The sequence below is a fragment of the Streptomyces sp. NPDC058001 genome, from assembly GCF_042886315.1.
GTDB lineage: Bacteria > Actinomycetota > Actinomycetes > Streptomycetales > Streptomycetaceae > Streptomyces.
Genome location: NZ_JBHVQT010000007.1, coordinates 172,384 through 230,054, shown reverse-complemented (window position 1 = coordinate 230,054; position 57,671 = coordinate 172,384). Strand labels below are relative to the sequence as shown.

The following is a 57,671-nucleotide window of genomic DNA, read 5'->3' as shown; positions in this document are numbered from 1 at the left end:
CCGAGTATCGCCGGGCGCGGCCCCCGTATCCAGGGACTTTTCCCGCCCCCGGGCGCCGGCGGGCGGTGCGGTACCCGGCCGGACCCGATGCCCTCGTGCCCCGGGTCCAGTGGGCTTGCTCCGTACGGGGCCCGGCGACCCGTGCGGGCGCACCCCGTCAAGATCACCTGACTGCCCTAGCGAGGGCCCGTGTGACCTGCGGTGTTCGCTCGCGGGCGCCCGCGAGGGGCGGAATTTCCCGTTGGCGGACGAGTCACTGGAGATGCGGTGGCCCCGAGGGCGCTTTCACATGAGTGATCGACGGTGCCGACTCTCGTCAGCGCATGGGTAATGCCCCTCGCGCGGTTGGCGCCTGACGGAGGATCACATGAACGCACGACGCATTCTGGTCGCGGCCGGGATGGCCGCAGCGACGGCCGCCCTGGCCGTGGCGCCGGCCTTCGCCGCCGCCGCACCCGCCGGCGGCCCGGCGCGCGACGAGGAGACCCTGGACTTCCGGCCCAACCCGGCCCGCGCCGGCGGCTCGGTGGAGGTCACCACGTTCCACTGCGGGGAGAGCCAGTTCGCCTGGGTCGACACCGACTCGATCCGTGGCGCGCACCGGGTGAAGCTCACCAGGGGCATCGGCGACCGTACGCTGACGGGCCGCCTCCACCTGCCCGAAGAGACCCGGCCGGGCCGGCACGACATCACGGGCCGCTGCGAGAACGGCCCCGAACTGCGCGGTGTGCTCGAAGTCGTCCCCGGGCGTGGCGCGCAGGCCGGATTCGGCATCGACCAGAACAACACCACGCACGCGGTCGCCGGATCGGCACTGATCGCCGGTGCCGGACTCGGCGGGGCCTTCCTGCTGCGTCAGCGCCGCGCCCGCCAGGCATGACGTCCACGCAGGCATGAGGCCCGCGCAGGCATGAGGCCCGCGCAGGCATGAGGCCCGCGCAGGCATGAGGCCCGCGCAGGCATGAGGCCCGCGCGGACATGACCCCCGCGCCACGACCCCCCGTCGCGGCGCCCCGTACCGACCAGCCGCCGACCCAGTCGCCACCCAGCCGCTGATCAGCCGCCGACCACCCGCTCCCGGGCCGCTCCGGGAGCGGGATCCGCGCTCCCGCCCGCCCCCGGGGCCCCGCGCATCTCCGCCGGCCGGACCGCTCACCCCGGGGGCAGGCACACTCCACCGCCGAACCGCGCCGCGTACTCGCCTACCGTCGCGCCGCAGAAGGAGCCCGCCGAATGTTCTGGCAGCAGAAGACCGCCCGCGCGGCCTATGTCGACCCCGAGACCGCACACGCCCAGGCCGTACGCGCCGAGATCATGAACCCCCGGTCCCGGCGGGGCCGGCACAGGCGCGGCGGCTGGTCGATGATCGCCCTCGCCGTGCTTCTCGGCGTCCGGCTGGTCCAGGGGGACCCGTACGCCGACCCGCCGCAGCCCGCCGCCGCCGCGGCCGTGGCACCCGCGCCGGGCAAGAGCGGGCCGCAGGACGGCGCCAAGGGCTCCCGTCCCTCGCGCTTCGGGGAGATCGAGCCCGGCGCGCACGCCCCGATGACCCCGTCGCGTCCCGTACGCCTGGCGATCCGGTCGATCGGCGTGAACGCGCCTTTCATGGACGTCGGTTACGACGTGCACGGGCAGATCGACGCACCGCCGTCCACCCGGGCCGACATGGCGGGCTGGTTCGCGTCCGGGCCCACGCCGGGCGAGCAGGGCACGGCGGTGATCTCCGGCCATGTCGACACACGGTCCGGGCCCGCCGTCTTCTACTCGCTCGGCGCCCTCTCCAAGGGCTCGACCGTCGAGGTCGCGCGGGACGACGGCAAGACCGCCGTGTTCAAGGTCTACGGTGTCGAGGTCGTCCCCCGCGACGACTTCCCCGCCGAGCGCGTCTACGCCGACACCGGCACACCCGAACTCCGCCTCATGACCTGCGGCGGCACGTTCAGGGGTGGTCAGGGGTACGACGCCAACGTGATCGCCTTCGCCACACTGACCGACGTGCGCTAGGCACAGGCTCCCCGGCCCCGACCCCGGCCCCGGCGCCGCGCACGGGACTGTCCGAACCGCGCGCGTCGGGGGGCCGGGCGGGGAAGGATGGGCCCATGGGATTCCATGTCGACTCCGAGACCGGGCGGCTGCGCCGCGTCATACTCCACCGGCCGGACCTGGAGCTGAAGCGCCTCACCCCCAGCAACAAGGACGCCCTCCTCTTCGACGACGTCCTGTGGGTGCGCCGGGCCCGGCAGGAGCACGACGGATTCGCCGACGTCCTGCGCGACCGGGGCGTCGAGGTCCACCTCTTCGGCGACCTGCTCACCGAGTCGCTGGAGATCCCGGCCGCCAGAAACCTCGTCCTGGACCGCGTCTTCGACGAGAAGGAGTACGGGCCGCTCGCCACCGCCCATCTGCGGGCCGCCTACGAGACGCTGCCCGCCGCCGAACTCTGTGAGGCACTGGTCGGCGGGATGACCAAACGGGAGTTCCTGGAGCGGCACCCCGAACCGACCTCCGTCCGCTTCCACGCCATGGAACTGGACGACTTCCTCCTCGGCCCGCTCCCCAACCACCTCTTCACCCGCGACACCTCCGCCTGGATCTACGACGGCGTCTCCATCAACGCGATGCGCTGGCCCGCCCGGCAGCGCGAGACCGTCCACTTCGAGGCGATCTACCGGCACCACCCGCTGTTCCACACCGACCAGGCCGGGCCCTTCCACATCTGGTCCGAGGGCCAGATCGACTATCCGTCGACCATCGAGGGCGGCGATGTCCTGGTCATCGGCAACGGCGCCGTACTCATCGGCATGAGCGAGCGGACCACGCCCCAGGCCGTCGAGATGCTCGCGCACAAACTGTTCGCCGCCGGGTCCGCACGGTCGATCGTGGCGCTCGACATGCCGAAGCGGCGCGCGTTCATGCATCTGGACACCGTGATGACGATGGTCGACGCGGACACCTTCACGCAGTACGCGGGACTCGGCATGCTCCGCTCGTACACCATCGAACCCGGCGTGGACGCCACCGAGTTGAAGGTCACGGACCATCCGCCGGAGCATATGCACCGCGCCATCGCCGCCGCGCTCGGCCTCAGCGAGATCCGGGTACTCACCGCGACGCAGGACGTCCACGCGGCGCAACGTGAGCAGTGGGACGACGGCTGCAATGTCCTCGCCGTCGAACCCGGTGTCGTCGTCGCGTATGAGCGCAACGCCACCACCAACGCCCATCTGCGGAAACAGGGCATCGAGGTGATAGAGATCCGCGGCAGCGAACTCGGCCGGGGCCGGGGAGGGCCACGGTGCATGAGCTGTCCGGTGGAAAGGGACGCGGTGGGCTGAAGGGGTGCGCTGACACGGTGCGCTGACGCGGGCTCCTTGAAGGAGGGGGCGAAGAGGGTCCGTATAGAAATGTGGAATATCGTATAGACTTCCAAGGTCTCGCATTCCGCAGTCGCCAGTCGCCAGTCCCGTATCCCGCAGTCGTCCCAGGAGCCCCCGCCATGGTGCATGTCCCGACCGGTCTCGCCGGCCGTCACTTCCTCAAGGAGCTGGACTTCACCGCGCAGGAGTTCCTCGGCCTGGTCCGGCTGGCTGCCGAGCTGAAGGCCGCGAAGAAGACCGGCACCGAGACGCGGGGGCTGCGGGGCCGGAACATCGCCCTCATCTTCGAGAAGACCTCCACCCGCACCCGCTGTGCCTTCGAGGTGGCCGCCGCCGACCAGGGCGCCTCGACCACCTACCTCGACCCCTCCGGCTCACAGATCGGGCACAAGGAGTCCGTCAAGGACACCGCACGCGTACTCGGCCGTATGTTCGACGCCATCGAGTACCGGGGCGACAGCCAGGCCGCCGTCGAGGAACTCGCCGCCCACGCGGGCGTGCCCGTCTACAACGGCCTCACGAACGACTGGCACCCCACTCAGATGCTCGCCGACGTCCTCACCATGACCGAGCACTGCGCCAAGGACATCGACCAGGACGCGTACGTCCTCGCCTATCTCGGCGACGCCCGTTTCAACATGGGCAACTCGTATGTGATCACCGGAGCGCTGCTCGGTATGGACGTACGTGTCGTCGCGCCCAAGGCGTACTGGCCCGCCGAAGCCGTCGTCGCCCGCGCGCGGGAGCTGGCCAAGGAGAGCGGCGCCGTCATCACGCTCACCGAGGACGTCACCGAAGGGGTGCGGGGCGCGGACTTCGTCGCCACCGATGTGTGGGTGTCGATGGGGGAGCCCAAGGAGGTGTGGGACGAGCGGATCACCGCGCTCGCGCCGTACGCCGTGACCATGGACGTGCTGCGCGCGAGCGGCAACCCGGGTGTGCGGTTCCTGCACTGCCTGCCCGCCTTCCACGACCTGGGGACGAAGGTCGGCCGTGACCTTTACGAGAGCCATGGCCTGGACTCCCTGGAGGTCACCGACGAGGTGTTCGAGTCGGCCCACTCCGTCGTCTTCGACGAGGCCGAGAACCGGCTGCACACCATCAAGGCGATCCTGGTGGCGACCCTCGCCCGAGCCTGACCTCACTCAGCGGGCGCCACGGGCAGAGGACCAGTGGGCCGTCAGGAGTGCCGGCGCTGGCGTGGCACCGCGGGCAGTGTGAACCACACCGCCTTGCCGGTCTCCGTGGCCCGGTGCCCGCACGACGAACTCAGCGTGCGGATCAGCAGCAGCCCCCGCCCGTGCTCCTGCCAGGGATCCGGCTCGCCCAGCGGGCCCGGCCGGGTGAGATGGACGGGCGGCGCCGGGTCGGGATCGTGCACCTCGACCTGACAGCCGGTCGGCAGCAGCTCCACCACCAGCTCGATCGGATCGTCGCCCGCCGTGTGCTCCACGGCATTGGCGACCAGCTCGGCCGTGAGCAGCTCCGCGGTGTCACTGTCGGCTGCGTGCTCGATCTCGGCGAGCGCCGTCCGCACCAGGGCACGCGCGACCGGCACGGCCGCCGCGGTGTGCGGCAGCGCGATACGCCAGGAGGCGGGGGCGGAGGGTTCGGGCACCAGATGTCCGTTCGGGGAAGCAGGTGGTCCTGCTGTCAGCTTCATGAATGGTACGGGGTGCCGGAACCGGGCCGACCGTAGGGAGAGTGGGGGACCTCCGCCCCTGGTCGGCCAATGGTGCGGGCGCCCGCGACGGGTCAGGATGGACCCAGCACACCTTGCACACACGCAGCACACCTCGCACGCACGCAGCGCAACCCGCACGCACGGGAGGAACCGCGATGCCGGACGTCGAACTCTCCGGAGGCACGCTCACGTACGCGGACAGCGGAGGGGACGGCCCGGTCGTCGTCCTGCTGCACGGGCTGGTCCACGACGCCACGGTCTGGCGCAAGGTCGTCACCGCACTCGGTCCCGGATACCGCCTGATCACCCCGACGCTGCCCTACGGCGCCCACCGCACCCCGATGAACCCCGACGTGCCGCTCACCCCGGACTCCGTCAACGCCATGATCGTGGAGTTCCTCGACCGCCTCGACCTGCGGGACGTGACCCTGGTCGAGAGCGACTGCGGACGTGCCCAGACCGTCGCGGCCCGGCATCCCGAACGGCTCGCCCGGCTCGTGCTGATCTCCTGCGAGGCGTTCGACAACTATCCGCCGGGGCTGCCCGGCAAGATGCTCACCCTCGCCTGCCGGGTCCCGGGCGGGATCTCCTTCCTGGTGCGGACCCTCGGTCTGAAGGCCCTGCGCGGACTGCCCATCGGGATCGGCGCCCTCGCGAAGTACCCGATCCCCGACGAGATCGTGGCGGGCTGGCTGAGTCCGCTTCGTACCGACCCGGCGATCCGCGCCGACTTCCGCCGCTACGGCCGGGCCGTGCGCAGGACCGAACTCCTCGAAGCGCTCGACGGCCTGGCGAAGTTCGACCGGCCGGCCCTCGTCGTCTGGGCGACCGAGGACCTGATGATGCCGCGCGAGCACGGCAGCCGCCTCGCCGCGCTGCTGCCGCAGGGCCGGCTCGTCGAGATCGCCGACTCCCGGACCCTGATCGCCGAGGACCAGCCGCGGGAACTGGCAGACGCACTCAGACGGTTCATTACTACGACGGGCTGAAGTCCGGCTCCGCGCGTCGGATCGCCGCCTGGGGGAGCAGGGGGTCGGACGGTCGGAGACTCGATGAGGAAGCGGTGGGGGCCATGCTGATCGAGACAGTGTTCAGAACCGAGGACGAACCGACGGCGGACCGGTTCGACAGTTGGCGTGAACGGATGGCACAGACGCACGCCCCGATGGACCTCAGCAGCGATCACGCGGCGGACTTCCGCGCGTACCAGAGGTTCATCGGGCTGGGCCCGGTGACCATGTGGCCTGCACACTTCCAGCCGCTGCGCTTCCTGCGGACGCCGAAGCTGATCCGGCAGTCCGATCCGGAGGTGTACCACCTCTCCCTGCTCCAGCAGGGGGACGCCGGCGTCACGTGGGGCGAGCAGAACACGGCTTATCGCCCCTACGACTTCCATGTGAACGATTCCTCGCGGCCCTATGAGATCTGGACCGGCCCCGGGCCGATCAGGATGGTGGGTGTCGAGGTGCCTAAGGCGCTGCTGCCGCTGCCCCGGGACCGGGCCGACCGGATCATCGAGCACCGGCTGTCGGCGCGGGAGGGGATCGGCGCCCTGCTGGCGCAGTTCCTCGTCCAGGTGACCGAGCACGCCGACCAGTACACGCCGTCCGACGGGTCGCGGCTGGGGACGGTTCTGCTCGATCTGGTCACCGCGCTGTTCGCCCACACCGTCGACGCGGACGATTCCGTACCGCCCGAGGCCCATCGGCGGCAACTGGCCCTGGAAATCCAGGCGTTCATCCAACGGCGTCTCCAGGACCCCGACCTGACCCCCGGGGTGATCGCCCAGGCGCACGGTATTTCTCTCAGCTATCTCCACCGGCTTTTCCAGGACAGGGACGAATCCGTCTCCGCCTATCTGCGCCGTAAGCGCCTGGACCGCGCGTGCGACGACCTGACCGATCCGGCGCTGCGCGGCATTCCCGTCCATGCCATCGCGGCGCGTTGGGGTTTCACCCACCCGGCCGCCTTCAGCCGGGTGTTCCGCGCCGCTTACGGCATTCCACCGACCGAGTACCGCCGCCAGGCCCATGTCCGTCCTCGGGTGTAGACGGAGCGTCAAGCAATTGTGGACGGCTCGCCAACGACGGTCGGGCCGGTCACGGGCATGCTGAGGGAAGACGAACAAACCCTTGCCACACAGGTCGATACGTGGATCACACGGGGGAACAATGGAACAGCCCGAAGTGGTGATGGAGGGTGTGGAATTGCCTGAGGCCCGCCCGGAGATCGCCGCCGCACTGAGGTCCCTCTCCGACGTCGCGTACCAGCAGCGCGCCTGGATACGGCGCATGCCGGCGTCGCATGATCCGGTGGGCGATCTCACGATGACGTTCAATCTGCTGTACGACCACTACCGCGTCCTGGCCGACCCCGAAGCCGCCCTGGGACCGGTACTCAGAAATGACGCGGAGGTCGCCGCCATGCAACGCCTGGCGGAAATCCTGGACGCGCTGATCGAGGAAAGGGGATGGGCCGAGGACGGGGAATACATGGCCGACCCGGCGTGGCCCGCAGTGGTGGAAGCAGCCGGAACGGCCCTCCAGGAAATGTGCCGCCGATAGGAACCCCCGCGCCCGGTCCCGCGCCCCCGGTCCCGAACGAACGGCTCCGCACCCCGGGAGGGGGTGCGGAGCCGTTCGGTGTGGCGAGCCGTTCGGTGTGCGGGGGCTCAGCCGATGGCCATCTTGTGGATCCAGCCGCCTCCGCTGTTGCTCACGATCTCCGTGCCGGAGCCGGACAGCGCGGTCCGGGAGCCGGCGTAGAAGCGGACCGCGCCGTCGGTGCGGACCGTCCAGATGTCCGGGATGTTGTCGCCGTTGGCGTCGGGCGTGCCGAACAGGAAGCGGATGTTGCCGCTGCCCCACCCGGAGGCCCCGTACTCTTCGTCCACCCCCTTCGCGGAGTTGGCAGCCGCCGCGAGGGAGTTGAGGTCGACCCCGCCGCCCGAAGCCGGCTTGCCGGTGCGCAGGAGGAGTCGGCCGGTGATGTCCGTGCGGTAGATCAGGTCGGTGATCCCGTCGCCGGTGACGTCCTGGACGGTGACGATGTCGCGCTCGGTCCACGACGCGCCGGAGAGCTGGACGGCCTGCTCGATACTGCCGCCGTTGTAGCCGGTGAAGGCCCAGAGCGCGTCGCCGACGGTGAGGAGGAAGTCGGTCTTCCCGTCCCCGGTGGCGTCCCCGGCCGCCACGATCTGGGTGATCGTGGAGGGGGCGGGCGCGTTCGTCGGCAGCAGCACCCGCTGGCGCTTGTCGATGTTGACGGCGCCGTAGCCGTCGCCCGGATAGACCCACAGCGCGTTCTCGCGGACGGCCACGAGGTCCTGGAGTCCGTCGCCGCCGTAGAAGTCACCGAGATGGGTGATCAGGGTGTTCTTCCAGTATCCGGAGGGCGCGGCGGCGTAGGCGGGCAGACCGTCGTCGCCGTTGGGGTCCTTGGCGGGGTTGCCCCGGTAGGCGCCTGACATGGAGTAGTCGAGGTCACCGGTGCCCTTGGCCAGGTCCGTCGTGGACTCGGACGGGTAGAGACGGAGATTGCCGTTGCCGTCGACCACCATCAGATCGGGCTGCCGGTCACCGGTGAAGTCGCCCGGCGCGTCGGCCTTGTCCCTCGGGGTCACGTAGAAGAAGTACTTGAGCGGCTGGGACACGTTCCCCGCGCCGTCCACCGCACGCACGTACAGCACGTTCGGTCCGGCGAGCGGCGGCTTCACGTTCGACACGGAGGTCGTCGTGGTGGTCGGGGCGCCATTGGTGCGCGTGACCGAAAAGGGGTACGACGCCTGGTTGAAGCCGTACTCGAACCGGACCACGTCCGTCTGCCGGGCCCGGAAGGTGAAGGTGCCCGCCGTGCCGAAGGCGACCGTGCTCCACTTCGAGTCCTCGGCGTCGTTCCCGAAACCGTTGTCGGCGGCGTCGGCGTCCGGGAACTGTGTCGAGGACGCCAGCGGCGGCGACGGCTTCGAGGTGTCGTACACGAAGCGGCACGGGATCTTGCTGTGCGAGTAGGCGGAGGAGGCGCCGAACTTGTCGACGGCCTTGGCACGCCACGAGTACGTCGTGCCGTTGACCAGCTTCAGACCGGTGCTGCCCGTCGAGAACGGATCGGTGTGCACCCGCGCCGAACTGTTCTGGCTGCCCACCGACACCTTGCCCTTGGCGCCGAGCAGATTGGTCTTGCTGCCGCCCGTCGGCCACAGCTCGAAGTTCACCGAGGCGAGGTTGCCGTCCTTGTCGGAGCTGTTGGCCCAGAAGGTCAGCGACGACGCACCGACGTTGATGTACGGCGACGTGGTGTCACAGCTCAGATCCGGGTCCAGGTCGAGGCTGGAGGGGATGGCCGGCGGCCGGTTGTACGACAGGTCGACGTACGGGTCGTTGCCGCCGTTGGCCTGGAACTTCTTCCACGAGTACTGGGAGTTCTCGTCGGAGGCGCGCATCCCGATCGTCATCGTCTTCCAGCCGCCCGCGACGGCCTTCTTGGCACTCGCCTTGACGTCGAAGACGACGTACTCGTCCGGACACGAGCCGGACTTCCAGCCGTGCGCGAAGCTGCCTCCGCCGATCTTGTTGCCGCTGTTCATCGCCGGGGCGTTCTTCCAGTTCGTCTTCGAACTGATCGACCCGGTGAGATGGACGGTCATGCTGCGGGCGCTGCACGACCAGGAGTATGTCTCCAGGGCGCGCAGCTTCGCGCTGTGCACCGTGGAGCCCTTGAGGTCCGGGTCCCAGTCGATGGAGAAGAACGACCGTGAGGTGCCCCAGGTGTCCGACTCGAAGCCGACGCGGGCCTCGTCGGTGCCGCCCCGGTTGAAGTTCTTGCCGTTGTAGAAGGTGGCGGTGGGGTGGCGGCTGTACGCGGTCGTCCAGTCGTTGGTGTGCTTCTTGACCGACGGGTCGACGAAGACGGGGTACACGGTCGTCGGGTCGGCGAGGAACGCCTGGTCGGGGCTGAACACCCAGGTGCCGTCGTCCAGATCGACGTCCACGAGCGACCCGTGCGAGTCGGGCTGCGGGCCGTTGACGCCGGACAGCGAGAGCGTGGCGGCGGCACCGGTCTGGGAGGGCAGCGGGCTCGGTTCCGGCGGTACGGGCGGTGAGGTGCCCTCCATCTCGGCGATGACCGACGGATCGGCGGCCTCGTCGGTCGCCTCGGGCAGCACCTCGGGAGTGGGGTCCTCCTGGTCGGTGTCGGCCATCGAGTCGGTCGGTTCGGGCGATTCGGACGGCTCCTCCTCCGGGGTGCCGGTGACATCCGGCTCGGAGGGGATGACCTCGGGCGCGGTCGGTGAGGCGCTGCTGCCCGCCTCGCCGTCGGTGAGGGCCGGGGTGCCGGCGCTGTCCCACATCAGCGGGGTCGGTGCCTCCGCGATGTCGGCGCCGTCCGGGTCGGTGGCCGAAACGATGCCGGTGACCGGGTCGAGCGCGAAGTTCAGGTCGGGGGAGCTGAGCCCGTACACCAGGCGTGCCACGCGCGGATCGGTCGCGGCCTCACGGTTTTTGACGACGAGGAGCTGCGCGAACCCGCCGTCGGCCGCGGTCAGGACCAGGTCGGCGCCGGGCAGGATCTCCGGGTACAGGGCGCGCGGTCCGTCGATGACAGGGGTCGGCACGGCGTCCGGCCAGGTCAGCACGATGTCGTGACCGTCCACCGTGAGCGTCACCAGAGGGTTCGCGGCGGCGGTGGCGGAGTCGCCGAGCAAGGGGGCCCGGCGGGGAGTGGAGCGGTCGGCGTGCTGGGTGGTGCGCTCACCGGCACCGGAGCCCGCACCTCCCTTGGCGCCCTTCGCGTACGAAGCGCCCTTGGCGCCCGTGACACCCTTGGCACCCTTCGTCCCCGACGGCTTGCCCGCACCGCCCGAGAAGACCATGCCCACATTGGTCGCCTTGGGTGCCCAACCGCCGTCCACCCGGCGCAGATCCGTGTCGATGGCCTTCCAGACCCCGCCCACCTCGGCCCGGATCGGGCTCGCGTGGATCCGGCGCTGGAGGAGTCCGTCCGGGCGCGCCCAGGTCGTCGCGTACGCGGTGCGCAGCGCGGTCGCCTCGACGGCCTTGCCGGTCTTCTTGGCGCGTGCGGCGGCATCGGTCTCCGCCAGCGGCGCGGCCCGGCCGGCGTCGGCGGGGCGGCGCGGCTGATCCTCCTGATCGGAACCGCTCAGCGCCACGACCGTGAGGCCGGACGCCGCGATGACGGCGGCGGCGACGGCCGCGACCGGCCGGCGCGCGGACGAGCGGCGCCATCGGCTCCATCGGCTCGGCATGAGTTTTCCCTTTCCCCCTGTGAAACAGCTGTGACAGCTGCGACGACAGCCGACCGATCATGGCTCAGCTCCCGGGGACCGTCACCCGGCAGCGTGGCGCGGACGGCGTCGGACGGCGTGCGGCGTTCCGCGCCGTCCACGGCCCGGAAACGGCGTGACCAGGTGCTCCCGACGGACACTCAGATGCCAAAGCGGTACACAACGGGACGCATGGAGAGGGCATTTGGGGAGGCCGGTGCGTGAGTGGGCGACAGGTCCCAAAAGTGCCGCAGATACGTATGAGCATGATCAGCGGCATGGGTGGCTCTTTGCTGTATCTGGCGACATAGCCGACCGATTTGCATCCGTGACGATGATCACATGGTCACGGGCCGTCTGGTCTTTCTTCACAACTGCCCCACAGAATCAGGGCGTTCGCTGGCCGCACCTCCGCACTGTCCGGGTGCGGCCTTCTGTCGCCCGGGGGGACCTCGTCCGTGCCTGCTTTCCTGTCCGCGCTCCGCGCTCGCCGTGCGCGCCTGCGCTCCGCGGTGGTGCCCGTCGTCGGCGCGGCCCTGCTCGTGGGGCTGCTGCCGTTCACGGCCGCCGCCCAGCCGCCGAACCCCGAGGCGGCCGAAGTCGCCCGCGACGACGTGTCGTTGGAGGGGATCCCGGCTGAGCAGCGGGTCGCCGGGAGTACGTACAACGCCGGGCTCGACAGCATCGAGGCCGCCGCGCCCACCGACCAGGAGCAGGCCCCGGCCGGTACCGTCACGCCGCCCACGGGCGGCACCGGCTCGGTCACCTTCGGCACCGCGGGCGCCCAGCAGGCCGCCGCGCGGACCACCGCCGAACCCGCCGCTCTCGACCCTGTCGCGCTCGAACCCGTCGGCACCCTGCCCGTGAAGCTCGGCCAGGCCCCCGGCGCCGCCCTGCCCACCGGCACCTGGCAGGTCGGGGTCTCCCCGCGTACCGCCCCCGAGGCCGAAGGCATCGACGGCGCGCTCGTCACGGTCACCGCCCCCGCCACCGGCTCGGTGCCCGTATCGGTGCAGCTCGACTACAAGGCGTACCAGAACTTCTACGGCGCCGACTGGGCATCCCGGCTGACCTTCGTACAGTTCCCCGAGTGCTACCGCACGACGCCCGACGTCGAGGAGTGCCGGGCCTACGAGGAGCTGGAAACGGTCAACGACACCAGCGCCAAGACCCTGACGGCCACCGTCGACACCGCAGCCGACGGCACGGTGACGCCCGCGTCGGCGACCGAGTCCCCGGCGCCCGGCACCGGCGTCGCACAGGCCGCCTACCGCACCGGCGCCCAGCAGGCGGCGGACGGTGGTGACAGTGCCGTGATCGGCGCGGTCGACTCCGGCGCCGGCGAGAGCGGTTCCTTCAAGGCGACGCCGCTGGAGTCCAACGGCAAGTGGTCGGCGGGTGGTTCGTCCGGCGCCTTCACCTGGTCGTATCCCGTCAAGGTCCCGCCCACGCCCGCGGGCCCAGCGCCGGAGATCTCCTTCGACTACAACTCGCAGGGCGTGGACGCGAAGACGTCCACCTCCTCGCCGCAGGCGTCGTGGATCGGTGAGGGCTGGGACTACAACCCGGGCTACATCGAGCGCCGCTACCGCACCTGCAAGGACGACCGCGAGGACATCGCGGCCGGTGCCGCCAACAACGCGGCGAAGAAGGCCAAGACCTCCGACCTGTGCTGGGTCTCCTACAACGCCGTGATGTCCCTCGGCGGCTCCACGACCGAGCTGGTCCGCATCGGCGAGACCGACCGCTACCGCCCGCAGCACGACGACGGCACCCGCGTCGAGCTGAAGACCGGCGCCACCAACGGTGACAACAACGGCGAGTACTGGGTCGTCACCAAGCGGGACGGCACCGTCTACACCTACGGTCTCAACAAGATCGGCGGCGGTCACGCGGACACCCAGTCCGTCTTCACCGTCCCCGTCTTCGGCAACCACCCCGGCGAACCCTGCCACGCGGCCACCTTCGCCGAGTCACGCTGCCAGAGCGACGCCACCAAGCAGCAGGCATGGCACTGGGGCCTGGACAAGGTCACCGACGTCAACGACAACGTCATGATCGTCAACTGGCACCAGTCGACGAACTACTACGCCGTCAACAAGAAGTTCAAGACACCCGAGAAGTACGTCCGCGGCGGTCTGCCCGACTCCATCGAGTACGGGCTGCGCGAGGGCGCACTCGGCGCCACCCCGGCCGCCGAGGTCAACTTCCTGCTCCAGCAGCGCTGCCTCCAGGGCTCCGCGGTCTGCGAATCGGCCAAGTTCGACGACACCAAGAACCCCGCCTCCTACCGCCCCTGGTGGGACAGCCCCGGCAACCTGAACTGCAAGAGCGACTCCAAGCTGTGCCCCGCCTTCCCGTCCTTCTGGAACCGGCTGCGGCTCGGCGGCATCACCACCTACGCCCAGCGCCCCGGCGTCGCGGGCCTGTCCAAGGTCGACACCTATCAGCTCAACCACTCCTTCCCGCGCGACTGGTACGACACCTCGCCCGGCCTGTGGCTCAACTCCATCCAGCACTACGGCTTCCGCGCCGGTGACACCAGCGGCACCCTGCTCACCCAGTCCGGAGTCAGCTTCAAGCCGTATGTCGTCGGCACCGGCTCCGCGCACCCCCTCAGCACGTATCTGAAGGACCAGCAGCTGCCCAACATGGTGCCCCGCAACTCCTCCGACCCGCGCCCCGGCTTCACCCGGCCGCGCATCGGCGCCGTCGCCACCGAACACGGCGCCGACATCGAGGTCACGTACAAGGGCGGCTGCCGTACGCAGCCCGACGTGGCGCCCGAGGACAACCACGGCACCTGCTTCCCGGTCCGCTGGTCGCCCGACGCCGAGGTCGAGAAGCCCGCGCTGGCCTGGTTCAACAAGTACGTCGTCCACACCGTGACCGAGACCGACCGGATCACCGGCGTCTCCGCCCGGATGTCGACGCGCTACGACTACTCGGGCGCCGCCTGGGGCAAGAGCGACGACGAGTTCAGCAAGCCCGCCCTGCGCACCTACAGCGAGTGGCGCGGCTACCAGCAGGTGGCCACATCGAAGGGCAACAAGATCTCGGCGGCCCCCGGCCGCCCGCAGACCCAGTCCTACGCGGTCACCCGCTACTTCCGCGGCGCCGGCGGCCCGGTCAAGGACTCCACCGGCACCGTGACCCTCGCCGCCGACGACCTCGCCCCGTACGCGGGCATGACCGCCGAGACCATCACGTACACCGGGACCGGCGGCAAGGTCGCAGGGCGGGTCCTGAACCGGCCCTGGGCCCAGCAGACCGCCTCCCGGACGCGCGACGGCGGGCTCGCCCCGCTGACCGCGTACCGCAGCGGCTTCGAACGCAGCGACACCGTGCAGACCCTCGGCAGCAGTTGGCAGGGCGTGCGGACCACCACCGTCGTCGACGACACCTACGGACTGCCGCAACAGGTCGAGTCGGCCGTGGTCAAGCCGGGCGGCAGCGGCGGTGAGACCCTCAGCGACCAGACCTGCGCCAAGACGTTCTACGTGGTCAACGAGGCGGCCAACCTCGTCGGCCTGCCCAAGGAGATCCGCACCACCGCCACTTCCTGCGCCGACCACGCCACCGCCGACCCGGCCACCCAGGTGATGAGCGCCGTCCGCACCAGCTACGACGGCGGAGCCTGGGGCGCCGCGCCCACCAAGGGCCTGGCCACCACGACGGCGACCCTCGGCGACGACGGCTCCGCCTACTCGAACGTCACCACCAGCACCTTCGACCCGCTGGGCCGGGTGCGGAAGATCACCGACCCGCTCAAGGGCGTCTCGGAGACCCAGTACACGCCCGGCGACATCGGCGGCCCCGTCACCGCGATGAAGAAGATCAACCAGAAGGGGCACGCCTCCACCACCACGCTCGACCCCGGCCGCGGCCTGGTCCTGTCGGTGACCGACGCCAACGGGCATGTCTCGCGCATGGAGTACGACGCGTTCGGCCGTCTGGTGAAGGGCTGGTCGGCCGACGCCGCGACGCCCGACGTCCTCATCGACTACCAGATGGCGACCGCGTCGCCCACCGTCACCCGGCCCACCGCCGTCACCGTCCGCTCCCTCAAGGACAACGGCGGCTACAGCCGCCAAGTGACCGTCTACGACGGCCTGATGCGCCCCGTGCAGACCCAGGACGAGGCCCACGGCCCCGGCCGTATCGTCCAGGACACGCGCTACGACGACCACGGACTCGTCTCCGAGCAGACCGGCTCCTATCTCGCCAAGGGCGAGCCGGAGACCGGCCAGTTCAAGCGCGTCAGCGACACCCTGGTGCCCAACCTGGTGCGCACCACCTTCGACGGCGTCGGCCGCCCGGTGCGCAAGACCACCGTGCACAGCGGCAGTGCCGTCTACTCCGACACCGTCGAGTACGGCGACAACTGGACCATCTCCCGCCCGGCCGGCGGCGCCACACCCGCCGTACGCGCCTACACCGACGCGCGCGGCCGGATCACCCGCGTCGACCACTCCACCAACCGCACCCAGGACGAGTGGCGCACCACCGGCTACTCCTTCGACGCCCGAGGCAACCGCACCGAGATCAAGGACCACGCGGGCAACCTCTGGACGTACACCTACAACGCCCGTGGTCTGCTCGCCTCCGCCACCGACCCCGACATCGGCGACGCCTCCTTCACCTACGACGCGCTCGGACGGCAGGCCACCGCCACCGACTCGCTCCGACGCACCACGTACACCGAGTACGACGCGATCGGCCGGGTCCTGAAGGTCCGTCAGGGCTCCGCGACCGCCGACCCGGTCAAGTCGTTCACGTACGACCTGCCGGGCGCGCTCGGCAAGGCCGTCAGTTCCACCCGGCACGACAACGGCGCCGACTGGATCGACCGGATCACCGCCTACGACGACAAGTACCGCCCGACCACCCGCGAGATCGTCGTCCCGTCCCAGGCCGGGCCCAAGCTCGCCGGCACCTACACCTACCGCTACGCCTACACGGAGAGCGGCAAGCAGCTCTCCGTGAGCGTGCCCGCGATCGGCGGTCTGGCCGCCGAGAAGGTCATCACCCGCTACGACGAGGACGGTCTGGCCCAGTCCACCTCCGGCCTGAGCTGGTACACGTCCGACGTCACCTACTCCGCGTATGGCGAGCCCCTGCGGACCGTCAGCGGACCCCAGCCCTACCGGGTGTGGACCACCAACTTCATCAACCAGGAGACCGGCCGCCTCCAACGGACCGTCTGGGACCGTGAGACCGCGTCCTCGCACCGGATCTCCGACTCCTACTTCTCCTGGGACCGCGCGGGCAACCTCACCTCCGCGGCACGCAAGCAGACCGACGGCACCACGTCCACCTGGGACAACCAGTGCTTCACCTACGACTACCTCGGTGAGCTGGTGCACGCCTGGACCTCCGGTCTCGCCGTGACCGCCGCCACCGGCTGCAAGTCGGCGTCCGGCACCGCCTGGGGCTACCGCAGTGACGGCCAGGGCAGCACCGGACCCGTCGCCGAGGCACCCGACGCGGTCACCGACGCCGCCGCGCCCGACGCCGAGATGCAGGCGTCCCTCGACGCAGCCGCACCCGCCACCGGGTCGGTCGCCACCACCGTCGGCTCCTACTACCAGTCCTTCACCTTCGACGCCGTCGGCAACCGGGCGTCCCTCACCGACCACGACCCCGCCAACCCGGCCCTGGACGCGCGGACCACCTACGGCTACGGCAAGACCGTGACGGGCAACGGCACCGGCGCCCCCACCCTCACCCAGCCGCACCTGCTCACCAGCGTCGACCGCCCCACCGGCACCGACCCCACCTACGTCAACGACGCCACCGGCAACACCACCGAGCGCCACCTCACCGGCGGCGACCAGATCCTCGACTGGAACGCCGAGAACAAGCTCGCATCGGTCACCGGAACCGGCGACGGCTCGGGCCCCATCACCGGCCTCGGCGGCAAGTGCCTCGACCTCCAGTCGAACGTCCTCACCGACGGCACCCCGCTCCAGCTCTACAGCTGCAACGGCACCGCCGCCCAGGCATGGCAGACCACCGGCGACACCCTGCGCATCCGCGGCAAGTGCGCCACCGTCAACGGCGCCCTCGTCCAACTCGCGGTCTGCAACGGCACCACCGCGCAGAAGTTCACCCTGCGCGCGTCCGACAAGGCGTTCGTGCACGCGGCGACCGGCAAGTGCCTGGCCGTCCCCGGCGGCGTCGAGACCGACGGCACCGACCTCCAGGTCGCCACCTGCGCCACCGGCGCCGCCCAGCAGTGGGCTCTCGCCGACCGCACCACGTACGTCTACGACGCCGGCGGCAACCGCGTCCTCCAGAAGTCCGCGGCCGGCACCACCCTGTTCCTGGGCGAGACCGAGGTCGCCACCGACCCCAAGGGCAACCTGCTCAAGGCCAGCCGGATCTACCAGCACTCCGGCGCCCCCTCCGTGGTCCGCGTCAGCAAGAAGGGCAGCGCCGACCACGTCCTGAGCGTGCTGCTCAACGACACGGTCGGCACGGCCACCACCTCCGTGGAGCAGAGCGAGGGGCAGCCGGTCACCCGCCGCTCCTTCAAGCCGTACGGCGAGGTACGCGGCACCCGGCCCGACAGCTGGCCCAACGCCCGCAGCTACCTCGGCACCGGCATCGACGACACCTACTCCGGGCTCACCCACATCGGCGCCCGCGAGTACGACCAGTCGACCGGACGCTTCCTGTCCGCCGACCCCGTGGTCGACTTCGCCGACCCGCTCCAGATCAACGGCTACGCCTACGCCAACAACAATCCGATCACCAAGAGCGACCCCGACGGGCTCCAGCCCATCGAGTGCTGGGAAGGCATCGCCGTCTGCCAGGGCGGACGCATCGTCAGCGCCAAGAACGACGCAGTGAAGCCGGGCAAGGCGCTCACCGTGGAGACGGTCACCAGGAAGGACAAGACCGTCCGTGTGTTCTACGACGACCGAGGCGTTCCGCACACCGAAGGCGCCCCCAATGACACAACGAAGAAGTCGGAGCGCATCGCCATCAAGTACATGAACGACGACCTGCGCTCGTCGCTCAAGCTGTACGACGCGAAGACGGGCAACGGCAGCCAGTTCCTCTGGCAGGACGACAACGGATTGCTCCCCAAGAAGGGCCTGGTCCACGACGCGAACGGCAACCACCGGGTGGGGGGCGCGACCGCCGACTACATCAAGGTGACCTGGAAGAACGGCAAAATCGTCGACGTGGAGACCTGGGACGCCAACGAGTCCAAGCAGGCCGTCGACGCCAAGTCCCTCAGTTCCATCGAGACGACCGTCAAGGGCAAGCTCGACCCCATGGGGAGGAAGCCGCAGACCCAGAACGTCGTCTTCGTCGCCCACAGCATGGAACAGGCGGAAGCCGTCCGGGACAGGTTCGTCGGCAACGCCAATGTCCGAGTGATCTTCGCGGGTGACGGGAAGCCGGGATCCGCCGTGTTCGACACCCATATGTCGGGCGGACTGCGCGGTGCGGGTGCCCCGGCGACCGGGAGGTCCGGCGGCGGTGGCGAGAGCGGCGGCAAGCGTGGCGGCGGCGGTCGTCTCGGCGGCAAGCTGATGAACGGGGCCGGCATCCTCGGCGACCTCGCGTTCATCTGGCAAGGAATGAAGACACTGGAACGCGGCTGCGACGACATGGTCATCTCCTGCGGCCCACCGGAGTACATCTGATCGGCGCGGCCTGCCACAGTGGGCCGCGCACCGCACTACAAGAGGGGAACACCAGGGGACGCCATGGCCAAGCAGCGCATCACCGTCTGTCTGCCGCCCGTCGGCCCCGACGGGCTGAAGCAGGCGATCGGGCGGGCCATGGCCCCCTTCCGGTACGACCGTGAGGACGTCCCCCACCCGGACTGGGTGGGGGAGTGGGACTACTGGTTCGTCTCCGGGGCGGGCTGTCTCTTCGACGTACGGCCCGGCCACGAGGACGACCCCCGGCTCGTGCGGCACGACGACTGGACCGAATCCGCCGAGGACCTGCCGCCGTCCCGCTGCCACGGCGGCCCGCGCGGCCTCCTCGACCTCGACACGCCCCGCGCCGCCGAGGCCCGCCGGGCGGCCGGCACCTGGACGGCGTACCACGCCTTCGCCGACCGCCACCCGCCCGCGCTGCCCTTCCACCACTTCGAGGAGCGGGCCAGGACCCTGGAGCCGGAGCACGTCAGAGAGGCGGCCGTCGCCGCCTTCCGTGAACAGCCCCTGATCCAGGCGATCGAGGCAGACCCCGCCCTGGAGGAGCGGTTCACCTCCGACCCCGCCCTCCACCTCGACGAGGACCAGGACACCTACGTGTCCCGCCATGTGGCCGCCGTCCTGCCCACCCCCGCCCTGCTCACGCTCGACGGGCGGTGGGTGGAGGGCGGCGGCCCCGACTACCAGCGGACGTTCAACACCTACCTGGACGCCCTGCCCGGCGACGCGATGGCCGTCCGGGTGCTCTACCACTCGTGACGGACCAAAGCCCGTTCCGGAATGTGCGGGAAGGTTTCGGTCAGATGTCCCGGAACGTCTCGATCTGGGCGCCCACCGAGTTGAGGCGTTCCGCCAGGTCCTCGTAGCCGCGGTTGATGACGTACACGTTGCGCAGCACCGACGTGCCCTCGGCGGCCATCATCGCGAGGAGGACGACCACGGCGGGACGCAGTGCGGGCGGGCACATCATCTCGGCGGCGCGCCAGCGTGTCGGGCCCTCGACCAGGACCCGGTGCGGGTCGAGCAACTGGAGGCGTCCGCCGAGGCGGTTGAGGTCGGTCAGATAGATGGCGCGGTTGTCGTAGACCCAGTCGTGGATCAGGGTCTTGCCCTGCGCGGACGCGGCGATGGCCGCGAAGAACGGGACATTGTCGATGTTCAGGCCGGGGAACGGCATCGGGTGGACCTTGTCGATGGGCGCCTCCAGTTTGGAGGGCCGGACGGTGAGGTCCACCAGCCGGGTGCGGCCGTTGTCGGCGACGTACTCGGCGGAGCGGTCGTGGTCGAGGCCCATCTCCTCCAGGACCGCCAGCTCGATCTCCAGGAACTCGATCGGCACCCGCTTCACGGTCAGTTCGGACTCGGTGACGACGGCCGCGGCCAGCAGGCTCATCGCCTCGACCGGGTCCTCGGACGGCGAGTAGTCCACGTCGACGTCGATGGTCGGCACACCGTGCACGGTCAGCGTGGTGGTGCCGATGCCGTCGACCTTGACGCCGAGTGCCTCCAGGAAGAAGCAGAGGTCCTGGACCATGTAGTTCGACGACGCGTTGCGGATGACGGTGGCGCCGTGGTGGCGGGCGGCGGCCAGGAGCGCGTTCTCGGTCACGGTGTCGCCGCGCTCGGTCAGTACGATCGGGCGGCCGGGCGACACATCGGGGGAGACCTGCGCGTGGTAGAGGCCCTCGGTCGCGGTGATGTCGAGGCCGAAGCGGCGCAGCGCGATCATGTGCGGCTCGATGGTGCGGGTGCCGAGGTCGCAACCGCCCGCGTAGGGCAGCTTGAACTGGTCCATGCGGTGCAGCAGCGGGCCGAGGAACATGATGATCGAGCGGGTACGCCGGGCGGCCTCCGCATCGATGGCCGCCATGTCCAACTCGGCCGGCGGCACGATCTCCAGGTCCACGCCGTCGTTGATCCAGCGGGTGCGGACGCCGATGGAGCCCAGCACCTCCAGGAGGCGGTAGACCTCCTCGATACGTGCGACGCGCCGCAGTACCGTACGGCCCTTGTTGAGGAGGGTGGCGCACAGCAGCGCCACACAGGCGTTCTTGCTCGTCTTGACGTCGATGGAGCCGGAGAGGCGGCGACCGCCCACGACTCGGAGGTGCATCGGCCCGGCATAGCCCAGGGACACGATCTCGCTGTCCAGGGCTTCCCCGATGCGGGCAATCATCTCAAGGCTGATGTTCTGGTTGCCGCGCTCGATCCGGTTCACCGCACTCTGACTGGTGCCGAGCGCCTCGGCCAATTGTGACTGGGTCCAGCCACGATGCTGTCGGGCGTCACGGATGAGCTTGCCGATGCGTACGAGGTAGTCGTCTGCCATGAGTCGCAGGTTATCTCACATATGAGATGAGGTTCGAGTTGGGAGTGGCGTCCGGGTGAGGCATATGCGCCCAACGGGGTGCGTTCTGACGATCCGTCGACGCACCGTCGGCGTCAACTCGAACCGGGCCGTCCGGGTGGCGGCCGGGCCGCGGGCGCGCCTCGGGCCGCACCCCGACACCGTCGGCGCATACCCCGTGGCCGCCCGGACATGACCCGGGCGGCGCGATGTACTAGAGTTATCTCGACATCGAGATATCTGCCGAGGCGCACCACGGCCGCACGGCGTCGCCGATCTGGCGGTAAGGGTTACCTAACTTAGCCTTACCTCAGCAGATCGGCAACGTGACGTGGCGGGAGGATGTGGTGGAACGCGCACATATATGAAGGAGACTGTCGTGTCGGCGAACAGCTTCGACGCCCGCAGCACGCTGCGCGTGGGCGACGAGTCGTACGAGATCTTCAGGCTGGACAAGGTCGAGGGCTCCGCGCGCCTTCCCTACAGCCTCAAGGTGCTCCTGGAGAACCTGCTCCGCACCGAGGACGGCGCGAACATCACCGCCGACCACATCCGGGCGCTCGGCGGCTGGGACTCCCAGGCGCAGCCCAGCCAGGAGATCCAGTTCACGCCGGCCCGCGTGATCATGCAGGACTTCACCGGTGTGCCCTGTGTCGTGGACCTCGCGACGATGCGTGAGGCCGTCAGGGAACTCGGCGGCGACCCGGCGAAGATCAACCCGCTGGCCCCGGCCGAGCTGGTCATCGACCACTCCGTCATCGCCGACAAGTTCGGCACGAACGACGCCTTCGCGCAGAACGTCGAGCTGGAGTACGGCCGCAACCGCGAGCGGTACCAGTTCCTGCGCTGGGGCCAGACCGCGTTCGACGAGTTCAAGGTCGTCCCGCCCGGCACCGGCATCGTCCACCAGGTCAACATCGAGCACCTGGCCCGTACGGTCATGGTCCGTAACGGTCAGGCGTACCCCGACACCCTCGTCGGCACCGACTCGCACACCACCATGGTCAACGGTCTCGGCGTCCTCGGCTGGGGCGTCGGCGGTATCGAGGCCGAGGCCGCGATGCTCGGCCAGCCCGTGTCGATGCTCATCCCGCGCGTCGTCGGCTTCAAGCTGACCGGTGAGCTGACCCCCGGCACCACCGCCACCGACCTGGTGCTGACCATCACCGAGATGCTCCGCAAGCACGGTGTCGTCGGCAAGTTCGTGGAGTTCTACGGCGAGGGTGTCGCCGCGACCTCGCTCGCCAACCGCGCCACCATCGGCAACATGTCGCCGGAGTTCGGCTCCACCGCCGCGATCTTCCCGATCGACGCCGAGACCATCAAGTACCTGAAGCTGACCGGGCGCAGCGCGCAGCAGCTCGCGCTGGTCGAGGCGTACGCCAAGGAGCAGGGCCTCTGGCTCGACCCGGCCGCCGAGCCCGACTTCTCCGAGAAGCTGGAGCTGGACCTCTCCACGGTCGTCCCGTCGATCGCCGGTCCCAAGCGCCCGCAGGACCGCATTGTCCTGGCCAACGCTTCCCAGCAGTTCGCGCAGGACGTCCGCAATTACGTCAACGACGACGAGGAGGCCGGCAAGGAGTCCTTCCCGGCGTCCGACGCCCCGGCCTCCGCCAACGGCGTCCCGTCGAACCCGACCACCGTCACGGCCCCCGACGGTTCGACGTACGAGATCGACCACGGCGCCGTCACCGTCGCCGCGATCACCTCCTGCACCAACACCTCGAACCCGTATGTCATGGTCGCCGCCGCGCTGGTGGCCAAGAAGGCGGTCGAGAAGGGCCTCACCCGCAAGCCGTGGGTCAAGACCACGCTCGCCCCGGGCTCCAAGGTCGTCACCGACTACTTCGACAAGGCCGGGCTCACGCCCTACCTCGACAAGGTCGGCTTCAACCTCGTCGGCTACGGCTGCACCACCTGCATCGGCAACTCGGGACCGCTGCCGGAAGAGGTCTCCAAGGCCGTCAACGAGCACGACCTCGCCGTCACCTCGGTGCTCTCCGGCAACCGCAACTTCGAGGGCCGGATCAACCCCGACGTCAAGATGAACTACCTGGCGTCCCCGCCGCTCGTCGTCGCCTACGCCCTCGCCGGCTCCATGAAGGTCGACATCACGCGCGACGCACTCGGCATCGACACCGAGGGCAAGCCGGTCTACCTCCAGGACATCTGGCCCACCGAGGCCGAGGTCAACGACGTCGTCGCCAACGCCATCGGCGAGGACATGTTCAACAAGTCCTACCAGGACGTCTTCGCGGGCGACGCCCAGTGGCAGGCGCTGCCGATCCCGACCGGCAACACCTTCGAGTGGGACGCCGAGTCGACGTACGTCCGCAAGCCCCCGTACTTCGAGGGCATGACGATGGAGACCACCCCGGTCTCCGACATCTCCGGCGCCCGCGTCCTGGCCAAGCTGGGCGACTCGGTCACCACCGACCACATCTCCCCGGCCGGCGCCATCAAGGCCGACACCCCGGCCGGCCAGTACCTCACGGAGCACAGCGTGCAGCGCCGTGACTTCAACAGCTACGGCTCGCGCCGCGGCAACCACGAGGTCATGATCCGCGGCACCTTCGCCAACATCCGTCTGCGCAACCAGATCGCGCCGGGGACGGAAGGCGGGTACACGCGGGACTTCACGCAGGACGACGCGCCCGTGGCGTTCATCTACGACGCCTCGCGCAACTACATCGAGCAAGACATCCCGCTCGTCGTCCTCGCGGGCAAGGAGTACGGTTCCGGCTCGTCCCGCGACTGGGCCGCCAAGGGCACCGCGCTGCTCGGCGTCAAGGCCGTCATCGCCGAGTCGTACGAGCGCATCCACCGCTCGAACCTCATCGGCATGGGCGTCCTGCCGCTCCAGTTCCCCGAGGGCGCGACCGCCGAGGCGCTGGGCCTCACCGGCGAGGAGACCTTCTCCTTCACCGGTGTCACCGAGCTGAACAACGGCACCACGCCCCGCACCGTCAAGGTCACCACGAACACGGGCGTCGAGTTCGACGCGGTCGTCCGGATCGACACCCCCGGTGAGGCGGACTACTACCGCAACGGTGGCATCATGCAGTACGTCCTGCGCTCGCTCATCCGCAAGTAGGCGGTACCGAGCGCGGATCGCAGACCGCATCTGAGGGCCGTACCCCTGAACGCCAGGGGTGCGGCCCTCTGCTCCCGTAAGGACACGGCATGCGACAGAACCCCGCGCGGCGCACCGCCCTGCTCGACGCCGCCATCGAAGTCCTCGCCCGCGAAGGCTCCCGAGGGCTCACCCTGCGCGCCCTCGACCGGGAGGCCGGCGTGCCGACGGGCACCGCGTCCAACTATTTCTCGGACCGCGCCGACCTGCTCGGGCAGGTCCTGGGGCGGGTCAGGGAACGGCTCACCCCCGACCCGGCCGCACTCGGCGCCACGATGACCGCCGAACCGTCCCGGGAACTCGTCGTCACGCTGCTGCACCAGCTCGTCGGCCGGATGCACGCGGACCGCAGCAGCCATCTCGCCATGATGGAACTGCGGCTCGAAGCGACCCGGCGGCCCGAACTCCACGAGGAGCTGAGCCGCTTCTTCGGCGCCGAACTCGACGCCAACATCGCCTTCCACCTCGACGCGGGGCTGCCCGGCGACCGTACCGGCATCGTGCTGCTCTACCTCGCGATGCTCGGCCTCCTCCTGGACGAGCTGACCCTGCCCGGCATGCTCACGCACCATCGCCCCGACCAACTGGTCGAGGCGATGGTGGCGAGGCTGCTCAGCGAGGAGCGTTAGGGGGTCAGGACAGCAGCTCCACCTCCGCGAGCGTCGACTCCGTGTCGAACACCAGCCTGTAGTGCGCGTACGCCGTGGACGAGCCGACCGAGAAGACCCGGGTCTGCTTGTCCCAGGCGAAGGACTCGCCCGAGCGCTTGTCCAGGTCCTGCCACGTCGTACCGTCCGCGGAGCCCTGGAGGACCCAGCCCTTCGGGGCCTTCGTCCGGTCCGCCGAGGTCAGCGTGTACTGCACGGCCCGGGTGTCGCCCGCCACCGGCAGGTCGACGGAGGCCACGGTCGCGTTCGTCGCCGAGGTGTTGTCGAACAGCGCGCCCGCACCCTTCAGCGCGTCCGTGCGCGGCGTGGGCACCTTGTCGTCCTGCGTCACCGACGACGGCGCCGCGTTCTTGCCGGTGCCCCACGACGACGGCTTCGAGCCCATCGAGAACTCCAGCACACCGCCGCGCGCGATCTTCTCGTGCGGCAGCGCCGTCGAGTTCCACGCCTTGCCGTTGACCTTCAGGCCCTGCACATAGATGTTCTTGCCGCTGTTGCGGGGCGCCTTGACCACCAGATCGCGGCCGTTGTCCATATGGACGGTGGCCTTGGTGAACAGCGGCGACCCGACCGCGTACTCGCCACTGCCCATCACCAGCGGGTAGAAGCCCAGCGCCGAGAACAGGAACCAGGCCGACTGCTCGCCGTTGTCCTCGTCGCCGTGGTAGCCCTGCCCGATCTCGCTGCCGGTGTAGAGCCGCGAGAGGACCTCACGGACCTTCTCCTGCGCCTTCCAGGGCTGACCCGCCGCGTCGTACATGTACGTCACATGGTGGGCGACCTGGTTGGAGTGCCCGTACTGGCCCATCCGGACGTCCCTGGCCTCCGTCATCTCATGGATGACCCCGCCGTAGGAACCGGGGAACCCGGCCGTCTCCGGCGTCGCGAAGTAGGTGTCGAGCTTCTTCGCGAGCCCGCTCCGGCCGCCGTACAGATTCGCCAGACCCCGCGAGTCCTGCGGCGCGGTGAAGGCGTACCCCCAGCCGTTCGTCTCGGTGTAGTCGTACCCCCACACGCGCGGGTCGTACTTCGCCGAATCGACCCGCCAGTCGCCCTTGGCGTCGCGGCCCTGGAAGAAGCCGGCCTGGTCGTCGAAGAGGTTGACGTAGTCACGCGCCCGGTTGAGGAAGTACTCCGACTCCTCCTTGTACCGCTTCTTGCCGGTCTTCTTGTAGAGGGCCTGCCCCATCTCCGCGATGCCGTAGTCGTTGACATAGCCCTCCAGCGCCCAGGACAGACCCTCGTGGGTGTCCGTGCTGGTGTAGCCGAGGAACGGTGAGGTGGCCATGCCCTTGCGGCCCACGCCCGAGGACGGCGGCACGACGGTCGCGTTCTTCAGGGCCGCGTCGTACGCCGCCTCCGCGTCGAAGTCGACGCCCTTGACGTACGCGTCGGCGAACGCCACGTCCGACGAGGTGCCCGTCATCAGATCCGCGTACCCGGGCGAGGACCAGCGTGAGGTCCAGCCGCCGTCCTTGTACTGCTGCACGAACCCGTCGACCAGCTCACCGGCCTGATTGGGCGTCAGGAAAGAGTAGGCGGGCCAGGTCGTGCGATACGTGTCCCAGAAGCCGTTGTTGACGTACGGCTTGCCGTCGACGATCTTCGCGCCGGTGTGCGTCGGCGTGTCCGGGTTCGGCTGCGGCGAGAACGGCGACGCGTACTGGTACTTCGAACCCACCTTCTCGAAGCCCGAGTTGGGGTACAGGTACAGCCGGTACAGGCTGGAGTACAGCGTCGTCAGCTGGTCCGGTGTGGCGCCCTCGACCTCGACGCGGCCCAGGACCTTGTCCCACTGCTGCTGGGCCTTCGAGCGGACCTTGTCGAAGGACGAGCCCGACGGGATCTCCTGGCGCAGATTGTCCTTCGCCTGGTCCACGCTGATCAGCGAGGTCGCCAGGCGCAGCGACACCGTGCGGTCCTTGCCCGGCTTGAAGCGCAGATAGCCGGCCACATCGCCGCCAGCGTCGCTCTTCAGCTTGCCGCCGTCGGTCACCGCAGTGTCGAAGACGCCGTACACGAACAGGCGGGTCGCGCCCGTCGACAGACCGGACTTCACGTCCGAGTAGCCGGTCACGACACCGTTGTCGGCGTCCATTGTGAGTCCGGCCTTCTCGGAGACGTTGTCGAATATCACGCTCGCGTCGTCACCGGGATAGGTGAACCGGAACATCGCCGCGTGATCCGTCGGCGTCATCTCCGTCTTGAGGCCGTTCTCGAAGGTCACGCCGTAGTAGTGCGGGCGCGCCGTCTCGTTCTCGTGCCGGAAGGGCAGCGCCCGCGCGGTGCGGGACGCGTCCGGGGTGCCGGCGGCGAGCGACGGCATCATCTGGAACGTCTGCCGGTCACCCATCCAGGGGCTCGGCTCATGGCTCGCGCTGAACGCCTGGAGTGTGGGCAGATTGTCCGCGTTGTTCCCGCGCGCGTAGTCGTACAGCCAGCTCAGGGAGCCCGCGTTGGTCACCGGCGTCCAGAAGTTGAAGCCGTGCGGGACCGCCGTCGCCGGGAAGGTGTTGCCGCGCGAGAAGCCGCCGCTGGAGTTGGTGCCGCGGATCGTCGACGCGTAGTCCGACAGATGCGCCTTCGGCTTCTCGGGCTTCGCGACCTTCAGCGCCACATCGTCGATCCAGCCGCGGAACTTCGCCGGGCCCTTCGGCGAGTCGTACGCCACCAGGATCCGGTCGACCGTCTTGCCGGCCGCGACCGAGCCGATCCGCGAGACGACGTTGTTCCACTGGTTGACGTAGAGCGTCTTGGCCGCGCCCTGCCCCTGCGGAGTGAGCTTGAAGCCATGCGCGTCCAGGGCGCCGAGGTCACTCAGATAGGTGCCGTCGGTGAAGGCGAGGTCCATGGACACGTTCGTCGCGTCGTAGTCCAGATCGCCCTCGGCCATCGACGGGAAGACCCGGTACGACAGCTCGGTGTCCCGCCCGACCCCGACGTTCACATCGAAGACCTTGTTGTACGAGTACGCCCGGCCGTCCGCCTTGTGCGAGCCCGCGTACCGCAGCGCCCGCTTCCCGGTGAAGCCCGCGCCCGCCTTGGCGGTGGGGGAGCCGCTGGGGCCCCGGTCGACCAGGGACAGCATGTCCTTCGGCGTCGGGTCGCCGGCGTCGGCCGTCGCGAACTGGACATCCGCGAGCTGGGTCGCGTCCGACGCGCCGTTGTTCTTCGTGATGTCGAGGCGGAAGTGCGCGAAGCTCTCCGGCGCCGCGAAATCGTAGATCTTCGTCTGGAAACGACCGCTGAACGTCTCCCCGGACCGGGTGTCGAGGGTCTTCCACTCCTTGCCGTCGGCCGAACCCTGAAGGGTCCAGTCCTTCGGGTCACGGTTCGGGAAGTCGTTCGCCGACGTCATCGCGTACTTGACCGCGGTGACCGGCTGGTCCAGGTCGAACTCGACCCAGCCGGTGGGGGCGAAGGTGAGCCACTTGGAGCTGGGCTCACCGTCGATCAGGTTCTCCTTGACCTCACCGGAGCCCGAATTCTCCCCACTCGCCCGGACATCGGTGACATGGTCCGTGACGTTCCCCGGGATGCCGGCGCTGTAGCCGCCGTCCACGCCCGATGTCCGTTTCTCGCCCGTGGGTCCGGTCTCCACCGTGCTGAGCCAGTCGGGAGCCGGGTCACCGGACTCGAACGACGAGCCGAACTCCTTGTCGGGCTTGGCCGCTTGGCCCCCCGTCGCCACCGCGGCGCCCTGCCCCGCGACCACGAGCGCGAAGGCCGCCGTCCCCAGGACGGCGGTCGAACCTAGTCTGTGCCGAGATCTGCGCCGCATCTCTCTGCCCCTCCTCCGGAACCAGACAACGTTGTCAATTCCACTGCGCAAGGAACAGTAGTGCGGCAAGTGCTCTACCGTGTCAAGGGTGTTGTGCGTGATGTCCGTGGTGTATGACGCGGGAGGGTGGTACGACCACGCATTCGGAGTTGTTTTCGGACACCGTAGAAGGGCTCGCCGAACTCGCCTCCGGCTCATATATCCGCGAGGTCTCAACTAGGGAAAGACTGCCGACCTAACCTGCATTCGATCTTGCCCATGGCCCGTCAAGTGGACTATACCTGTCGCGTCCGCACCGGTTCCCAACCGGCGGACGCCCCGGGGGGATGGGGAGACGGACCACGGTGTCAGGGGGCATCAACTCCGTATATTCCAGGCGTTCCCGGTACTTGCAGCACGACCCCAGCTTCATATCACCGCGGTGCCGGGGAGGATCCGGTTCACCGCCTGAGTCCTGGAGAAGAGAGGACTTGAGCATGGGATCCACTTCCGCCCAGAACAACCACGAGGGCGTCGGCCGTCGCGATCTGATCAAGCGCTCCGCCGCGCTCGGCCTGATCGCCGTGCCCACGATGGGTTTCCTGTCCGCCTGTGCCACCGGTGGTGGCGGCGACGACACCAAGGAGACCGACAAGCCCAAGGGTGAGACCTCCGCCAAGAACCCCCTGGGGGTCAAGAAGGGCGCCGCGCTGGAGGCGTTCATCTTCAAGGGCGGTCTGGGCGACCAGTACGCGAAGGACGCCGAGGCCGACTACAACAAGACGTACGGCGTCACCGTCAAGCACACCGGCACCCAGGCGGTCGGCCCCAAGCTGACCCCGAGGTTCGCCGGCGGCACCCCGCCGGACGTCATCGACAACTCCGGCGCCGACCACTTGGACATGAACAAGCTGTCCACCCAGGGCCAGCTCCAGGACCTCGCCGCGCTGCTCGCCGCGCCCTCCATGGACGACGCCGCCAAGAAGATCAGTGACGTCATCCACCCCAGCACGATCGAGAAGGGCAAGCACGGCGACGTCTTCGACGTGCTGTACTACGCCTTCACGATCTACGGCACCTGGTACTCGCAGAAGACCCTCGACGACAACGGGTGGACCTACCCCAAGACGCTCGACGACATGGTCAAGCTCTGCGGCGAGATCAAGAAGAAGGGCATCGCGCCCTGGACGTACGCGGGCAAATACCCGTACTACGTCCACTTCAACCTGTTCGCCCAGATCGCCAAGATCGGCGGCATGGAGAGCTGGATCGCGATCGACAACCTGGAGCCCAACGCCTGGACGAGCAACGACGCCGTCAAGCAGGTCGTCGAGCACTACGAGGAGCTGGCCGCCAAGAAGTACTTCCTCGAAGGCAGCCAGGGCCTGACCCACATCCAGTCGCAGACCTCCTGGAACAAGGGCAAGGCCGTCTTCATCCCGAACGGCTCCTGGGTCGAGAACGAGTCCGCCCCGACCACGCCGAAGGACTTCGCCATGGCGGTCGGCGCGCTCTTCGACGGCGGCACGTCGGACAAGCTCCCGCAGGGCACCCTGCGCGCCGAGCCCAGCGAGCCGTACATCGTCGCCAGCAAGGGCAAGAACCCCGAGGGCGGCATGGAGCTGCTGCGGATCATGCTCTCCAAGAAGCACGCGCAGAACTTCGCCACCAAGGTGAAGTCGCTGACCTGTGTCATGGACGCCACCGAGGGCATGACCCTGTCCCCGGGCCTCGCCTCCGCGAGCAAGGTGTTCAAGGACGCCGGCACCAACCTGATCAGCCTCCAGCTCCAGGAGTGGTACCCGGCTCTCACCGACGAGAAGATCGGCGGCCTGACCGGTCAGCTGCTCACCGGTGACCTCAAGGCCGCCGACTGGATCAAGAAGGCGCAGGCGTACGCCGACGACGTGGCCAAGGACGACTCCGTCACGAAGTTCAAGCGCACCGCCTGATCCGTCCGTTCGGCAACAGAGCACACAAGGGGAAGGCCGGGAAGTCATGCGGCACGGGAAATACCGATTCATTGTGGGCTTCCTGGCCCTGCCTTTGATTCTTTACGCGGTCTTCGTGATCTCGCCTTTCGTGCAGGCGTTCCAGATCTCGATGACCGACTGGTCCGGCCTGGTCGGCACGGCCAAGTTCGTCGGACTGGACAACTTCCAGCGGCTCTGGGAGAGCGCCGACTTCTGGAACGCGCTGCGGCACAACATCTATATGCTGCTCGCCATTCCGGTGATCACGCTCGGCCTCGGCCTGTTCTTCGCCTTCATGCTGAATGTCGGCGGCAAGCGCAAGAAGAACGAAGTGGTCACGGGCGTGACCGGCTCCAAGTTCTACCGCTTCGTCTACTTCTTCCCGCAGGTCATCTCGATCACGATCATCGCCGTGATCTGGTTCAACATCTACAACCCGGACCCGAACGACGGCATGCTCAACTCCCTGCTCGGCGCCGTCGGTCTGGACAGCTTGCAGAACGCCTGGCTCGGCGAGAAGAGCATCGCGCTCCTCTGCATCAGCGCGGTCATGGTCTGGGCGAACGTCGGCTTCTATGTCGTGCTGTTCTCGGCGGCCATGGCGTCGATTCCCCGCGAGATCTACGAGGCGGCCCTGCTCGACGGGGCCAACCGCTTCCACACCTTCTTCCGGATCACCCTCCCGCTGCTGTGGGACACGGTGCAGACCGGCTGGGTGTACATGGGCATCATCGCCCTGGACGCGTTCGCCCTCGTCCAGATCATGTCGGTGAACAACGGCGGACCCGACGGCGCGACGGACGTCATGCCGCTGAGGCTCTATCAGACGGCCTTCCGCGACAGCCAGTTCGGATACGCATCCGCCATGGGCATCGCGATGCTGATCGTCACCATGGCCTTCGCAGTACTCACGATGCGTTTCGCGCGGCGTGAGCGGATCGAGTTCTAGGGGTACGGGCGGATGGCAACCGAAATCGACACGGTCTCCAAGGACGACGGGGACGGCGGGAACGACGGGCGCGGCACGGAAGGCGCGGGCGGCGCGGAACGTCCCCGGATCACCAAGAAGTTCGGCCCGACGGACGGCCGCTCGTCCGAGGGCGGTGTGCTGAACGTCTTCTCGCACGGCATGCTCGTCGTCTGGGCCCTGATGGTCGGCGTGCCCCTGCTGTGGGTGCTCTGGAGTTCCTTCAAGGACACCAACGCGATCCTCACGGACCCCTGGGGCCTGCCGACGACCTTCCACTGGGAGAACTGGTCCAAGGCGTGGGAAGACGCCAACATGGGGACCTACTTCATCAACACCGTGATCGTGGTGGGCGGTTCGGTGATCGGGACCATGGTGCTCGGCTCGATGGCCGCCTATGTGCTGGCCCGCTTCGAGTTCCCGGGCAACCGGCTGATCTACTACTTGTTCGTCGCCGGTATGTCCTTCCCGGTGTTCATGCTGGTCATCCCGCTCTTCTTCGTCCTGCGGGACTTCCCGGGGACCTCGCTCCTGGCGACGTACCAAGGTCTGATCCTGGTCTACATCGCCTATTCGCTGCCGTTCACGATCTTCTTCATGACCGCGTTCTTCCGAACACTGCCCACGTCGATCGCGGAAGCCGCCGCGATCGACGGGGCCTCGCACGCGCGGACCTTCTTCCAGGTGATGCTGCCGATGGCCAAGCCCGGCCTGATCAGCATCGGTATCTTCAACTTCCTGGGGCAGTGGAACCAGTACCTGTTGCCGATGGTGCTCAACCAGCAGGAGGACAAGTACGTCCTGACCCAGGGCCTGGCGATGATCGCGCTGCAACAGGGCTACGAGAACGACTGGGGCGCGCTGATGGCCGGCATGATGATCGCGATGCTGCCGGTGCTGATCGTGTACTTCGTCTTCCAGCGCCAGGTGCAGGCCGGTCTGACGGCGGGCGCCCTGAAGTAGCCCCCGCTCCCTCGCGGAACTCGTGGGACGTGGCCCCCGGTGCCCTTCGGCGCGCGGGGGCCACCTCCTTTTTCTCCCCGCTCAGTTCAGGAGCTGCGCCTCCCAGGCCAGGCGTGCCGCGAGGGTCCGGTTCGGGGTGCCGAGCCGGTCGAGGATGGTCTGCACATGGTCCTTCACGGTGGCGGGCCCGACAGCGAGCGCTTTCGCTATCTCCGGATTTGTCAGACCTTTGCCGACGAGCGTCAGCACTTCCTGCTGACGTGGTGTCAGTTTCTCCTGCACCTGCCGCAACGCGCTGTTGGTGTGCGGCTGTTCATTGCTGCGCAGAAATCCGGTGACCACGGTCCGCGCCCAGGGCGCCGGCAGTGACCAGCCGCCCGAGGTGACGGTCCGGATCGCCTGGGCCAGTGATCGGGCGCCGCTGTCCCGCTCGGCGATACCGAGCACTCCCGAGCGCAGGAGGCGGTGCAGTGAGAGATGGTCGTGCGCCGGGATGAGCAGCAGCAAGGGCGCGGAGCCCCGGCGGCGCAGCCGGGACAGGGACGTGAGCAACGGGTCGGCGCCTCGGTCGGAGCCGAGGAGCAGGACATCCGGTGCCCCGCGACGGGCCGGGGAACAGGTGTCCTGCAACGCTCCGGTCATGGACACTCTGATGTCCGATTCCCTGGTCAACAGGGCTTCCACACCTGCTCGATACACTTCGCTGTCGTCAAACAGCCCTACGTCGATCATGGCCCCCCCGGGTCTCATGAAGCGCTTGCTGTACGCACCTGAGTCTACGGATCCGCCTACGCCGAACAAGGGGGATTACGCTCCACCGATCGGCGGGTGCGCCTCTCGCGCCACCACCGATCAGTGGTGGTTACCCCGACGACGCCCGGATTGAATGCCCATGTCAACGAGGGGCCGCGGGGGGACGCGCGGGGCCCCGAGGTCATCGGGAAGGACAAGGGTGAAGAAGCACCTGATCAAGAAGGCCGCCGGCGTCGTGGGCGCGGCCACCGTCATGACGCTGGTACCGCTCGCGGGCACGTCGTACGCGGCGACCTGCAGTGGGACCGGATGTACCAACAAGGGCCCGGTGGCCACGGGTTGCGACGCCGGCGCCACGACCAAGAAGTCCACCGGTGACTCCTATCGGTACGCGGAGCTGCGCTGGTCCGCGACCTGCGACGCGGGCTGGGTCCGCGTGGTCACCAAGGACTCCCCGTGGGGTCCCGACTACGCCACGATCGAGTCCTGGAACAAGAACACCTGGGACCTGACCAAGTCCCTCAGTGTCTCGGCGGTCAGCAACGGCAGCGACTGGTCCAACATGATCGGCGGCGCCGGGTACGCGTATCGCGTCTGCTACAAGAACGCCTGGGAGAACACCCTTTCCTGCAGCGGCTACTGGTATTCCTGAGCCGCTTTTCCGTCAGCCCGCCCCTATTTCGTCCGATGTGCCCCGCCCGCGGCGTGATTCCGTCGCGAGCGGGGACATCGGCATGCCGGTGAGGAGTTCAGGGTGATACCGAACAGAAGACGACGGGTGTCGTGGGCGGCGGTTCTGGCCGCCGCCGCGATGCTCGCGGGGACGGTCCAGGGGTCGGCAGGCGCCGCGGCCCCCGGACCGGGCGGCGAGGCGCGCGAGACGCCCGCCGCGCCGGCTCCCGACGCGGTGCCCGCCGCCCAGCGGACCGCGTTACTGGGCAAGGACTGGAAGGAGTCAGGGGATGTCGCGTGGACGACGAGCGGTGACGCGAGCGGCTTCCACGTCCTGACGGCCCGCGAGCGGGACGGCTACGCGTGGCGTACGGCGGCGACGCTGTCGGAGCCCGGGTTCGACGCGGACGCCTGGATCGGGAACATCTGCGTCACCGGCTCCGGGAAGCGGGCCGTCGTGGTGTACGCGCCGCGGACGTTCACCAACAAACCGGCGCTGATGGCGCGCGGCGCCTTCACCGCCGTGGTCGACCTGACATCGGGTGAGGTCACCAAGCTCAAGGTCAAGGCGTCACTGTCGTACTACAACCCGGGCTGCGGCACGGGTGAGAGCGCGGTCCTTACGCAGTCCGGCGGGGACGACCTGCCCGGCACCCGGCTGATCCGCCTGGACACCCGCACCGGCGCGGTGGCCGAGCCGATCCGGAGCAAGGGACAGGTCACGTCGGCCGTACCGGCGGCCGATGGCACCGTCGTCGGCGCGTCGGGCGCGCAGGTGGTACGGATCGACGCGCGGGGCAGGGGTACCGCGCTGGCCCGTACCGACGGGGTCCCGTACCGGCTGACGCCCGACGGGGACGGGGGTCTGGTCTTCCTCGACAATCGGGGCGAGACGGCGCGCGTGAAGCGGATCGGCGCATCGGCCGTCGCCCGCCCGGACGCCGCCGGCACCGGCCCGGCCGTCCTGGCGCAGGGCCGGGCGACCGAGACCGGACTGACCCGCAGCGCCGGGACCGTCTACGTCACCGGAGCGACGAAGCGCACCGCGGCCTCCGCCGAACTGCCCGGTACCGTACGTCGGTTGGCGGGGACGCCGAAGGACGTGACCGTCTCCACGCGGGGCGCGTCCGTCCTGGAACACCCGGAGTGGGGTGACGGCAAGGGGACGCTGCTGCAGCCGGGCGACGCGGGCCGCGCCCGTACCGTCAAGCTGTCGATGACCGTGCGGGACTCCGGGCGCGAGGCGTCGTTCACGGTGGATCCGGCGCGGCGGGAGTCGGAGCACGCGGCGCAGGGGCGCGCGATGTCGCCGGGTCTGACCGGCGCCGCGTCCTCCGGGAAGGCGGCTTCCGGCCCCTCGGCGAAGGCGGTGGCGGCGTCGTCGCCGACCGACCCGGTCGAGGACGAGCGCACCTGCTCCGTCCCGCGCAACGACCCGCGCAACCAGGCGATGCAGCCCAAGCCGCGCCAGGTCGAATGGGCCGTGGACATGGCGGTCACCGGATATCTGAACACTCACATCAGCCGCCCGGCGAACTGGAAGAACCTGGGGATGCCGGCGTACCAGCCGCAGAACCTCTTCCTGAACCCGGTCGTCGAGGGCGGCGGCCGGGCGATGGCACAGGTCATGCTCGGGGTGACCGCGCAGGAGTCGAACATGTGGCAGGCCGCGCGGTCGGCGGTGCCGGGTGTGACGGCGAACCCGCTGATCGGCAACTACTACGGCATCGACCTCTACGACGGTTCCAGCGCCAACGACTGGGACGTCGACTTCGCCGAGGCGGACTGCGGTTACGGCATCACGCAGGTCACCGACCACATGCGGATGGCCGGGCGCGAGGACGGACACGGCGGCGCCGCCTGGGACTACCAGAAGCAGCGGGCCGTCGCGCTCGACTACACCGCCAACATCGCGGCGGGCCTCCAGATCCTGATCTCCAAGTGGAACGAGACCCGGGCCGCCGGCATGACCGTCAACCACGGCACGTCGGGCCGCCCCGAGAACTGGTACTACGCCCTGTGGGCGTACAACTCGGGCTTCTACGCCAAGACCTCCGACGGCTCCCCGTGGGGTCTGGGCTGGGCCAACAACCCCGCCAACCCCGAATGGGACGCGGGCAGGCTCCCGTTCATGGAGAACGCGGCCGGCGGCGACGACGCCAGCGCGGCGGCGCGCCCGCAGAACTGGCCCTACCAGGAGAAGGTCCTAGGCTTCGCCGCCCACCCGCCGTCCTTCCTGGAGTCCCCGGGCGTCATGGTCCCCGCCTTCCGGCAGGCCACCTGGAACGGCACCGGAGAGGCGGTGACCGTCAAGGGCAGCGCCCTGTACAACCGGGCGGGCGTGAAGGCGCCGGAGAACGCGTTCTGCGACACCTCCAACTCCTGTGACCCGAGCCGGATCTCCGACTCGGCGTCCAACGACAGCGCGACCAGCGGGCCGTGCGGCCGTGCGGACTTCAAGTGCTGGTGGAACAAACCGGTCACCTGGAAGACCGACTGCGTCGACACCTGCGGGTACGAGTTCATCCGCTTCGCCAACACGATGCCCGAGGAGGCCGACGGCACCGCCTATCCACCCGCCTGCACCACCAGCGGGCTGCCGTCGGGCGCCCTGATCGTCGACGACGTCCCCGAAGGCACCCCGGTGGTCCGCTCCGGCTGCTCCAACAGCGGCTGGTCCAACGCCGGCACCTTCTCCTTCCAGTTCTCGAACAACGGCACCGAGACCGTGTACCCCTCGAAGGTCGACCTCCACCAACTCGGCGCAGGCTTCGGCGGCCACTTCTGGTTCGGGCACACCCGTATCGCCGACGACAAGGGCATGCGGCTGAAGATCGAGGGCAAGTGGCGGCTGAAGGACCCGCTCAAGAGCCAGGCGAAGGTGATGGTCCACCTTCCCGATCACGGCGCCCAGACCGCCAGGGCGACCTACGAGATCGACACGGCCCACGGCACGGAGCGCCGGACCATCTCCCAGCCGGGGAACGGCAACCGCTGGGTGTCGCTCGGCGCCTTCCGCTTCGACAACACGCCGGAGGTACGGCTCAACTCGATCGCCTCGGACGGCACGGGTGACAAGGACGTCGCGTTCGACGCGGTCGCGTTCGTCCCCGGCAACTACGACCTGATCCCCGACATCCGGCTTCCGGAGGGGGACCCGAACGCACCCGAGCCCGCCGACGTGGAGCCGGTGACCACGGTGCCCGGGGACGTCTTCCCGCGCCCCGGAGTACGGTCGGCCACGGCGGACAGGTCGACCGGGAAGCACCCGGACGCTTTCGACTGCCGGCCCGTCAACGGAAAGAAGAACACCGAGGTCTGCCTCGAATTCCCCGACGACCCGGCGAAGAAGAAGCCCTCCCCGACCACCCCGTCGTCCCCAGGGATCAGCGCCGCCGACTTCTGCGACCAGAACGGTTCGGCGAAGTTCTTCAGCAGAACGAAGGCATGCCTACAGGACACCTTCTCCGCCACGGTCTACAAGGACGGGGTGCCGATCGCCCAGAACATCTACGCGTACGAGCACGAGATCGCTCTCGACATCGAGAGCGCCACATTCCGGCAGACGGTGACCATCAGACCGACGATCGTGGATCCGAAGGTTCCCTCGGTCGGCATCAACCTCCAGTCCTTCTGCTCCGGGAAGTGCTCGTCCGGAGGCATTATCTGGTCCGTCCCGGCCACCTGGGCACCGGGTGACATGCATACGGCGGTCGGCACGATCGACCACAGCTGGCAGGGCACATCGGGCCACGAGACCATGCACCTGAACTGGATCATCTCGTCGACCATGGCGGGAGCACCGAACGGCGGCGCGGACTTCGAGGTGGCGGGCGGAAAGATGGACGTCCGCTGCGACCTCGAAGCCAAGGCCACCAGGGGGAAGCCGGGATGTGTCTTCCCGGAGTACATCCCGACCTACGTCGTCAACACCGCGGCGAACCCCTCGGCGGCGGCCTTCTACTGGATCCTCATGCAGAAGCTGCCGTCCCATCCGGGCAGCCGGGACCACAACGAGCCGCTGAACTACCTCGCGGATTCGGTCCGGCAGCAGCAGAACCGGGATCTGGTGTGCCCGAAGTCGGGCCCGGACAGGTTCGTCGGCAACCCCGCGTCGAGGCCGCCGGGCGGAACCTCAAGCTGCGACGAGTATCCGTTCGCGGCCACCTACCAGAGCGGAGGAATGCCCCCGCAGGCCGTCATGTCCGGAAAGGACTGCACTCAGATCTACGCGTCGCCGGTGGCCGGCGGAGGATGGACCATCCTCGAAGACCCCACCTACTCCCGGGTCAACACCTGGACCGAGATCTGTGGCCGGGCCAGCATTCCCGGCGACGAGAACTCGGGCGCGGCCAACCGGATCGGTCTGTTCTTCGTGCCCAAGAACCGGGTGCTGGACAAGGACCGGTTCTATCTGAGCACCCCTGGCTTCGAGGAGTGCACGGACCTGGCCCAGATCTGCTTCGTGCGGACTCGTTCATGACGCCCGTACGCCGGTGAAGCGGGGCGGCCGGACCGGGAGCGCGTACCGCGGTCCGGCCGCCCATGACCCCCTACGAGCGGGTGAGGACGACCGCGGGCAGAACTCCGTGTTCGAGGGGCTCGCGCGGCAGGCTCAGACCGAACGCCTGCTCCGTCATGCCGAGGATGAGAGGGCTCGGGTCGGTGTCGGGGACCGTGGTGCCGTCAGCGTGCAGAAGACCGGCCGCGTGGAGTGCGGGGACGAGCGAGGCAGGGTCGGCGCCGCCCATCTGCGCCGCCTCGACCCCGGGTTCGAAGTCCGCCACGACCTCACCGTCACGGGCGTACAGGAACCACTTCGGCGGTGTCCCGCTGTCCAGGAGCACCACCGCCTCCGTACCCGCCGAGACCCGCCGCAGCGTGGCCCGGTCCATTCCCTCGGCGCTCCAGTGCTCCAGGGCGAACGCCCACCCCGCGCAGGTACCCAGGCGGGCGACCGGACCCTCGTCCATGGCGAGCGTGAAGGCGTCGCCGTCCGACACGGCGGGCAGGATCCGCGCGGGATCCCCGCCCAGCCCGCGTACCAGTTCCTCGACGTCCAGTCCCCGCGCGAACGTCGCGCAGTACGTGTCGAAGACGTCCGCCATCCATGTGACGCCGTCCAAGTCACCCTCCCCGTGGCCGGCCCGGCAGCTGTGCGCGGGTTGTTCCGGCACCGTATCCGCCCCGGCCGCATCCCCCTCCGGCCGGTCGTCCCCGGTGGAGGGTCGGTAACCGATTTCCGTCAAGGACTTGACTGCGGTAACCCGTTCAGCGGAGCTTGGAGTTCACAACTTGTAAATGACCCGGGTTCCGCTGGTGTGATCCGGGCCACAGGGGCGGCATCGCGTCCGCCCCGCAGAGGGCAGAGGTGGATGAGTCGATGGAGACTCCGGGGTCGCAATCGTCGTTGCACCGGGCCAATCTGGAGCGCGTGGTGCGCGCGGTGCGGCTGGCCGGGTCGCTCACCCAGGCGGAGATCGCGCGGACCACGGGGCTTTCCGCCGCGACGGTCTCCAACATCGTCCGGGAGCTGAAGGACGGCGGAACGGTCGAGGTCACGCCCACGTCGGCGGGTGGCCGCAGGGCCCGCAGCGTCTCGCTCAGCGGTGACGCGGGCATCGTCATCGGCGTCGACTTCGGGCACACCCACCTGCGCGTGGCGATCGGCAACCTGGCCCACCAGGTGCTCGCCGAGGAGTCGGAACCCCTCGATGTGGACGCCTCCGCCGCGCAGGGCTTCGACCGGGCGGAAGTCCTGGTCAACCGGCTGATCGCGGGGACCGGCGTGGACCGCGAGAAGGTCGCGGGCGTCGGGGTCGGCGTCCCCGGTCCGATCGATGTGGAGTCGGGCTCCCTGGGGTCGACCTCGATACTGCCGGGCTGGACCGGCACCAAGCCCGCCGAGGAACTGCGCGGGCGGCTCGGCGTGCCGGTCTACGTGGACAACGACGCCAATCTGGGCGCACTGGGCGAGCTGGTCTGGGGCAGCGGACGGGGCGTCAAGGACCTCGCGTACATCAAGGTCGCGAGCGGTGTGGGTTCGGGTCTGGTGATCAGTGGACAGATCTATCGGGGTCCCGGTGGAACTGCGGGAGAAATCGGACATATTACACTCGACGAATCGGGACCCGTGTGTCGCTGCGGCAATCGCGGGTGCCTGGAGACCTTCGCGGCGGCGCGCTATGTGCTGCCGCTCCTCCAGTCGAGCCACGGTACGGATCTGACCATGGAAGGGGTGGTCAGGCTGGCGCGTGACGGCGACCCGGGCTGCCGTCGCGTGATCGCGGACGTCGGGCGTCACATCGGCAGCGGTGTGGCGAATCTTTGCAATCTGTTGAACCCGAGCCGGGTCGTCCTCGGTGGCGATCTGGCGGAGGCGGGAGAACTGGTTCTCGGGCCCATCAGGGAATCCGTCGGAAGGTATGCCATACCCAGCGCGGCCCGTCGTCTTTCCGTACTTCCTGGGGCACTTGGCGGTCGTGCCGAGGTGCTCGGGGCCCTTGCGCTGGCACTCAGCGAGATGGGTGATTCCACCCTTTTGGACGGTTCTGTCCAGGTGGCTACACCTGCCTTCACTTAGTTCACGCATGGCACCGTTGTCATCTCGTTAAGGATTTACTCCTTGACGCTGGCGTGGCGGCCGAGTTGACTTCCAGCCACCTCGGCCGCAACGACGCGGCCTCGTCAGGGAGGTTTCTGAAGTGAACACGCGTATGCGTCGTGCAGCCGTGGCCGTGGCCGCCACCGCGATGGCCGTCTCGCTGGCCGCCTGTGGCAGTGCCAAGGAGTCCGGCGGTGGGTCCAAGGAGTCCGGGGGCTCCAAGAAGGGTGACGCGCTGAACATAGGTCTGCTCCTGCCGGAGAACCAGACCGCGCGCTACGAGAAGTTCGACAAGCCGCTGATCGAGAAGAAGGTCAGCGAGCTGACGAACGGCAAGGGCAAGGTCACCTACGCCAATGCCAAGCAGGACGCCACCACCCAGAACCAGCAGGTCGACACGATGATCACCAACAAGGTGGACGTCCTCATCGTGGACGCCGTGGACGCCAAGGCCATCGAAGGCTCCGTCAAGCGGGCCAAGGACGCCGGTATCCCCGTCGTCGCGTACGACCGCCTGGCGCAGGGCCCGATCGACGCGTACACCTCCTTCGACAACGAAGAGGTCGGCCGTGTCCAGGGCAAGGCCCTCCTGGAGGCCCTCGGCTCGGACCCCAAGGCCGGCAACATCGTCATGATGAACGGCTCCGCCACCGACCCGAACGCCGCCCTCTTCAAGAAGGGCGCCCTCTCGGTGCTTGAGGGCAAGGTGAACATCGGCAAGTCCTACGACACCAAGGAGTGGAAGCCGGAGAACGCCAACGCCAACATGGAGGGCGCGATCTCCGCCCTGGGCAAGGACAAGGTCATCGGCGTCTACTCCGCCAACGACGGCATGGCGGGCGGCATCATCACCGCCCTGAAGGCCGCCGGCTTCTCCAAGCTCCCGCCGGTCACCGGTCAGGACGCCGAACTCAACGGTGTGCAGCGCATCGTCACCGGCGAGCAGTACATGAGCGTCTTCAAGTCGTACCCGCAGGAGGCCGCCGTCGCCGCCGAGATGGCCGTCGCGCTCGGCAAGGGCGAGTCGCTCGACTCCATCGCCAAGGACAAGGTCGACTCGCCGACCACCAAGCAGGTTCCGTCGGTGCTCGTCCCGGTCGTCTCGCTGACCAAGGACAACATCAAGGAGACCGTCATCAAGGACGGCTTCTACACCCTGGACGAGATCTGCTCGGCGCAGTACAAGTCCGCCTGCGACAAGATCGGCCTGAAGTAGGCAGACCCGTCCCGCGTCCCGTGGGAACCCGCTCCGGCGGGCTCCCCGTGCGCGGCCGGAGCGCCCCCCAGACCTGCCCGGTGTCCCGCCACCATCGCCCCGCCGCACCGGCGGGGCATCGGGCAGAACACGGAGCGGCCTCCGGCCGACACCCCCTCGCCGAGGGGATTCTGCTGTCCTTCCGCTCAACCCTCCGCGCCCGACCCGGCGCGGCATCCCCGCCGGTCAGGCGGCGAAGGAGATGGTTCACGTGTCCGCTACGCCCGTGTTGGCGTTGCGCGGGGTCTCCAAGCGGTTCGGTGCCGTCCAGGCGCTCACCGACGTAGAGCTTGAGGTCCACGCCGGTGAGGTGGTCGCCCTGGTCGGCGACAACGGCGCCGGAAAGTCCACGCTGGTCAAAACGATCGCCGGCGTGCATCCCGTCGATGACGGAGTCGTCGAGTGGGACGGCCGGCCGGTTCAGATCAACCGGCCGAACGACGCCCAGAACCTGGGCATCGCGACGGTCTACCAGGACCTCGCGCTCTGCGACAACATCGATGTCGTGGGGAATCTGTACCTCGGCCGTGAGGTCGTACGGCACGGTGTGCTCGATGAGGTCGAGATGGAGCGCCGCGCCCGCGAACTCCTCGACACCCTGTCGATCCGCATCCCCAGCGTGCGCATCCCCATCGCCTCGCTCTCCGGTGGCCAGCGGCAGACCGTCGCCATCGCCCGCTCGATGCTCGGCGCGCCCAAGCTCGTCATCCTCGACGAGCCCACCGCCGCGCTCGGCGTCGAACAGACCGCCCAGGTGCTCGACCTGGTGGAGCGGCTGCGGGAGCGCGGCCACGCCGTCATCCTCATCAGCCACAACATGGCGGACGTCAAGGCCGTCGCGGACAAGGTGGCGGTGCTCCGGCTCGGCCGGAACAACGGCGTCTTCGACGTCAAGTCCACTTCGCAGGAAGAGATCATCTCCGCCATCACCGGCGCCACGGAGAATGCCGTGACCCGTCGTGCGGCGCGTCATGGGGAGGCCCAGAAGTGACCATCGACAAGGGCGGCTCCGCGCCCACCGACACGATTCCCACCGGCTCGGTCGAGAACACCGAGGCCGCGTCGGCCGCCGTCACCGCCGTCGACCCGCGCCTGCTCGTCCGCGAACAGGGCCTGGGCGGCTATGTCTCCGAGTTCAAGCGCAAGATGCGCGCCGGCGACCTGGGCTCCCTGCCGGTCGTCATCGGCCTGATCATCATCTGGATCATCTTCCAGAGCCTGAACTCCAACTTCCTGAGTGCGGAGAACCTCTCCAACATCTCGGTCAACATGGTCGGTACGGGCATGATCGCCGTCGGTATCGTCTTCGTGCTGCTGCTCGGCGAGATCGACCTGTCCGTCGGCTCGGTCAGCGGCGTCGCGGGCGCCGCCTTCGCGGTGCTCAGTGTCACGCACGGCATGAACGAGTGGCTGGCCTTCGTCCTGGCCATCCTCACCGGCACCGCCGCGGGCGCCATCCACGGCTTCTTCTTCGCCCGGATCGGTGTGCCCGCCTTCGCCGTCACCCTCGCGGGGCTGCTTTTCTGGAACGGCTTCATGCTCCAGATCCTGGGCAGCAACGGCACCATCAACCTGGACAGCAACGGCGTCGTCGCCAAGCTGACCAGCTACTACTTCACCGATGTCGCCGCCGCCTACGCGCTCGCGATCGTCGTGGTCGCCGGGTACTTCCTCACCTCGTACCTGGGCAACCGCCGCCGTGAGGCCGCCGGGGTTCCGTCCCAGCCGCTCGCGGAAACGATCGTGCGGACGGCGCTCCTGGCCGTCCTCGCCTTCGCCGTCGCCATCCTCTACAACCAGTACAAGGGTCTGCCGCTGGCCGTGGTGATCTTCATCGCGGTGCTGCTGCTCACCGACTTCGTGCTGCGCCGCACCACCTTCGGCCGGAAGATCTTCGCGCTCGGCGGCAGCGTCGAGGCGTCCCGGCGTGCCGGTATCAACGTCGAGATGGTCCGGATCTCGGTCTTCGCGATCTCCGGCACCTTCGCGGCGATCGGCGGCCTGTTCATCGCGTCGAAGATCGCGTCGGCCAACCAGGGCGCGGGCGCCGGTGACCTCCTGATGAACGCCATCGCGGCGGCCGTCATCGGCGGCACCAGCCTCTTCGGCGGCCGGGGCCGCACCTGGAACGCCCTCCTCGGCGTCCTGGTGATCGTCTCCATCCAGTACGGCCTTGCTCTCCAGGGCATCGCCTCGCCGATCCAGTACATGATCACCGGTGCGGTGCTGCTCGCCACGGTCGTCATCGACGCCGTGACCCGCAAGACCCAGAAGACGGCGGGCCGCGCCTGATCGTCCGCCCGCCCGGTCCGGGCCCTGCCCGACTGCCCAGTGCCCCGCGCCGACACCCGGCGCGGGGCACAGGCACGCGCACCTTCATGCGGGCCGTGCACGCCGGTTCGAATACACCCGAACGGGTGACGTACGTCCCCGAACCCAGGGCACCGTCCGGGTGGACGGAACATTAGACTCGGCAGACCCGGCAACTGTCGAACAGCTCTATCGCAAGGAGGCACGGGTGCCGCTGCTGACCCGCATCACGGGACCGCGCGATCTGGACCGGCTCACCCCGGAGGAGCTGGACCAGCTCGCCGGAGAGATCCGGACCTTCCTGGTCGAGGCGGTGTCCAAGACCGGCGGCCACCTCGGCCCCAACCTCGGTGTGGTGGAGCTGACCATCGCGCTCCACCGGGTCTTCGACTCGCCGAGGGACCGGGTGCTCTTCGACACCGGGCACCAGAGTTATGTGCACAAGCTGCTCACCGGCCGTCAGGACTTCTCGAACCTGCGCGCCAAGGGCGGCCTCTCCGGCTACCCCTCGCGCGCCGAGTCCGAGCACGACGTCATCGAGAACTCGCACGCGTCGACCGTCCTCGGCTGGGCCGACGGCCTCGCGAAGGCCAACCAGGTCCTCGGCAAGGACGACCACGTCGTGGCCGTCATCGGGGACGGCGCCCTCACCGGCGGCATGGCCTGGGAGGCGCTGAACAACATCGCCGCCGCCAAGGACCGCCCCCTCGTCCTCGTCGTCAACGACAACGAACGCTCCTACGCGCCCACCATCGGCGGTCTCGCCGACCACCTGGCGACCCTGCGCACCACCGACGGGTACGAGCGGTTCCTCGCCCGCGGCAAGGACCTCCTGGAGCGCACGCCCGTCGTCGGCCGTCCGCTCTACGAGACGCTGCACGGCGCCAAGAAGGGCCTCAAGGACTTCATCGCCCCGCAAGGCATGTTCGAGGACCTCGGCCTCAAGTACGTCGGCCCGATCGACGGTCACGACATCGAGGCACTGGAGTCGGCGCTCGCCCGCGCGAAACGGTTCGGCGGCCCGGTCATCGTGCACTGCCTCACCGAGAAGGGCCGCGGCTACCAGCCCGCCGAGCAGGACGAGGCCGACCGCTTCCACGGCATCGGACCCATCCACCCCGACACCGGTCTGCCCATTGCCGCGTCCGGCATGGACTGGACGTCGGTGTTCGGCGAGGAGATGGTCAAGCTCGGCCATGAGCGGGACGACATCGTCGCCATCACCGCCGCGATGCTCCAGCCGGTCGGCCTGAAGAAGTTCGCCGACGCCTTCCCCGACCGTGTGTACGACGTGGGCATCGCCGAACAGCACGGCGCCGTGTCCGCCGCGGGCCTCGCCACCGGCGGCCTGCACCCCGTCTTCGCGGTCTACGCGACCTTCCTCAACCGCGCCTTCGACCAACTCCTGATGGATGTCGCGCTGCACAAGTGCGGAGTGACGTTCGTCCTGGACCGGGCCGGGGTCACCGGTACCGACGGCGCCTCGCACAACGGCATGTGGGACATGTCCATCCTCCAGTGCGTGCCGGGCCTCAGGATCGCCGCACCGCGCGACGCCGACCAGGTACGCCTCCAACTCCGCGAGGCCGTCACCGTCTCCGACGCGCCGACCGTCGTGCGCTACTCCAAGGGCGCCGTCGGCCCCGCCGTGCAGGCCGTGGGCAAGGTCGGCGGCATGGACGTCCTACGGAAGGCCGGCGCCGACCGCCCCGACGTCCTGCTGGTCTCCGTCGGCGCCCTCGCCCCGATGTGCCTGGAGATCGCCGGGCTCCTCGACAAGCAGGGCATCCACACCACCGTCGTCGACCCGCGCTGGGTCAAGCCCGTCGACGAGGCCCTCGCGCCGCTCGCCGAGCAGCACCGGGTCGTCGTCACCGTCGAGGACAACTCCCGTGCGGGCGGCGTCGGTTCGGCCATCGCCCAGGCCCTGCGGGACGCCGGTGTCGACGTTCCGCTGCGGGACTTCGGCATTCCGCCGCGCTTCCTCGACCATGCCTCGCGTAAGGAGGTCATGGCGGAGATCGGCCTGACGGCTCCTGACATCGCCCGCCAGGTCACGGGCTTGGTCGCCAAACTCGACGGCCGCTTCGCGCGGTCGGCGACGGTCGACGCCGTGGATCCGGTGCGCGACTGAGCGTCCGCCGGGTCCGCCGGGTCCGCCGCGCCGGGTGAGTGCCGGGGGGTCCTTCCGGCGGTAGGTGCGTAGTCCGAACGGTCTACAACGGGTCGGTTTCTCTGCCTGTATGGGTGGTGGAATCGGCCCGTTCGCGTGAATCCGCTCGCGCCGGGGCAGACGGAACCCCAGCCCTCTCGATCATGTCGAGGACGACAAGCGTGGGAGGTAACACCCGTGAGCACCCTCTTCCGGACGAAGAGCGTCGAGCAGTCGATCCGGGACACCGAGGCGCCCGAGTACGCCCTCAAGAAGTCGTTGTCCGCGCTCGATCTCACCGTGTTCGGCGTCGGCGTCATCATCGGCACCGGCATCTTCGTCCTGACCGGAAAGATCGCCAAGGAGACGGCGGGCCCCGCGGTCGCCATCGCTTTCGTCGTCGCGGGCGTCGTGTGCGCCCTCGCGGCGCTCTGCTACGCCGAGTTCGCGTCGACGGTCCCCGTGGCCGGATCCGCGTACACCTTCTCGTACGCCTCGCTGGGCGAGTTCCCGGCCTGGATCATCGGCTGGGACCTCGTCCTGGAACTGGCGCTCGGCTGCGCCGTGGTGGCGGTCGGCTGGTCCGGCTATGTGCAGTCCCTGATGGACACCGCGGGACTCCACCTCCCGCAGGCGCTGGCCGGCACCCAGAACGGCACCTTCGGCTTCGATCTGCTCGCGTGCGTCCTCGTCCTGGTGCTGACCGGCATCCTGGTCCTGGGCATGAAGCTGTCCTCGCGGGTCACCGGCGTCATCGTCGCCGTCAAGGTCACCGTCGTACTGATCGTGATCGTCGTCGGCTCGTTCTTCATCACCGGCTCCAACTACAAGCCGTTCATCCCGCCGGCCCAGCCGGTCGCCGGCAGCGCGGACATCACCGCGCCGCTCATCCAGCTGATGTTCGGCTACACCCCGTCCAACTTCGGTGTGATGGGCATCTTCACCGCCGCCGCCGTCGTGTTCTTCGCGTTCATCGGCTTCGACATCGTCGCCACCGCGGCCGAGGAGACCCACAACCCGCAGCGCGACGTCCCCCGCGGCATCCTCGGCTCCCTCCTCATCTGCACGATCCTGTACGTGGCCGTGTCCGTCGTCGTCACCGGGATGCAGAAGTACACCAACCTCACCGTCGACGCCCCGCTCGCCGACGCGTTCAAGGCGGTCGGGCATCCGTTCTGGGCCGGGCTCATCAGCTTCGGCGCGGCCGTCGGGCTCACCTCGGTCTGCATGATCCTGCTGCTCGGCCAGAGCCGGGTGTTCTTCGCGATGAGCCGTGACGGGCTGCTTCCGCAGGTCTTCTCGAAGGTGCACCCCACCTTCGGCACTCCGTACCGCACGACGATCCTGCTCGGGGTGATCGTCGCGATCGTGGCCGGCTTCACCTCGATCAACGAACTCGCCGAACTCGTCAACATCGGCACCCTGTTCGCGTTCGTCGTCGTCGCCATCGGGGTCGTCCTGCTGCGCAGGCAACGTCCTGATCTGCACCGCTCCTTCCGCACCCCGCTGGTCCCGTGGGTGCCGATCCTGTCGGTCCTCGCGTCGGGCTGGCTGATGCTGAACCTGCCCGCCGAGACCTGGCTGCGGTTCGGTATCTGGATGGTCATCGGCGTCGCCGTGTACTTCTTCTACGGGCAGTCCCACAGCAGGCTCGGCCGCCATCTGCCGAAGCTGCCCGTCTAGCGCGGACAGCGCCGGCGCTCACCTCCCGTACACGGTCCGTGGCCCCACGGTCCGCGCGCCGACGTCGGTGACCCGGCGGCGCAGTTCGCGGTCGGCCGTGACGACGACGCAGGGGTGGTCCCGCGCCTCGGTCGCCAGCAGGGTGATGTGGTCGTCGCCGCTGCCCGGCGCGTCCTCGACCCGGACGCCCGGCACCGACGGCACACCGCGTGCGGCGCCCTCGACCACCAGCACGATGTCCAGAGGGCCCGGGAATCCGTCGACGCCCTCGTCGGCGTACCCGACGAGCCGGTCCCGCAGCCGCTCGGCGGCGCCCCGCCGATCCCGCCACCACCCATCGGGCACCGACCCGACGACATTGGCACCATCGACGATCATCAGAGTCACCATGGGGTCAGTTTCCTCGCACAACGGCTGAAGGGGTGCACGGGAATCCCCGTACACCCCTCATCACCTGCCCTCGGCCGTCAAGCCGGAACGCTCGCCACGCCCGGTGCCAGGAACGGCCGCCCGTTGACCCGCTCGGAGACGCCTTCCCGGTCCAGGTAGGGCGTGATGCCACCCAGGTGGAACGGCCAGCCCGCGCCGGTGATCAGGCACAGGTCGATGTCCTGCGCCTCGGCGACGATCCCCTCGTCCAGCATGAGACCGATCTCCTGGGCGACCGCGTCCAGGACCCGCGCCCGTACCTGCTCCTCGGTCAGGACGCTGTCGCCCTGCTTCAGGAGCGCGGCCACCTCGGGGTCCAACTCCGGCTTACCGGAGTCGTGGACATAGAAGCCCCGCTTGCCCGCCTTCACCACCGCGGCCAGGTTCTCGGAGACCGTGAAGCGGTCCGGGAAGGCGCGGTGCAGGGTCTCGGAGACATGCAGACCGATGGCAGGGCCGACCAGTTCGAGCAGGACCAGCGGCGACATCGGCAGCCCCAGCGGCTCGACGGCCCTCTCGGCGACCTCGACGGGGGTGCCCTCGTCGATGACGTTCTGGATCTCGCCCATGAAGCGGGTGAGGATGCGGTTGACGACGAACGCCGGGGCGTCCTTCACCAGGACCGCGGACTTCCGCAGCTTCTTGGCGACGGCGAACGCGGTGGCCAGCGACGCGTCGTCGGTCTGCTCACCGCGGACGATCTCCAGGAGCGGCAGGATCGCGACCGGGTTGAAGAAGTGGAAGCCGACGACCCGCTCGGGGTGCTGAAGCTTCGACGCCATCTCGCTGACCGACAGCGACGAGGTGTTGGTGGCGAGGATCGCGTGCGCCGGCGCCACCGCCTCGACCTCGGCGAACACCTGCTGCTTGACGCCGATCTCCTCGAAGACGGCCTCGATGACGAAGTCCGCGTCCGCGAAGCCCTCGGCCTTGTCGAGGACGCCGGTGACCAGGCCCTTGAGACGGTTGGCCTTGTCCTGGTTGATCCGGCCCTTGCCGAGCAGCTTGTCGATCTCGGCGTGGACATAGCCCACGCCCTTGTCGACCCGCTCCTGGTCGATGTCGGTCAGCACGACCGGCACCTCAAGGCGGCGCAGGAACAGCAGGGCGAGCTGCGAGGCCATCAGACCCGCGCCGACCACGCCGACCTTCGTCACCGGGCGGGCGAGGTTCTTGTCGGGCGCGCCCGCGGGCCGCTTGGCGCGCTTCTGCACCAGGTTGAACGCGTAGAGCCCGGCGCGGAGTTCCCCGCCCATGATGAGGTCGGCGAGCGCCCGGTCCTCGGCGTCGTACCCGGCCTGGAGGTCACCGTCCTTGACGGCGGCGATGATGTCGAGCGCGCGGTAGGCGGCCGGAGCGGCGCCGTGCACCTTGGAGTCGGCGATGAACCGGCCCCGGGCCACGGCCTGGTCCCATGCCTCGCCGCGGTCGACCTCGGGCCGTTCGATCGCGATCTCGCCCGCCAGGACGGCGGCGGTCCAGATCAGCGACTGCTCCAGGAAGTCGGCGCCCTCGAACAGCGCGTCGGCGATGCCGAGTTCATAGACCTGGGCGCCCTTGAGCTGCTTGTTCTGGTTCAGCGAGTTCTCGATGACGACCGATACGGCCTTGTCGGCGCCGATCAGGTTCGGCAGCAGCGTGCAGCCGCCCCAGCCCGGCACGAGACCGAGGAAGACCTCGGGCAGCGAGAAGGCGGGCAGCGCCGCCGACACGGTCCGGTAGGCGCAGTGCAGCCCGACCTCGACACCGCCGCCCATCGCGGCGCCGTTGTAGTACGCGAAGGTCGGCACGGCCAGATCCGCGAGCCGCTTGAACACATCGTGGCCGCCTTTGCCGATGGCGAGGGCGTCCGCGTGGTTCGTCAGCAGCTCGACGCCCTTGAGGTCGGCGCCGACGGCGAAGATGAACGGCTTGCCGGTGATGCCGACCCCGACGATCGACCCGTCGGCGGCCTCCTTCTCGACCTGGTCGATCGCGGCGTCCAGGTTCGCCAGGGATCGCGGCCCGAAGGTGGTCGGCTTCGTGTGGTCCAAGCCGTTGTCGAGGGTGATCAGCGCGAACCGGCGGCCCGCGGCGGACGCGTTGGTGTACGCCGTGCCCGGGAGATCGAGATGGCGGACCTGCGCCTGCGTGACGACCTCGTCCGGGAACAGCTCGGCCGCGCCCTTCAACAGTTCAGCGGTGGTGGTCACTTGCTGCCTCCGGCGGACTCGAAGTGCGGGTTCTCCCAGACGACCGTCGCGCCCATGCCGAAGCCGACGCACATGGTGGTCAGTCCGTACCGGACGTGCGGCTGCTCCTCGAACTGCCGGGCGAGCTGGGTCATCAGCCGGACGCCGGACGAGGCCAGTGGGTGGCCGTACGCGATGGCGCCGCCGTACTGGTTGACGCGGGCGTCGTCGTCGGCGATGCCGTAGTGGTCGAGGAAGGCGAGCACCTGCACGGCGAACGCCTCGTTGATCTCGAACAGGCCGATGTCGGAGATCGACAGACCGGCCTTCGCGAGGGCCTTCTCGGTCGCCGGGATCGGACCGTAGCCCATCACCTCGGGCTCCACGCCCGCGAAGGCGTAGGAGACCAGACGCATCTTGACGGGCAGGTCGTTCGCGCGCGCGAAGTCCTCGGACGCGATGAGTGAGGCGGTCGCGCCGTCGTTCAGACCCGCCGCGTTGCCCGCGGTGACCCGGCCGTGCGTACGGAACGGGGTCTTCAGGGAGGCCAGGGACTCCAGCGTGGTGCCGGGCCGCATCGGCTCGTCCTGGGTGGCGAGACCCCAGCCGGTCTCGCCGGTGTCGGGTGTGGTGCGGCGGACCGAGATCGGTACCAGATCCTGCTGGATCTTCGCGTTCGCGTACGCCTTCGCGGCCTTCTCCTGGGAGCGCACGGCGTACTCGTCGGCGCGCCGCTTCGTCAGGTGCGGGAAGCGGTCGTGCAGATTCTCCGCGGTCATGCCCATGAACAGGGCCGACTCGTCCACCAACTTCTCGCTGACGAACCGCGGGTTGGGGTCGACACCCTCGCCCATCGGGTGCCGGCCCATGTGCTCGACACCACCGGCCACGACGATGTCGTACGCGCCGAAGGCGATGGAACCGGCGGTCGTCGTGACGGCGGTCAGCGCGCCCGCGCACATCCGGTCGATGGAGTAGCCGGGCACGGACTGCGGCAGACCCGCGAGGATTCCGGCGGTGCGGCCGAGGGTCAGCCCCTGGTCGCCGATCTGCGTGGTGGCCGCGATCGCCACCTCGTCGATCTTCGCCGGGTCGAGGGCCGGGTTGCGGCGCAGCAGCTCCCGGATCGACTTCACGACGAGGTCGTCGGCACGGGTCTCGTGGTAGATGCCCTTCGGGCCCGCCTTGCCGAACGGGGTGCGGACGCCGTCGACGAAGACGACGTCCCTGACGGTACGAGGCACGATGGCTCTCCTCCAGATGCGGGACGGCACTGCCGCGCGGCGCGCTCCGACGACTGGCCCGGCGCGCTGCGGATACCGCCATGCTACTTGCGGGTAACCAGACTGCCCAGCCCCCCTGCCCGGAGCGGCGAACGTCACACGCGAACGGCGCACGCGAACAGCGCACCCGCCGTGGCGCTCACTCGCGGTACGCGGCGACGGCGATCCGTACGAACGAGTGGATCAAGGGGTTCGTGTCGCCCTCGTGCCACGCCGCCACGACCCGGCTCGGCGGCATGTCGACCAGCGGCACCACGGTGAGCCCCTCGCCCGGATCGTGGTCCAGGAGCGTCATGCCGACCGTGCCGTTCCAGAGAACGGCCTGCCGGCATTCCTGGACCGCCCGCACCACCGGACCCTCGCGGGGTTCCCCGCCGTTCCAGTACGCCTGCCACAGGGGGTCGGTGCCCGCCGGGAACCGGAACCAGCGGCGGTCGGCCAGGTCGGCCGACTTCAGGCCCTCGCGCCGGGCCAGCGGATCGTCGGCGCGCAGCAGCGCCCCCACCGGATCCGCGCGCAGCTCCTTCACGCTCAGGCCGGTCCCGTCGAACGGCCCACGGGTCAGGGCGACATCGACCAGTCCGGCGTGCAACCCACAGGTGGGATCGGTCAGATCGGTCTCACGGACACGGACCTCGACATCCGGATGCCGCCGGCGGTAGGCGCCGGCCAGCCGGGTCGCGGCCGGGTCGGTGCTGTCGCCCAGGATGCCGACGGTGAGGGTCGCGGCGCCGGCCGCGGCGGCCACCCGTACGCGTACCCGGTCCGCCCGGTCGAGCAGGGCACGCGCCTCGTCGAGCAGGACCGTCCCCACCGGAGTGAGCGCGACACCGGCGGACGACCGGTCGAACAGCGCGGCGCCGACCTCGCTCTCCAGCTGCTTGATCGCCCGGCTCAGGGCCGGCTGACTCATATGCAGCCGGGAGGCCGCCCGACCGAAGTGGAGTTCCTCGGCGACCGCCACGAAATAGCGCAGCGTACGTAGCTCCATGCTGGGACGATACCCGTACGGCATCGAGGTCGCGGAACGGGTCTTGGACAGTCGCGGGGCTCCGGCAGTGCAATCGAAGCATGACTGACGAACCGAACACCCATGAGCAGACGGCCGACCCCGCCGTATCGGTGGTCGGCCCGGACGACGGTGAGACGATCTTCCTGGGCCGCACGCGACTGCGCGTCCTCGAAGACGGCAGCAACACCGGGCACCGCATCGGGCTCGCCGAGTCCGTCCTCGCACCGCACACGCCGGGACCGCCGCAGCACCGTCACGCCGAGCACGACGAGGGTTTCTACGTCATCTCCGGGTCCGTGCGGTTCACGGTCGGCGAGAAGGACTACGACGCCGTGGCGGGCACCCTCGTGATGGTCCCGCCGGGAGCCCCGCACACCTTCGCCAACGTGACCGACCAACCGGCCGTCATGCTCAGCACGTTCACACCGGATCTGTATGTGCGGTACTTCCGGGATCTGCGGGACATGATCGCCGGCGGCCAGACACTGACCCCGGAGGCGACCATCCGGGTGATGAGCCGTTACGCCACCGAGCCGGCCACCGACTTCGCCCGGTGAACGTCGCCTATGGGATCGTCGCCGGCCTGCTCGCGCTCTTCCACCTCTACGGGGGTGGGGTGAAGGTGGTGCGGAGCCGGGAGCGGCTGCGACCGATGATGGCGTGGGTGGACAGCACGCCGATGCCGGCCGTCAGGGCCATCGGTCTGATCGAGGTGCTCGGCGCGATCGGGCTGATCCTCCCGCCGCTGACCGGCATCGCGCCCTCGCTGGCCCTGGCCGCCGCCATCGGGTTCGTGGTCCTCCAGATCGGCGCGATCAGGGTGCATCTGCGGCTCGGGGACCGCCGGATCGCCCTCAACATCACGCTCATGCTCACGGCGGCCGTGACCGTCTGGCTGTCGACGGCCTGGCTGTGACGGTGCGGCCGGGCGGGGCTGGTCCCGCCCCGGTGGAGCGGGACCCGGCGAGTCGGGGTGGGTCCCGGCGCGTCAGGGCGGAACCGGCCGCCCCGGCCTCAGTCGGTGCCCGCCGTGGCCTTCAGGGCCGTGACCAGCAGCGGTGTGACCTGCTCGATCTGCCAGGGGCGGGCGCCATGGGTGGCGAGGGCCGCCGCGACCGCCTCGGGTGACGAGTCCGCCGGCGGCTCCCAGCAGACGCGCCGCACGGTGTCGGGCGTGATCAGGTTCTCCTGCGGCATCGTCAGTTCGTCCGCCAGTGCCGACACGGCGGCCCGCGCCGCCGAGAGCCGCGCTGCGGCCACCGGGTCCTTGTCCGCCCAGGCACGCGGCGGGGGAGGCCCGGTCACCGGCTGTCCGGGCTGCGGAAGCGCCGAGTCCGGCAGTGCTTTGGCCCGGTCGACGGCGGCCTGCCACTGCTCCAGTTGGCGCCGTCCGACCCGGTGACCGAAACCGGGCAGCGCGCCCAGCGCCTGCGCGTTCGGCGGCAGGGCGAGTGCGGCCTCGACGATCGCCGTGTCCGTGAGCACCTTGCCGGGGGACACGTCACGTCGCTGCGCGATGCGGTCCCGGGTCTCCCACAGCTCCCGCACCACCGCCATCTGCCGCCGCCTGCGCACCTTGTGCATCCCCGACGTACGACGCCAGGGGTCCTTGCGGGGCGGTGCGGGCGGCGCCGACGCGATGGCGTCGAACTCCTGGTGGGCCCAGTCGAGCTTGCCCTGCCGGTCCAGTTCCTTCTCCAGCGCGTCCCGAAGGTCGACGAGGAGTTCCACGTCGAGCGCCGCATACCGCAGCCAGGGCTCGGGCAGCGGCCGGGTCGACCAGTCGACGGCGGAGTGGCCCTTCTCCAGGACGTACCCGAGGACGCCCTCGACCATCGCGCCCAGGCCGACCCGGGGGAACCCGGCGAGCCGCCCGGCGAGTTCGGTGTCGAAGAGACGGGACGGACGCATGCCTATCTCCCGCAGACACGGCAGGTCCTGGGTCGCGGCGTGCAGCACCCACTCGGTGTCGGCCAGCGCGTCGCCGAGTGCGGAGAGGCCGGAGACGGCGACGGGGTCGATCAGCGCGGTGCCCGCGCCCTCACGGCGCAGCTGTACGAGATAGGCCCGCTGCCCGTAGCGATAGCCGGACGCGCGCTCCGCGTCCACCGCCACCGGGCCGCTGCCCGCGGCGAAGGCGGCGACGACCTCGGCCAGTGCCGCGTCGTCGGCGACCACCGGCGGGATGCCGTCACGTGGCTCCAGCAAAGGGATGGGCGCCCCGTCCGCCGAGACGCCTGTGACGCCGTCGTCCGGAGGGGCGCCCCCGGTGGTTCGCAGTGATGTGTCTGCTGCGGTCTCTTGGGCGTCGGTCACCTGTCAAGGGTACTTGCGGATAGACCGCGCCCGTCGACGGAACGTTCCGTCGACGGGCGCGGTACCGGCGGAAACCGGTCAGTGGATGATGCCGGTACGCAGCGCCACGGCCACCATCCCGGCTCGGTCGCCGGTACCGAGCTTGCGCGCGATACGGGCCAGGTGACTCTTGACGGTCAGTGCGGACAGGCCCATCGAGACGCCGATGGCCTTGTTCGACTGGCCCTCCGCCACCAGTCGCAGCACCTCGACCTCACGGCCGGACAACTCGCGGTAGCCACCCGGGTGGCTCGGGGTACCCGGGGGGCGGCGGTGCATACGGGCGGCGGCGGCACCGATGGGGGCGGCGCCGGGTCGGGTGGGGAGCCCGATGTTGGTGCGGGTACCGGTGACGACATAGCCCTTCACACCGCCCGCGAGGGCGTTGCGTACGGCACCGATGTCGTCGGCGGCGGAGAGGGCGAGGCCGTTGGGCCAGCCCGCGGCTCGGGTTTCGGACAGCAAGGTCAGGCCACTGCCGTCGGGCAGATGGACGTCGGCGACGCAGATGTCGCGTGGGCTGCCGATGCGGGGGCGGGCCTCCGCGACGGACGACGCCTCGATGACATCGCGCACCCCGAGCGCCCATAGGTGGCGGGTAACGGTCGAGCGGACGCGCGGGTCGGCCACGACCACCATGGCGGTGGGCTTGTTCGGACGGTAGGCGACCAGGCTTGCGGGCTGCTCAAGGAGAACGGACACAAGGCCCTCCTGGGGTGCGGGACGGGGGCCGGCTCTGGGGATGAAGCCGGGACGAACCGTGCTTTCAAGGTCACAAACCTCTTCGGCAGCAAACTCGCCGGGCTTTAGAGAAAGATCACGATCTAGTGAGTAACAATTCGTGCAATTCGGACACGCGATCGATCATCCGAAGATCGAACCGAGTGATTACACGGCCGAAACTGTACGTATCGGAGAGGGCGCCGGCGGCAACGAGAAGGGCGTGTGGGGGTCCGACCCCGCCGGGTCGGACCCCCACACGCCCTTGACGGAGGTTCAGGGAGCCTGTGGGCCCCGGCGTTGGGGGAGGGAGACCACGGACGCGTCCGTGGGGCCGACCGGCGGAAGGCCCGCGATCTGACAGAGCAGATCGCACCAGGCGGCCAGATGCGCGGCCGTGTCCGGTACGCCGCTCAGCCCCTCCCGGGGCGTCCAGGACGCGCGGATCTCGATCTGCGAGGCCGGCGGACGCTCCGCGAGGCCGCCGAAGTAGTGCGACCCCGCCCGGGTCACGGTCCCGCTCGACTCCCCGTACGACAGGCCGCGCCCCTGGAGCGCGCCGGTCAGCCACGACCAGCACACCTCCGGCAGCAGCGGGTCGGCCGCCATCTCCGGCTCCAGTTCCGCGCGCACCAGCGTCACCAGACGGAAGGTGCCCTTCCAGGCATCGTGCCCTGCCGGGTCGTGCAGCAGCACCAGACGGCCGTCCGCGAGGTCCTGGTCGTCCTCGACGACCGCGGCTTCCAGGGCGTACGCGTACGGGGCGAGTCGGCGCGGCGGGCGCGCCGGGTCGATCTCGATCTCGGGCCGCAGCCGCGCGCCCTGCAAGGCGTCGACGGCCGCCCGGAACGGCAGCGGTGTCACGTCCCCCGCATCCCGCGGGTCCTCCTCGCTTCCGTCCGTTCCGTCAGCGCCGTCCGACAGTCGTTCCTGAGCCGCAGCCATGCGGGGAAGAGTAAGGGGAACCCGGCTCTCGTGCAGGGAGAGACACCCGCCGGTGCCGGGGCTGTCCGGATCGTGTCCCCGGCCGCATGGAAGACTGTGCGGCGTGAGCGCCAACCACCGCCCCTCGGGCCAGCCGACCACGCCATCCGACGCCCTTCGGGAATCCGCCTTCCTCAAGGCATGCCGACGCGAGCCGGTGCCGCACACACCGGTCTGGTTCATGCGTCAGGCCGGACGGTCGCTGCCCGAGTACCGCAAGGTCCGTGAGGGCACCGCGATGCTCGAATCGTGCATGCGGCCCGAGTTGGTCACCGAGATCACGCTCCAGCCGGTACGCAGGCACCACGTCGACGCCGCGATCTACTTCAGCGACATCGTCGTACCGCTCAAGGCCATCGGCGTCGACCTCGACATCAAGCCCGGCGTCGGCCCGGTCGTCGAGCGGCCGATCCGCACCCGGGCGGACCTCGCGCAGCTCCGCGACCTCACC

At 69.3% G+C, this 57,671-nt stretch carries 38 protein-coding genes (1 of these 38 running past the window's edge); 25 read left to right on the top strand and 13 right to left on the bottom strand.

Going from position 1 to position 57,671, the window contains the following annotated elements:
• Window positions 1-367 precede the first annotated feature (367 nt).
• The 4 genes from ACFVT5_RS19125 to argF all read left to right on the top strand — a co-directional run bounded on the left by ACFVT5_RS19125 (window position 368) and on the right by argF (window position 4,516).
• A complete protein-coding gene (locus ACFVT5_RS19125; protein ID WP_389888743.1) occupies window positions 368-880 on the top strand; it encodes a hypothetical protein in 513 nt (170 codons plus the stop codon).
• 353 nt (window positions 881-1,233) lie between these two features.
• A complete protein-coding gene (locus tag ACFVT5_RS19120; protein ID WP_389888740.1) occupies window positions 1,234-2,004 on the top strand; it encodes a class F sortase in 771 nt (256 codons plus the stop codon).
• 95 nt (window positions 2,005-2,099) lie between these two features.
• The gene (locus tag ACFVT5_RS19115) at window positions 2,100-3,335 is read left to right on the top strand and encodes an arginine deiminase (RefSeq protein WP_389888737.1); all 1,236 of its coding nucleotides are present in this window, start codon (window positions 2,100-2,102) and stop codon (window positions 3,333-3,335) included.
• Between the two features lie 161 nt (window positions 3,336-3,496).
• Entirely contained in the window at window positions 3,497-4,516 is a 1,020-nt protein-coding gene (gene argF / locus ACFVT5_RS19110) for an ornithine carbamoyltransferase (RefSeq protein WP_389888734.1), read from the top strand.
• 41 nt (window positions 4,517-4,557) lie between these two features.
• Here argF and ACFVT5_RS19105 read toward each other — a convergent pair whose 3' ends face one another.
• The gene (locus tag ACFVT5_RS19105; protein WP_389888731.1) at window positions 4,558-5,040 is read right to left on the bottom strand and encodes an ATP-binding protein; all 483 of its coding nucleotides are present in this window, start codon (window positions 5,038-5,040) and stop codon (window positions 4,558-4,560) included.
• A gap of 176 nt (window positions 5,041-5,216) precedes the next feature.
• On the opposite strand from ACFVT5_RS19105, the gene ACFVT5_RS19100 reads away from it, so the two are divergent.
• The 3 genes from ACFVT5_RS19100 (at window position 5,217) to ACFVT5_RS19090 (ending at window position 7,625) form a co-directional block, all read left to right on the top strand.
• Complete coding sequence (locus ACFVT5_RS19100) at window positions 5,217-6,050, top strand: alpha/beta fold hydrolase (protein ID WP_389888728.1); 834 nt, start codon at window positions 5,217-5,219, stop codon at window positions 6,048-6,050.
• 83 nt (window positions 6,051-6,133) lie between these two features.
• Entirely contained in the window at window positions 6,134-7,111 is a 978-nt protein-coding gene (locus tag ACFVT5_RS19095; RefSeq protein ID WP_389888725.1) for a helix-turn-helix domain-containing protein, read from the top strand.
• Window positions 7,112-7,232: 121 nt separating this feature from the next.
• Window positions 7,233-7,625, top strand: coding sequence for a hypothetical protein (locus ACFVT5_RS19090; protein WP_389888722.1), 393 nt, complete (start codon window positions 7,233-7,235; stop codon window positions 7,623-7,625).
• 107 nt (window positions 7,626-7,732) lie between these two features.
• Here ACFVT5_RS19090 and ACFVT5_RS19085 read toward each other — a convergent pair whose 3' ends face one another.
• Window positions 7,733-11,326, bottom strand: coding sequence for a DNRLRE domain-containing protein (locus tag ACFVT5_RS19085; protein WP_389888719.1), 3,594 nt, complete (start codon window positions 11,324-11,326; stop codon window positions 7,733-7,735).
• A gap of 476 nt (window positions 11,327-11,802) precedes the next feature.
• On the opposite strand from ACFVT5_RS19085, the gene ACFVT5_RS19080 reads away from it, so the two are divergent.
• On the top strand, window positions 11,803-19,005 hold the full coding sequence (locus ACFVT5_RS19080) for a ricin-type beta-trefoil lectin domain protein (protein ID WP_389888716.1): 7,203 nt from the start codon (window positions 11,803-11,805) through the stop codon (window positions 19,003-19,005).
• A 63-nt stretch (window positions 19,006-19,068) separates the two neighbouring features.
• Entirely contained in the window at window positions 19,069-19,785 is a 717-nt protein-coding gene (locus ACFVT5_RS19075; protein WP_389888711.1) for a hypothetical protein, read from the top strand.
• Window positions 19,786-19,825: 40 nt separating this feature from the next.
• Here ACFVT5_RS19075 and ACFVT5_RS19070 read toward each other — a convergent pair whose 3' ends face one another.
• Window positions 19,826-21,355 carry a helix-turn-helix domain-containing protein gene (locus ACFVT5_RS19070; protein WP_389888708.1) on the bottom strand — a complete coding sequence of 510 codons (1,530 nt, stop codon included), beginning with the start codon at window positions 21,353-21,355 and terminating at the stop codon, window positions 19,826-19,828.
• Between the two features lie 397 nt (window positions 21,356-21,752).
• Here ACFVT5_RS19070 and acnA point away from each other — a divergent pair, with 397 nt between their 5' ends.
• Window positions 21,753-24,467: an aconitate hydratase AcnA gene (gene acnA / locus ACFVT5_RS19065; protein ID WP_389888705.1), complete on the top strand. Its 2,715-nt coding sequence runs from the start codon at window positions 21,753-21,755 to the stop codon at window positions 24,465-24,467.
• Between the two features lie 89 nt (window positions 24,468-24,556).
• Window positions 24,557-25,135, top strand: coding sequence for a TetR/AcrR family transcriptional regulator (locus ACFVT5_RS19060; protein ID WP_389888702.1), 579 nt, complete (start codon window positions 24,557-24,559; stop codon window positions 25,133-25,135).
• Window positions 25,136-25,139: 4 nt separating this feature from the next.
• Here the strand turns inward: ACFVT5_RS19060 and ACFVT5_RS19055 are convergent, their stop codons facing one another.
• The gene (locus ACFVT5_RS19055; protein WP_389888699.1) at window positions 25,140-28,955 is read right to left on the bottom strand and encodes a GH92 family glycosyl hydrolase; all 3,816 of its coding nucleotides are present in this window, start codon (window positions 28,953-28,955) and stop codon (window positions 25,140-25,142) included.
• Between the two features lie 476 nt (window positions 28,956-29,431).
• Here ACFVT5_RS19055 and ngcE point away from each other — a divergent pair, with 476 nt between their 5' ends.
• Genes ngcE through ACFVT5_RS19040 form a run of 3 tightly spaced genes read left to right on the top strand, consistent with a single transcriptional unit; the run spans window position 29,432 to window position 32,837 of the window.
• Window positions 29,432-30,886 (top strand): N-acetylglucosamine/diacetylchitobiose ABC transporter substrate-binding protein, encoded by a 1,455-nt coding sequence (gene ngcE / locus ACFVT5_RS19050; protein ID WP_389888696.1) that lies wholly within the window; start codon window positions 29,432-29,434, stop codon window positions 30,884-30,886.
• Between the two features lie 46 nt (window positions 30,887-30,932).
• Window positions 30,933-31,856, top strand: coding sequence for a carbohydrate ABC transporter permease (locus tag ACFVT5_RS19045; RefSeq protein ID WP_389888693.1), 924 nt, complete (start codon window positions 30,933-30,935; stop codon window positions 31,854-31,856).
• A gap of 12 nt (window positions 31,857-31,868) precedes the next feature.
• Window positions 31,869-32,837, top strand: a complete 969-nt coding sequence (locus tag ACFVT5_RS19040) for a carbohydrate ABC transporter permease (protein WP_389888690.1) — start codon at window positions 31,869-31,871, stop codon at window positions 32,835-32,837.
• Between the two features lie 81 nt (window positions 32,838-32,918).
• On the opposite strand, the gene ACFVT5_RS19035 is transcribed toward ACFVT5_RS19040, so the two are convergent.
• Window positions 32,919-33,479 carry a response regulator transcription factor gene (locus tag ACFVT5_RS19035; protein ID WP_389888687.1) on the bottom strand — a complete coding sequence of 187 codons (561 nt, stop codon included), beginning with the start codon at window positions 33,477-33,479 and terminating at the stop codon, window positions 32,919-32,921.
• 310 nt (window positions 33,480-33,789) lie between these two features.
• Here ACFVT5_RS19035 and ACFVT5_RS19030 point away from each other — a divergent pair, with 310 nt between their 5' ends.
• Both ACFVT5_RS19030 and ACFVT5_RS19025 read left to right on the top strand, forming a co-directional pair.
• Window positions 33,790-34,242: a DUF2690 domain-containing protein gene (locus tag ACFVT5_RS19030; RefSeq protein WP_389888684.1), complete on the top strand. Its 453-nt coding sequence runs from the start codon at window positions 33,790-33,792 to the stop codon at window positions 34,240-34,242.
• Window positions 34,243-34,344: 102 nt separating this feature from the next.
• Window positions 34,345-38,745, top strand: a complete 4,401-nt coding sequence (locus ACFVT5_RS19025; RefSeq protein ID WP_389888681.1) for a hypothetical protein — start codon at window positions 34,345-34,347, stop codon at window positions 38,743-38,745.
• Between the two features lie 70 nt (window positions 38,746-38,815).
• On the opposite strand, the gene ACFVT5_RS19020 is transcribed toward ACFVT5_RS19025, so the two are convergent.
• Window positions 38,816-39,388 (bottom strand): DUF6461 domain-containing protein, encoded by a 573-nt coding sequence (locus ACFVT5_RS19020; protein ID WP_389888678.1) that lies wholly within the window; start codon window positions 39,386-39,388, stop codon window positions 38,816-38,818.
• A gap of 257 nt (window positions 39,389-39,645) precedes the next feature.
• Here ACFVT5_RS19020 and ACFVT5_RS19015 point away from each other — a divergent pair, with 257 nt between their 5' ends.
• From ACFVT5_RS19015 to ACFVT5_RS18990, 6 genes are all read left to right on the top strand, one after another.
• Window positions 39,646-40,845, top strand: coding sequence for an ROK family transcriptional regulator (locus ACFVT5_RS19015; RefSeq protein WP_389888675.1), 1,200 nt, complete (start codon window positions 39,646-39,648; stop codon window positions 40,843-40,845).
• Window positions 40,846-40,978: 133 nt separating this feature from the next.
• On the top strand, window positions 40,979-42,082 hold the full coding sequence (locus ACFVT5_RS19010; protein ID WP_389888673.1) for a substrate-binding domain-containing protein: 1,104 nt from the start codon (window positions 40,979-40,981) through the stop codon (window positions 42,080-42,082).
• A 241-nt stretch (window positions 42,083-42,323) separates the two neighbouring features.
• Window positions 42,324-43,112 carry an ATP-binding cassette domain-containing protein gene (locus ACFVT5_RS19005; RefSeq protein WP_389888670.1) on the top strand — a complete coding sequence of 263 codons (789 nt, stop codon included), beginning with the start codon at window positions 42,324-42,326 and terminating at the stop codon, window positions 43,110-43,112.
• Complete coding sequence (locus tag ACFVT5_RS19000; RefSeq protein WP_389888667.1) at window positions 43,109-44,413, top strand: sugar ABC transporter permease; 1,305 nt, start codon at window positions 43,109-43,111, stop codon at window positions 44,411-44,413. Before ACFVT5_RS19005 ends, ACFVT5_RS19000 begins: the two co-directional genes overlap by 4 nt.
• Before the next feature lie 226 nt (window positions 44,414-44,639).
• Window positions 44,640-46,565 carry a 1-deoxy-D-xylulose-5-phosphate synthase gene (gene dxs, locus ACFVT5_RS18995; protein WP_389888664.1) on the top strand — a complete coding sequence of 642 codons (1,926 nt, stop codon included), beginning with the start codon at window positions 44,640-44,642 and terminating at the stop codon, window positions 46,563-46,565.
• Window positions 46,566-46,781: 216 nt separating this feature from the next.
• The gene (locus tag ACFVT5_RS18990; protein WP_389888661.1) at window positions 46,782-48,266 is read left to right on the top strand and encodes an amino acid permease; all 1,485 of its coding nucleotides are present in this window, start codon (window positions 46,782-46,784) and stop codon (window positions 48,264-48,266) included.
• 18 nt (window positions 48,267-48,284) lie between these two features.
• Here the strand turns inward: ACFVT5_RS18990 and ACFVT5_RS18985 are convergent, their stop codons facing one another.
• The 4 genes from ACFVT5_RS18985 to ACFVT5_RS18970 all read right to left on the bottom strand — a co-directional run bounded on the left by ACFVT5_RS18985 (window position 48,285) and on the right by ACFVT5_RS18970 (window position 53,140).
• Entirely contained in the window at window positions 48,285-48,656 is a 372-nt protein-coding gene (locus ACFVT5_RS18985; RefSeq protein ID WP_389888658.1) for an NTP pyrophosphohydrolase, read from the bottom strand.
• A 77-nt stretch (window positions 48,657-48,733) separates the two neighbouring features.
• Complete coding sequence (locus ACFVT5_RS18980; RefSeq protein WP_389888655.1) at window positions 48,734-50,887, bottom strand: 3-hydroxyacyl-CoA dehydrogenase NAD-binding domain-containing protein; 2,154 nt, start codon at window positions 50,885-50,887, stop codon at window positions 48,734-48,736.
• Window positions 50,884-52,110: a thiolase family protein gene (locus ACFVT5_RS18975; RefSeq protein WP_389888653.1), complete on the bottom strand. Its 1,227-nt coding sequence runs from the start codon at window positions 52,108-52,110 to the stop codon at window positions 50,884-50,886. Before ACFVT5_RS18975 ends, ACFVT5_RS18980 begins: the two co-directional genes overlap by 4 nt.
• Window positions 52,111-52,288: 178 nt before the next feature.
• A complete protein-coding gene (locus ACFVT5_RS18970) occupies window positions 52,289-53,140 on the bottom strand; it encodes a LysR family transcriptional regulator (RefSeq protein WP_389888650.1) in 852 nt (283 codons plus the stop codon).
• 80 nt (window positions 53,141-53,220) lie between these two features.
• Here ACFVT5_RS18970 and ACFVT5_RS18965 point away from each other — a divergent pair, with 80 nt between their 5' ends.
• A complete protein-coding gene (locus tag ACFVT5_RS18965; RefSeq protein WP_389888648.1) occupies window positions 53,221-53,718 on the top strand; it encodes a cupin domain-containing protein in 498 nt (165 codons plus the stop codon).
• Complete coding sequence (locus ACFVT5_RS18960) at window positions 53,715-54,077, top strand: DoxX family protein (protein ID WP_389888645.1); 363 nt, start codon at window positions 53,715-53,717, stop codon at window positions 54,075-54,077. The genes ACFVT5_RS18965 and ACFVT5_RS18960 overlap by 4 nt, the downstream gene beginning before the upstream one ends.
• A gap of 98 nt (window positions 54,078-54,175) precedes the next feature.
• On the opposite strand, the gene ACFVT5_RS18955 is transcribed toward ACFVT5_RS18960, so the two are convergent.
• From ACFVT5_RS18955 to ACFVT5_RS18945, 3 genes are all read right to left on the bottom strand, one after another.
• Complete coding sequence (locus ACFVT5_RS18955; protein ID WP_389888642.1) at window positions 54,176-55,477, bottom strand: HRDC domain-containing protein; 1,302 nt, start codon at window positions 55,475-55,477, stop codon at window positions 54,176-54,178.
• 78 nt (window positions 55,478-55,555) lie between these two features.
• On the bottom strand, window positions 55,556-56,218 hold the full coding sequence (locus tag ACFVT5_RS18950) for a LuxR C-terminal-related transcriptional regulator (protein ID WP_389888639.1): 663 nt from the start codon (window positions 56,216-56,218) through the stop codon (window positions 55,556-55,558).
• A 294-nt stretch (window positions 56,219-56,512) separates the two neighbouring features.
• Complete coding sequence (locus tag ACFVT5_RS18945; protein WP_389888636.1) at window positions 56,513-57,181, bottom strand: DUF3000 domain-containing protein; 669 nt, start codon at window positions 57,179-57,181, stop codon at window positions 56,513-56,515.
• 103 nt (window positions 57,182-57,284) lie between these two features.
• Here ACFVT5_RS18945 and hemE point away from each other — a divergent pair, with 103 nt between their 5' ends.
• Window positions 57,285-57,671: the beginning of a uroporphyrinogen decarboxylase gene (hemE, locus tag ACFVT5_RS18940; protein ID WP_389888633.1), read on the top strand. The gene runs 690 nt beyond the window's last position; only the first 387 of its 1,077 coding nucleotides appear in the window; the start codon lies at window positions 57,285-57,287; its stop codon lies off the right edge, out of view.

Excerpts from the sequence above, each read along its gene's own strand:
- ACFVT5_RS19125 (WP_389888743.1), top strand. The coding sequence starts at position 368 with ATGAACGCACGACGCATTCTGGTCGCGGCCGGGATGGCCGCAGCGACG.
- ACFVT5_RS19120 (WP_389888740.1), top strand. The coding sequence starts at position 1,234 with ATGTTCTGGCAGCAGAAGACCGCCCGCGCGGCCTATGTCGACCCCGAG.
- ACFVT5_RS19115 (WP_389888737.1), top strand. The coding sequence starts at position 2,100 with ATGGGATTCCATGTCGACTCCGAGACCGGGCGGCTGCGCCGCGTCATA.
- argF (WP_389888734.1), top strand. The coding sequence starts at position 3,497 with ATGGTGCATGTCCCGACCGGTCTCGCCGGCCGTCACTTCCTCAAGGAG.
- ACFVT5_RS19105 (WP_389888731.1), bottom strand. The coding sequence starts at position 5,040 with ATGAAGCTGACAGCAGGACCACCTGCTTCCCCGAACGGACATCTGGTG.
- ACFVT5_RS19100 (WP_389888728.1), top strand. The coding sequence starts at position 5,217 with ATGCCGGACGTCGAACTCTCCGGAGGCACGCTCACGTACGCGGACAGC.
- ACFVT5_RS19095 (WP_389888725.1), top strand. The coding sequence starts at position 6,134 with ATGCTGATCGAGACAGTGTTCAGAACCGAGGACGAACCGACGGCGGAC.
- ACFVT5_RS19090 (WP_389888722.1), top strand. The coding sequence starts at position 7,233 with ATGGAACAGCCCGAAGTGGTGATGGAGGGTGTGGAATTGCCTGAGGCC.
- ACFVT5_RS19085 (WP_389888719.1), bottom strand. The coding sequence starts at position 11,326 with ATGCCGAGCCGATGGAGCCGATGGCGCCGCTCGTCCGCGCGCCGGCCG.
- ACFVT5_RS19075 (WP_389888711.1), top strand. The coding sequence starts at position 19,069 with ATGGCCAAGCAGCGCATCACCGTCTGTCTGCCGCCCGTCGGCCCCGAC.
- ACFVT5_RS19070 (WP_389888708.1), bottom strand. The coding sequence starts at position 21,355 with ATGGCAGACGACTACCTCGTACGCATCGGCAAGCTCATCCGTGACGCC.
- ACFVT5_RS19060 (WP_389888702.1), top strand. The coding sequence starts at position 24,557 with ATGCGACAGAACCCCGCGCGGCGCACCGCCCTGCTCGACGCCGCCATC.
- ACFVT5_RS19055 (WP_389888699.1), bottom strand. The coding sequence starts at position 28,955 with ATGCGGCGCAGATCTCGGCACAGACTAGGTTCGACCGCCGTCCTGGGG.
- ngcE (WP_389888696.1), top strand. The coding sequence starts at position 29,432 with ATGGGATCCACTTCCGCCCAGAACAACCACGAGGGCGTCGGCCGTCGC.
- ACFVT5_RS19045 (WP_389888693.1), top strand. The coding sequence starts at position 30,933 with ATGCGGCACGGGAAATACCGATTCATTGTGGGCTTCCTGGCCCTGCCT.
- ACFVT5_RS19040 (WP_389888690.1), top strand. The coding sequence starts at position 31,869 with ATGGCAACCGAAATCGACACGGTCTCCAAGGACGACGGGGACGGCGGG.
- ACFVT5_RS19035 (WP_389888687.1), bottom strand. The coding sequence starts at position 33,479 with ATGACCGGAGCGTTGCAGGACACCTGTTCCCCGGCCCGTCGCGGGGCA.
- ACFVT5_RS19015 (WP_389888675.1), top strand. The coding sequence starts at position 39,646 with ATGGAGACTCCGGGGTCGCAATCGTCGTTGCACCGGGCCAATCTGGAG.
- ACFVT5_RS19010 (WP_389888673.1), top strand. The coding sequence starts at position 40,979 with ATGCGTCGTGCAGCCGTGGCCGTGGCCGCCACCGCGATGGCCGTCTCG.
- ACFVT5_RS19005 (WP_389888670.1), top strand. The coding sequence starts at position 42,324 with ATGGTTCACGTGTCCGCTACGCCCGTGTTGGCGTTGCGCGGGGTCTCC.
- ACFVT5_RS18985 (WP_389888658.1), bottom strand. The coding sequence starts at position 48,656 with ATGGTGACTCTGATGATCGTCGATGGTGCCAATGTCGTCGGGTCGGTG.
- ACFVT5_RS18970 (WP_389888650.1), bottom strand. The coding sequence starts at position 53,140 with ATGGAGCTACGTACGCTGCGCTATTTCGTGGCGGTCGCCGAGGAACTC.
- ACFVT5_RS18965 (WP_389888648.1), top strand. The coding sequence starts at position 53,221 with ATGACTGACGAACCGAACACCCATGAGCAGACGGCCGACCCCGCCGTA.
- ACFVT5_RS18945 (WP_389888636.1), bottom strand. The coding sequence starts at position 57,181 with ATGGCTGCGGCTCAGGAACGACTGTCGGACGGCGCTGACGGAACGGAC.